Source organism: Bacillus sp. FSL K6-1106 (assembly GCF_038005245.1).
In the GTDB taxonomy this organism is placed as follows: domain Bacteria; phylum Bacillota; class Bacilli; order Bacillales; family Bacillaceae; genus Bacillus; species Bacillus altitudinis.
In genome coordinates, this window is the sequence record NZ_JBBOSV010000002.1 from 286,997 (window position 1) to 344,667 (window position 57,671).

Annotated in this window: 57 protein-coding genes, 1 pseudogene and 2 other annotated features (1 of these 60 cut by a window edge); of the genes and pseudogenes, 19 read left to right on the forward strand and 39 right to left on the reverse strand. The window is 39.7% G+C overall.

What is annotated here, in order from left to right:
• Positions 1-214: 214 nt before the first annotated feature.
• Both MHI20_RS16125 and mprF read right to left on the reverse strand, forming a co-directional pair.
• The gene (locus tag MHI20_RS16125; RefSeq protein WP_008341670.1) at positions 215-763 is read right to left on the reverse strand and encodes a thioredoxin family protein; all 549 of its coding nucleotides are present in this window, start codon (positions 761-763) and stop codon (positions 215-217) included.
• Positions 764-856: 93 nt separating this feature from the next.
• The gene (gene mprF / locus MHI20_RS16130) at positions 857-3,427 is read right to left on the reverse strand and encodes a bifunctional lysylphosphatidylglycerol flippase/synthetase MprF (RefSeq protein WP_144680196.1); all 2,571 of its coding nucleotides are present in this window, start codon (positions 3,425-3,427) and stop codon (positions 857-859) included.
• Positions 3,428-3,595: 168 nt separating this feature from the next.
• Between mprF and MHI20_RS16135 the strand changes: the two genes are divergently transcribed.
• Positions 3,596-4,075 (forward strand): MarR family transcriptional regulator, encoded by a 480-nt coding sequence (locus tag MHI20_RS16135; protein WP_008341672.1) that lies wholly within the window; start codon positions 3,596-3,598, stop codon positions 4,073-4,075.
• Positions 4,076-4,092: 17 nt separating this feature from the next.
• On the opposite strand, the gene MHI20_RS16140 is transcribed toward MHI20_RS16135, so the two are convergent.
• The 6 genes from MHI20_RS16140 to MHI20_RS16165 all read right to left on the reverse strand — a co-directional run bounded on the left by MHI20_RS16140 (position 4,093) and on the right by MHI20_RS16165 (position 7,946).
• Positions 4,093-4,377, reverse strand: coding sequence for a hypothetical protein (locus MHI20_RS16140; protein ID WP_340939787.1), 285 nt, complete (start codon positions 4,375-4,377; stop codon positions 4,093-4,095).
• A 12-nt stretch (positions 4,378-4,389) separates the two neighbouring features.
• Positions 4,390-4,917 (reverse strand): YfiT family bacillithiol transferase, encoded by a 528-nt coding sequence (locus tag MHI20_RS16145; RefSeq protein ID WP_340939789.1) that lies wholly within the window; start codon positions 4,915-4,917, stop codon positions 4,390-4,392.
• A gap of 13 nt (positions 4,918-4,930) precedes the next feature.
• On the reverse strand, positions 4,931-5,938 hold the full coding sequence (locus MHI20_RS16150) for a zinc-binding alcohol dehydrogenase family protein (RefSeq protein ID WP_024720279.1): 1,008 nt from the start codon (positions 5,936-5,938) through the stop codon (positions 4,931-4,933).
• Between the two features lie 89 nt (positions 5,939-6,027).
• Positions 6,028-6,525 carry a hypothetical protein gene (locus MHI20_RS16155; RefSeq protein ID WP_024720278.1) on the reverse strand — a complete coding sequence of 166 codons (498 nt, stop codon included), beginning with the start codon at positions 6,523-6,525 and terminating at the stop codon, positions 6,028-6,030.
• 99 nt (positions 6,526-6,624) lie between these two features.
• Entirely contained in the window at positions 6,625-7,383 is a 759-nt protein-coding gene (locus MHI20_RS16160; RefSeq protein WP_340939792.1) for an anti-sigma factor, read from the reverse strand.
• Positions 7,380-7,946, reverse strand: coding sequence for an RNA polymerase sigma factor (locus tag MHI20_RS16165; RefSeq protein ID WP_017358828.1), 567 nt, complete (start codon positions 7,944-7,946; stop codon positions 7,380-7,382). Before MHI20_RS16165 ends, MHI20_RS16160 begins: the two co-directional genes overlap by 4 nt.
• A 354-nt stretch (positions 7,947-8,300) precedes the next feature.
• Here MHI20_RS16165 and MHI20_RS16170 point away from each other — a divergent pair, with 354 nt between their 5' ends.
• Positions 8,301-8,627 carry a YnfA family protein gene (locus MHI20_RS16170; protein WP_017358827.1) on the forward strand — a complete coding sequence of 109 codons (327 nt, stop codon included), beginning with the start codon at positions 8,301-8,303 and terminating at the stop codon, positions 8,625-8,627.
• 251 nt (positions 8,628-8,878) lie between these two features.
• Here MHI20_RS16170 and MHI20_RS16175 read toward each other — a convergent pair whose 3' ends face one another.
• From MHI20_RS16175 to MHI20_RS16205, 7 genes are all read right to left on the reverse strand, one after another.
• Positions 8,879-10,594 carry an ABC transporter ATP-binding protein gene (locus MHI20_RS16175; RefSeq protein WP_045034497.1) on the reverse strand — a complete coding sequence of 572 codons (1,716 nt, stop codon included), beginning with the start codon at positions 10,592-10,594 and terminating at the stop codon, positions 8,879-8,881.
• Between the two features lie 12 nt (positions 10,595-10,606).
• The gene (locus MHI20_RS16180) at positions 10,607-11,533 is read right to left on the reverse strand and encodes an ABC transporter substrate-binding protein (protein ID WP_169476138.1); all 927 of its coding nucleotides are present in this window, start codon (positions 11,531-11,533) and stop codon (positions 10,607-10,609) included.
• A 111-nt stretch (positions 11,534-11,644) separates the two neighbouring features.
• Positions 11,645-13,249: an AraC family transcriptional regulator gene (locus MHI20_RS16185; RefSeq protein ID WP_340939798.1), complete on the reverse strand. Its 1,605-nt coding sequence runs from the start codon at positions 13,247-13,249 to the stop codon at positions 11,645-11,647.
• A gap of 75 nt (positions 13,250-13,324) precedes the next feature.
• Positions 13,325-14,365: an NAD(P)/FAD-dependent oxidoreductase gene (locus MHI20_RS16190; RefSeq protein ID WP_024720272.1), complete on the reverse strand. Its 1,041-nt coding sequence runs from the start codon at positions 14,363-14,365 to the stop codon at positions 13,325-13,327.
• A gap of 154 nt (positions 14,366-14,519) precedes the next feature.
• On the reverse strand, positions 14,520-15,149 hold the full coding sequence (locus MHI20_RS16195) for a rhamnogalacturonan acetylesterase (RefSeq protein WP_039167979.1): 630 nt from the start codon (positions 15,147-15,149) through the stop codon (positions 14,520-14,522).
• 150 nt (positions 15,150-15,299) lie between these two features.
• On the reverse strand, positions 15,300-15,764 hold the full coding sequence (locus tag MHI20_RS16200; protein ID WP_173407855.1) for a DUF6884 domain-containing protein: 465 nt from the start codon (positions 15,762-15,764) through the stop codon (positions 15,300-15,302).
• Positions 15,761-16,309 (reverse strand): VanZ family protein, encoded by a 549-nt coding sequence (locus MHI20_RS16205; protein ID WP_061418407.1) that lies wholly within the window; start codon positions 16,307-16,309, stop codon positions 15,761-15,763. Before MHI20_RS16205 ends, MHI20_RS16200 begins: the two co-directional genes overlap by 4 nt.
• 173 nt (positions 16,310-16,482) lie before the next feature.
• Here MHI20_RS16205 and MHI20_RS16210 point away from each other — a divergent pair, with 173 nt between their 5' ends.
• The 3 genes from MHI20_RS16210 (at position 16,483) to MHI20_RS16220 (ending at position 17,801) form a co-directional block, all read left to right on the forward strand.
• Entirely contained in the window at positions 16,483-17,061 is a 579-nt protein-coding gene (locus MHI20_RS16210; protein ID WP_008341700.1) for a TetR family transcriptional regulator, read from the forward strand.
• A gap of 80 nt (positions 17,062-17,141) precedes the next feature.
• Positions 17,142-17,486: a DMT family transporter gene (locus tag MHI20_RS16215; protein ID WP_003217798.1), complete on the forward strand. Its 345-nt coding sequence runs from the start codon at positions 17,142-17,144 to the stop codon at positions 17,484-17,486.
• Entirely contained in the window at positions 17,487-17,801 is a 315-nt protein-coding gene (locus tag MHI20_RS16220) for a DMT family transporter (protein ID WP_041506583.1), read from the forward strand.
• 40 nt (positions 17,802-17,841) lie between these two features.
• On the opposite strand, the gene MHI20_RS16225 is transcribed toward MHI20_RS16220, so the two are convergent.
• From MHI20_RS16225 to MHI20_RS16240, 4 genes are all read right to left on the reverse strand, one after another.
• A complete protein-coding gene (locus MHI20_RS16225) occupies positions 17,842-18,654 on the reverse strand; it encodes a leucine-rich repeat domain-containing protein (RefSeq protein WP_340939806.1) in 813 nt (270 codons plus the stop codon).
• 414 nt (positions 18,655-19,068) lie between these two features.
• Positions 19,069-19,395, reverse strand: coding sequence for a hypothetical protein (locus MHI20_RS16230; RefSeq protein WP_286108789.1), 327 nt, complete (start codon positions 19,393-19,395; stop codon positions 19,069-19,071).
• Complete coding sequence (locus tag MHI20_RS16235) at positions 19,388-19,990, reverse strand: class D sortase (RefSeq protein ID WP_286108788.1); 603 nt, start codon at positions 19,988-19,990, stop codon at positions 19,388-19,390. Before MHI20_RS16235 ends, MHI20_RS16230 begins: the two co-directional genes overlap by 8 nt.
• 21 nt (positions 19,991-20,011) lie before the next feature.
• Positions 20,012-26,161: a SpaA isopeptide-forming pilin-related protein gene (locus tag MHI20_RS16240; RefSeq protein WP_340939812.1), complete on the reverse strand. Its 6,150-nt coding sequence runs from the start codon at positions 26,159-26,161 to the stop codon at positions 20,012-20,014.
• A 709-nt stretch (positions 26,162-26,870) separates the two neighbouring features.
• On the opposite strand from MHI20_RS16240, the gene MHI20_RS16245 reads away from it, so the two are divergent.
• Positions 26,871-28,379: a helix-turn-helix domain-containing protein gene (locus tag MHI20_RS16245; RefSeq protein WP_340939814.1), complete on the forward strand. Its 1,509-nt coding sequence runs from the start codon at positions 26,871-26,873 to the stop codon at positions 28,377-28,379.
• Positions 28,380-28,435: 56 nt separating this feature from the next.
• Here MHI20_RS16245 and MHI20_RS16250 read toward each other — a convergent pair whose 3' ends face one another.
• From MHI20_RS16250 to MHI20_RS16285, 8 genes are all read right to left on the reverse strand, one after another.
• Positions 28,436-28,717 (reverse strand): hypothetical protein, encoded by a 282-nt coding sequence (locus MHI20_RS16250; RefSeq protein WP_056703350.1) that lies wholly within the window; start codon positions 28,715-28,717, stop codon positions 28,436-28,438.
• 354 nt (positions 28,718-29,071) lie between these two features.
• On the reverse strand, positions 29,072-30,355 hold the full coding sequence (locus tag MHI20_RS16255; RefSeq protein WP_340939820.1) for a hypothetical protein: 1,284 nt from the start codon (positions 30,353-30,355) through the stop codon (positions 29,072-29,074).
• A gap of 26 nt (positions 30,356-30,381) precedes the next feature.
• Entirely contained in the window at positions 30,382-30,948 is a 567-nt protein-coding gene (locus MHI20_RS16260; RefSeq protein WP_236810305.1) for a hypothetical protein, read from the reverse strand.
• 173 nt (positions 30,949-31,121) lie between these two features.
• Positions 31,122-33,041: a threonine--tRNA ligase gene (gene thrS, locus MHI20_RS16265; RefSeq protein ID WP_340939825.1), complete on the reverse strand. Its 1,920-nt coding sequence runs from the start codon at positions 33,039-33,041 to the stop codon at positions 31,122-31,124.
• Between the two features lie 51 nt (positions 33,042-33,092).
• Positions 33,093-33,317, reverse strand: a binding site (T-box leader).
• Positions 33,318-33,354: 37 nt separating this feature from the next.
• Positions 33,355-33,578 (reverse strand) — a binding site (T-box leader).
• A gap of 74 nt (positions 33,579-33,652) precedes the next feature.
• Entirely contained in the window at positions 33,653-34,837 is a 1,185-nt protein-coding gene (locus MHI20_RS16270) for a DUF1835 domain-containing protein (RefSeq protein WP_340939828.1), read from the reverse strand.
• Positions 34,838-35,117: 280 nt separating this feature from the next.
• Entirely contained in the window at positions 35,118-35,534 is a 417-nt protein-coding gene (locus tag MHI20_RS16275) for a DUF6508 domain-containing protein (RefSeq protein ID WP_340939830.1), read from the reverse strand.
• A 322-nt stretch (positions 35,535-35,856) separates the two neighbouring features.
• The gene (locus MHI20_RS16280; protein ID WP_330547052.1) at positions 35,857-36,162 is read right to left on the reverse strand and encodes a hypothetical protein; all 306 of its coding nucleotides are present in this window, start codon (positions 36,160-36,162) and stop codon (positions 35,857-35,859) included.
• 12 nt (positions 36,163-36,174) lie between these two features.
• Positions 36,175-37,590: a lipase gene (locus tag MHI20_RS16285; protein WP_340939834.1), complete on the reverse strand. Its 1,416-nt coding sequence runs from the start codon at positions 37,588-37,590 to the stop codon at positions 36,175-36,177.
• A gap of 50 nt (positions 37,591-37,640) precedes the next feature.
• Here MHI20_RS16285 and MHI20_RS16290 point away from each other — a divergent pair, with 50 nt between their 5' ends.
• Complete coding sequence (locus MHI20_RS16290) at positions 37,641-38,003, forward strand: DUF1433 domain-containing protein (RefSeq protein ID WP_340939838.1); 363 nt, start codon at positions 37,641-37,643, stop codon at positions 38,001-38,003.
• A 418-nt stretch (positions 38,004-38,421) separates the two neighbouring features.
• On the opposite strand, the gene MHI20_RS16295 is transcribed toward MHI20_RS16290, so the two are convergent.
• The 3 genes from MHI20_RS16295 to MHI20_RS16305 all read right to left on the reverse strand — a co-directional run bounded on the left by MHI20_RS16295 (position 38,422) and on the right by MHI20_RS16305 (position 40,870).
• A complete protein-coding gene (locus tag MHI20_RS16295) occupies positions 38,422-39,273 on the reverse strand; it encodes an LPO_1073/Vpar_1526 family protein (protein WP_340939842.1) in 852 nt (283 codons plus the stop codon).
• Positions 39,274-39,276: 3 nt separating this feature from the next.
• On the reverse strand, positions 39,277-39,453 hold the full coding sequence (locus MHI20_RS16300; protein ID WP_200869077.1) for a hypothetical protein: 177 nt from the start codon (positions 39,451-39,453) through the stop codon (positions 39,277-39,279).
• A 184-nt stretch (positions 39,454-39,637) separates the two neighbouring features.
• A complete protein-coding gene (locus MHI20_RS16305) occupies positions 39,638-40,870 on the reverse strand; it encodes an SEFIR domain-containing protein (RefSeq protein ID WP_340939850.1) in 1,233 nt (410 codons plus the stop codon).
• A gap of 582 nt (positions 40,871-41,452) precedes the next feature.
• Here MHI20_RS16305 and MHI20_RS16310 point away from each other — a divergent pair.
• The 4 genes and pseudogenes from MHI20_RS16310 (at position 41,453) to MHI20_RS16325 (ending at position 43,043) form a co-directional block, all read left to right on the forward strand.
• A complete protein-coding gene (locus MHI20_RS16310; protein ID WP_340939853.1) occupies positions 41,453-41,626 on the forward strand; it encodes a helix-turn-helix domain-containing protein in 174 nt (57 codons plus the stop codon).
• Positions 41,613-42,327, forward strand: a pseudogene (locus MHI20_RS16315) (recombinase family protein); the annotation flags it as partial. The gene MHI20_RS16310 and the pseudogene MHI20_RS16315, both read left to right, overlap by 14 nt.
• Before the next feature lie 51 nt (positions 42,328-42,378).
• A complete protein-coding gene (locus MHI20_RS16320; RefSeq protein ID WP_340939861.1) occupies positions 42,379-42,687 on the forward strand; it encodes a recombinase zinc beta ribbon domain-containing protein in 309 nt (102 codons plus the stop codon).
• An 86-nt stretch (positions 42,688-42,773) separates the two neighbouring features.
• The gene (locus tag MHI20_RS16325; protein ID WP_340939863.1) at positions 42,774-43,043 is read left to right on the forward strand and encodes a hypothetical protein; all 270 of its coding nucleotides are present in this window, start codon (positions 42,774-42,776) and stop codon (positions 43,041-43,043) included.
• Between the two features lie 11 nt (positions 43,044-43,054).
• Here the strand turns inward: MHI20_RS16325 and rlmD are convergent, their stop codons facing one another.
• Together rlmD and MHI20_RS16335 are read right to left on the reverse strand one after the other, a co-directional pair.
• On the reverse strand, positions 43,055-44,452 hold the full coding sequence (rlmD, locus tag MHI20_RS16330) for a 23S rRNA (uracil(1939)-C(5))-methyltransferase RlmD (protein WP_414642649.1): 1,398 nt from the start codon (positions 44,450-44,452) through the stop codon (positions 43,055-43,057).
• Between the two features lie 102 nt (positions 44,453-44,554).
• On the reverse strand, positions 44,555-45,424 hold the full coding sequence (locus MHI20_RS16335) for a DNA-3-methyladenine glycosylase family protein (protein ID WP_024720251.1): 870 nt from the start codon (positions 45,422-45,424) through the stop codon (positions 44,555-44,557).
• 433 nt (positions 45,425-45,857) lie between these two features.
• On the opposite strand from MHI20_RS16335, the gene MHI20_RS16340 reads away from it, so the two are divergent.
• The 3 genes from MHI20_RS16340 (at position 45,858) to MHI20_RS16350 (ending at position 47,813) form a co-directional block, all read left to right on the forward strand.
• Positions 45,858-46,364, forward strand: a complete 507-nt coding sequence (locus tag MHI20_RS16340; protein ID WP_024720250.1) for a hypothetical protein — start codon at positions 45,858-45,860, stop codon at positions 46,362-46,364.
• A gap of 131 nt (positions 46,365-46,495) precedes the next feature.
• Positions 46,496-47,455, forward strand: coding sequence for a magnesium/cobalt transporter CorA (gene corA, locus MHI20_RS16345; protein ID WP_340939870.1), 960 nt, complete (start codon positions 46,496-46,498; stop codon positions 47,453-47,455).
• A gap of 34 nt (positions 47,456-47,489) precedes the next feature.
• The gene (locus tag MHI20_RS16350; protein WP_340939874.1) at positions 47,490-47,813 is read left to right on the forward strand and encodes a DUF2716 domain-containing protein; all 324 of its coding nucleotides are present in this window, start codon (positions 47,490-47,492) and stop codon (positions 47,811-47,813) included.
• A gap of 231 nt (positions 47,814-48,044) precedes the next feature.
• On the opposite strand, the gene pdaA is transcribed toward MHI20_RS16350, so the two are convergent.
• A complete protein-coding gene (gene pdaA, locus MHI20_RS16355) occupies positions 48,045-48,836 on the reverse strand; it encodes a delta-lactam-biosynthetic de-N-acetylase (RefSeq protein WP_039168013.1) in 792 nt (263 codons plus the stop codon).
• 102 nt (positions 48,837-48,938) lie between these two features.
• Positions 48,939-49,130, reverse strand: a complete 192-nt coding sequence (locus MHI20_RS16360) for an SE1561 family protein (protein ID WP_003218031.1) — start codon at positions 49,128-49,130, stop codon at positions 48,939-48,941.
• 147 nt (positions 49,131-49,277) lie between these two features.
• On the opposite strand from MHI20_RS16360, the gene yfkAB reads away from it, so the two are divergent.
• The 4 genes from yfkAB (at position 49,278) to MHI20_RS16380 (ending at position 52,597) form a co-directional block, all read left to right on the forward strand.
• A complete protein-coding gene (yfkAB, locus tag MHI20_RS16365; protein WP_061418374.1) occupies positions 49,278-50,399 on the forward strand; it encodes a radical SAM/CxCxxxxC motif protein YfkAB in 1,122 nt (373 codons plus the stop codon).
• A gap of 7 nt (positions 50,400-50,406) precedes the next feature.
• Positions 50,407-51,243, forward strand: coding sequence for a mechanosensitive ion channel family protein (locus MHI20_RS16370; RefSeq protein WP_061418371.1), 837 nt, complete (start codon positions 50,407-50,409; stop codon positions 51,241-51,243).
• A 91-nt stretch (positions 51,244-51,334) separates the two neighbouring features.
• Complete coding sequence (locus tag MHI20_RS16375; protein WP_243173166.1) at positions 51,335-51,745, forward strand: nuclear transport factor 2 family protein; 411 nt, start codon at positions 51,335-51,337, stop codon at positions 51,743-51,745.
• A gap of 132 nt (positions 51,746-51,877) precedes the next feature.
• The gene (locus MHI20_RS16380) at positions 51,878-52,597 is read left to right on the forward strand and encodes a YebC/PmpR family DNA-binding transcriptional regulator (protein ID WP_007496614.1); all 720 of its coding nucleotides are present in this window, start codon (positions 51,878-51,880) and stop codon (positions 52,595-52,597) included.
• A 374-nt stretch (positions 52,598-52,971) separates the two neighbouring features.
• Here MHI20_RS16380 and MHI20_RS16385 read toward each other — a convergent pair whose 3' ends face one another.
• From MHI20_RS16385 to MHI20_RS16395, 3 genes are all read right to left on the reverse strand, one after another.
• Complete coding sequence (locus tag MHI20_RS16385; RefSeq protein WP_412055250.1) at positions 52,972-53,754, reverse strand: YfkD family protein; 783 nt, start codon at positions 53,752-53,754, stop codon at positions 52,972-52,974.
• Between the two features lie 67 nt (positions 53,755-53,821).
• Positions 53,822-54,889, reverse strand: coding sequence for a calcium/proton exchanger (cax, locus tag MHI20_RS16390; RefSeq protein ID WP_017366829.1), 1,068 nt, complete (start codon positions 54,887-54,889; stop codon positions 53,822-53,824).
• A 65-nt stretch (positions 54,890-54,954) separates the two neighbouring features.
• Positions 54,955-55,332: an OsmC family protein gene (locus MHI20_RS16395; RefSeq protein ID WP_041090698.1), complete on the reverse strand. Its 378-nt coding sequence runs from the start codon at positions 55,330-55,332 to the stop codon at positions 54,955-54,957.
• Positions 55,333-55,407: 75 nt separating this feature from the next.
• Here MHI20_RS16395 and MHI20_RS16400 point away from each other — a divergent pair, with 75 nt between their 5' ends.
• Entirely contained in the window at positions 55,408-56,589 is a 1,182-nt protein-coding gene (locus tag MHI20_RS16400) for an MFS transporter (protein WP_073415308.1), read from the forward strand.
• A gap of 207 nt (positions 56,590-56,796) precedes the next feature.
• On the opposite strand, the gene MHI20_RS16405 is transcribed toward MHI20_RS16400, so the two are convergent.
• Together MHI20_RS16405 and MHI20_RS16410 are read right to left on the reverse strand one after the other, a co-directional pair.
• Positions 56,797-57,615, reverse strand: coding sequence for a YihY/virulence factor BrkB family protein (locus MHI20_RS16405; RefSeq protein WP_008341753.1), 819 nt, complete (start codon positions 57,613-57,615; stop codon positions 56,797-56,799).
• An 18-nt stretch (positions 57,616-57,633) separates the two neighbouring features.
• On the reverse strand, positions 57,634-57,671 hold the 3' portion of the coding sequence (locus MHI20_RS16410; RefSeq protein WP_163116203.1) for a hypothetical protein. The gene runs 295 nt beyond the window's last position; 38 of the gene's 333 nt are visible here — the last part of the coding sequence; its start codon lies beyond the right edge, outside the window; it ends in the stop codon at positions 57,634-57,636.

The following is a 57,671-nucleotide window of genomic DNA, read 5'->3' on the forward strand; positions in this document are numbered from 1 at the left end:
GAGCCTTTAGATAAGGGCAAAATAGCTGATTTCATGGCATATATGAGGTTTTTCAACTAAAAGTGGTTGGGAAAATCGTGATGCTTTGCGGTTTTCTGCGGTATTTGATAGAATTCTGCGGTTTTTCTACATCTTTATGCGGTGTTTTGTAGGTGAAACGCAAAAACAAGATAAAAAAAGACTACTTCGCATTGCGGCGAAGTAGTCTTTTGGTTTATATTTTTGCCAAAACTTCTACTATTTCTTTCTCAATATCTTTCCATAAGTAACGATCTGTCGTATAGTGATGTGCGGCTTCTTTCGCAAACACTTTAAATGCTTCCTCAAAATCGGGTGCATCTTTATCCGGCTTTTTCTCGTCGACAAAGCGCTGAGCTTCTGCTGAGCGAGGTCCCCATTTCCCCACTTCTTTCCCGTCCTGGTCAATGATGACGATAATCGGAATCGATCTTGCGGTCCCGTTCGTTAAATACTGATCCATCAGGTCTAGGTGCTCGTCCCGAATGAAATAGCGCGCATCAATCAGTGCTTCATTTGCAATACGCATGAAAATAGGTACATTAACCATCGCATCGCCGCACCAATCTGCCGTGATCACAAGCGCTCTCAGTTTTTTCTTTTGAAGTTTTTGAAGCAGCTCTTTTTCCTTTTGATGAATTGCGTACTGGTTGTACACCGTGAGTAAGTTTTCACGATTTTTCTCCATGTTGTGTACATATGTACGTTCAGCTAATCCCTTTGTAAACCATTCATTTAGTGTCATGTGAACATCCCCCTTACCCTTCAACTTTACCACTTTTGCTATTCTTTTGTCTAAAAAAACCTTCACCTAGTGAAAGGTAAAGGTTCTTTGGACTTATGGACGCCGTTTTCGATTTGGGTCCATTCCTATCAGCTTAGTGACGAGCACCATTGTGACAGGCAGTGATGTATTCTTTTTATACGCTAAATATTTTCCGCGCCATTCTGGTTTATATTTCTGTTTAAACGACCGTAAGCCGCTGAAACTATACATATATCTGACGTTATTAAAGATGACACTCGCCAAACGTTCTGTCAGAAAGGACTGATGGAACGTGCCTACATTCGATAATGGTGCCATTCCCATGTTAAAGGATGTGTAGCCTTTTTCTTTTGCCCATTGAAAAAGGTGGATAAAGAGTGCATCCATCATCCCGTTCGGTGCATCATGCATATGACGCATGAGGTCGATGGATATCTCTCCTTTTTGATACATTGGCATTAAGGACACAAAAGATATGATCTGCCCTTGTTCATCCTTTAAAATCGCAATCGGTGCTTTTTGAAGGTAGTCTTCATGGAAATAGCCTAATGAAAATCCTTTTTCTTTTTTCTTGCCCAGCCAGCTGTCAGAGATTTGTTTTAAGGTTGAAATCAATTCCTCTGAAAAGGGCGGCTCCAGCATTTCAAACGTATAGCCTTCTCGTTCAAATTTATTTGCCACAGCCCGTAAGTTTGATTTTTTCTTTCCTGACAAAGAGAACGTTTCTAAATCGACCATGGCTTCTTCCCCAAGCTTAAAGAAGTGAAAACCTAGGTCATGATAAAGCGCCATTCCTTCACGTTCTACTTGATAAAAAGCGACACGATAGCCTGCTTTTTCTGTCTGCTCCAAAAATTCTTCCAGTACAAGCGGATAAGAGGCTCTACGCCCAGAAGGATCTCCAAGCACAATAACGCAACGGCCAATCCGGCCAAACTGAAGCATCGCCTCTCCATCACTTGAGAAAAACAGTTTTTTATCTCCCAAAAAACCTAGATGACTAAGAGCATTTCCCCCCTTTTCTTCGAGAAATGTTTTTAATTTTTCTTCATCGGCTTCTTCACCGATTGGAACTGCCTTTTTATTAAAAATCAATTTGCTAATGAAAAAGAAAAGAGGGACGCCAATTAAAGCAATCATACTGGTCATCGTGATATGCCGTTCATTATGAACCAAATAGTCCTTGCTTAGAAAATGACCAATTTTCATCCAAATGAAGTTCCCAATGACATTATAGTTAAACAATACGAGTAAATATCCGGCGGCGGCGGCCACAAACTGATTCAAAGAATAAGGGGCCTGCTGCTTCACAAATTGATTTCGAAGCGAGAAAAATACCACCATGATGACCGGCAATATAAAGATCAAACTCAGGTTAAACCCTTTTAGTAAAGTAAACACAAAGCCGCCTGCTAGGGCAATCATTGTCAATAGATAAGACCGTTTCGTTCTTTTATACACTTCAATGGACAAAATCATTAAAATGATCCCGAACATTAAAGAAAGACCATTAAATCCTGATAACAAAAAGCGTGGAATGGTTGTGATCACACCTAAACGATCAACAGGAAGCACAACGGAAGCCATAATGAGCAAACCGCTTCCAAACGTTAAAATGGACAAAGATCCGTACAATAAACGGATGAGCAGAGCTCGGTGCAAAACAATTAAGACGTTTGTTGTTTCAATAGCAGGCGCCATTCTCGGATTGCCTTCAAGACGCCTGAGTGTTGTTCCAGTTAAATCGTATGCCGCTAGACAAAGTCCAAGAATAAACGGGAAAATGGAGTAAACGAAGCGGTACAATACAAGCGCTGTCAGCACCATCTCTTTATCAAACCCAATGTATTGCATACTGAGTAAAAAGATCAGATCAAACGAACCAAATCCGCCCGGAACCATACTGATTAAACCGCCGATTGACGCAATCGCAAAGACGCCTAATACAATACGGACATCAACGTTCATCCCCATAGAGACAACAGCCATGTACATGACAAGACCAGCTGCCAGCCACTCTAAAAACGATGCACCAATGTAAGCATAGATCGGGTGCTTTAGTCCGTTTTCACCGCTCTCAATCGAGCTTTTTCGAATGGACGCCATGATGATGTAAATGGGCACAATACAAGCAAAAATAATGACAAATGCCCATAACCACGGCTCCTGACTAATAATACTTTCAACTGGCAAGACCCTAACTAAAATCAAATCACTGAAAATAGATAAGCCTAGCAGAACAGAGGATGTTAAAAGGGCAATGCCTTTCAGCAGTTTTTTCGTATCTGTTATGTATTCCTTGTATAGAAGCGTTCTAAGCCCTGCTCCTGATAAACCACCGAAACCAAGCACACTATTAAAGGAGTTGGCGATCCAAGAAATACGGATCGTTTTCCAGCCGCTGATGGGCATATTAAGGCTTTTTCTTAAAATAAAATCATATAAGGACATGGATAAAACAGCGACAAGTCCAAGAAAGACAAGAATAAACAAGTCCATTCGATTCAAGCTGTCAATAATATAAAACGTCTTTTTAATGGAAAGGCCGCTCAGCTCCTGCTTGGCGACAAAAATTAAGACTAGGATGATCACGATCGGAAAGAGCATTTTTAAGATCGTCATACCCGTTTTTTTGTTCCACATGTTTTTCCCAACTTTCTAAGTTGCTTCATTAATTTCAACTGACCATTATTATACAACAAATACCACTTAATTCATGCAGTTTAACATTCAAAAGCTTCATGATACTTTCAATTAGAAGTAAAAATCAGTAATATAAAGAAAAGAGCCGCTTAAAGGAAGTGAACAAGCGTGGAATATAATATTCATGACACCACCGTACTAAAAGAGGAAATCCTATCTCCTGAGGAAAAAAAGACATGGGTGCTGTATATGAAAGTGCTCACTGCTGCAGGACTTGGAGATGTTTCTGAATGGATGAAGCTGGATATGAGTATGCCTCAAATGAAGGTGCTCATGCTGCTCAATAACCATGGCTCTCTTAAGGTGTCCGAAATTGCTGAAAAAATGGGGGCTTCTTTGTCCAATATGACAGGGCTGCTTGATCGGTTAGAACAATCGAACTTTGTGGAACGAAAGCATTCTGAGCGTGACCGTCGAATCATTGTCGTCGAATTGACAGAGGAAGCGAAAAATATTTTCAGAAGTATTTATCAAAAAGGGCATGAAAAAATTAAAAATTCCCTGCAACGGCTCAATGACGAAGAAAAAGAAAAAGTCAATGAAGGTCTAGCTATTTTAGAAAAAGCACTTCGTCCTGAACGTGGCTAAAAAAGGAAAAAAGACGGTCACTTGAGGTCCGTCTTTTTTAATTCTTCTTTTCCTTGTTTATCTGGGGCGAAAAGATATTGACGAATGACTTCCCGATCATCCCACAGGAGATAACCTAAACCGATAATGAGAAAAATGATGCTGATCCATGTACCGCCTGGGAGTATATCTTCCAGTTCCTCGATCGTTCTTTCTCCGCCTACATTTCCACCATAACGAATCTCAAACAAAACGAATTTTGCTATATAAAACAATGCCGCCGTGCAGATAAACATAGCGCCGACAATTCTTCTACTAGACATGTGTTGACTCCTTTACTTCCACTGATTTCTTTTGATTAATTCCGTGATATGGGCGAGATGATGCTGTGAATGCCAGACGTACATTCCTGTTGCATCATATAAGGACACCGTTTGTTGATCGGCTGGATGGTAATATGCAGCGTTGAAATCTTCCTCTGTCATCTCGCGAAGTAATGTGACCCCCCTGCGATGCAGACTGCTGATTAACGGCAGTGATAGACTGATAGGCGCCTTGCTGTCAGGAAGTGAAGCAAATGCCTCCTGATCATATGGACGTATGTGCGGTGTTTCTTCTGTCAGCGCAAGTTTAAATCGCAAGTAGGCGTTCAGATGGCTGTCCGCTACGTGGTGAATGAGCTGACGAACGGTCCATCCTCCTGGCCGATATGGGGTATCCAGCTGATCATTTGTCAATGGGACAACTGCCTCTTCATACTTTTGAGGAATGAGTGCCAGCTCATCAATCCATGCCTCCAGCTGCTTTTTCGTTTGTTGGTCCACCGGTTCATATAAGCCAATCGGATATTGTAATGATGTCATCTGCTGCCCCTCCTTAAAATCCTTCTAGAACAAATTTACCTATCATCTTCCCTTGCTCAAGTGTTTGATGTGCCTGCTTCAAATTGGCGGCATTGATGGGGCTGAGCACCTTTGTTAATGTGTGTTTTAACTTCTTCTCTTCAAATAATGTACTCGCTTCTTTTAAAAGCTCGTGCTGCTTCATCATATCCGAGGTTTTGTACATCGGCCGTGTGAACATGAATTCCCATACAAATGCAGCACTTTTATTTTTGAGTAATTGAATGTCTAAATGGTGCTGATTTTCAACAATGGTACAGATCGTCCCTTGAGGTTTAATCGCTTCTGCCATCCCTTTGAAATGGCCATCTGTATCATTTAAGCATAAAATGTAATCCACTTCGCCAATCCCTTTTTCCTGAAGCTGCGCTAAGAGCGGCTGGTGATGGTCAATGATATGATCAGCCCCTAATGAGAGACACCATTCATTTGTTTCAGGTCTTGATGCAGTGGCGATCACAGTCGCCTTTGCTAATTTGGCGAGTTGAATGGCGATAGAGCCCACTCCGCCTGCACCACCGATGATCAGCAAGGTCGAGCCTTCTGCATTCCGCTTCATATGCATTCGGTCAAATAGCGCTTCATATGCCGTAATTGTTGTAAGAGGCATGGCAGCTGCTTCGGCAAAAGAGAGATTTGCAGGCTTTTTCGCCACAATTCTCTCATCCACAAGCTGGTATTCACTATTTGAGCCTTGTCGCGTGATATCTCCTGCGTAATAGACGTGGTCACCCGGCTGAAACAACGTACACGCTTCGCCCACTTCCACCACCGTACCGCTTGCATCGTAGCCAAGAATTTTCAGTTCTTCTTCCTTCTGATTCTTCGGTGACCTCACCTTTGTATCCACTGGATTCACCGACACAGCCTCTACTTTCACCAAAATATCCCTGCCAGCTGCTTTGGGCTTTGCCACCTCCTGATCGATCAAGCTTTGTTCATGCTCAATTGGCAAATACTCAAATAATCCAACTGCTTTCACTCGCTCGCACTCCCTTTCTCCATGCTTCTTTTCCACATTTTATCATACATTTCTGATGCTGATGGATCAGTCAGCAAGCGATTGCATATTTAGGATTTCTTCAAAGCCCTTCGTTCCCTCACGATGTAAGAAGGACGAGCCTTTTGTAAAGAGAGGACATAGGTGAACCAGCCGCTCGATTTAAAAAAGTACTGAACATAATAAAACTGAATGTGCTGCAAGAAAACGACGATGAACAGAAAAATTGTGAATAATAATGTCACAATGTCTCCCTGCATCCATCCACTGATCAATACCATCACAAAACCGAGCATCATGAGCTGTTCGAGCCTCTGCATGATCTGGACAACGAGATGTCCCCGTTTGGTTAGGTCACCTGATTGACGCTTTCGAATGTTTCTTGATTTATAAAACCATACGATACTTGTCACTAAATGATGAATGATAAAAAGAGCGATCATGACCATAAGTAAAGGAGTTGATTTAAAAAGATCTTTTATAATGAATGGGATCACCAAAAAATAAAATGCGGTAAATGCGTGTCTACCTGATAAGAGAAATAGTTGTTTTTCTATGTATCGCTGCATGTGTCTCACCTCTATATGTAGTACGTCTCATTTGTCATAAGGTTCCTTCTGCCTATCAAAAAAGGATGCCCTGAAAAAGGCATCCTTCATGAATCAAGCTTAAAATGCAGCACTCAGTACGACAGGGCCTTGCGGAAGCTTGTTATCCTTTTTTGGTTCAAGGGTGACAGCCACAGTATCCCATGATTCGTTTGCTTCTTTTTCAGATAACGCATAGGTGACGGTGCCCTCCCCTTTGCTATCTGTTTTAAAGGCACCGGCCGGAACAGGCTGATCTCCTTTAATGAGCCATACTTGATAAACGGCCGATGAATCAAGCTGGCCTTTTAATCCGTCTGCACTCACTACAAGCTCTTTTTTGCCGTGATGCTCAATCACTGAAAAAGCACCCGTTGTTTTTGCCGATTCGGCAGATGCCAGTGATTTTGTCGCAACAACTTTGACAGGTTGTTCTGCTTGATCTGTTCCATTTGTTAAGAAGTACACGTTCCCAGCTGCAGAAATGAGAAGTAGTGCGGCAACGAGAGGCAAAAGCCATTGATTTTTCTTCTTCATTGGCGGTTTCGTCTCATTTGCATCACGAACTATTTTGAGATCTTGAGGCGGGTTCGATTTTGCAGCGATTGTTGTCTCTCGTATCTCTTCTTCAAATACTCTTGATAAAATGCGGTCTTTCATCCCTGCCGGAGGCGTTTCGTCCTCTGCTAGAAACGGAATATCAGACATGAGCGATGTCAGTTCTTCAAGCTCTTCTTTGCAAGCCGAGCAATGTTTGATGTGTTCTTCAAATTGCGTCTTTTCTTCTCCTTGTAAATGCCCGTTAAAGTAATCAATGACTTGATATTTACACTTAGTCATGCCTCTTCCTCCTTTCCTCCGCGAGACAGTTTCGTTCGTAAATGCTTCAATGACAATCGAACTCTTCCCTTCACCGTTCCAATAGGGATGCCTAGTTTTTCCGCAATGCTCTTTTGTGTCATTCCTTTAAAATAGACATCTTCGATGATGGTTTGCTGTTCTTTCGACAATGTTGATACTGCTTCACGTATGATTTGTTTTTCTTCGTTCCATTCTACTTCTTTTGACACATCTTCTTGATGGTCTGCCAAGTATTCAATATGCTCATCTTCAAGAGCTGTTTCATTTCGGTGTTTCCTTAATAGATCGATTGCCGTGTTTCGTGACATCATAAATAACCATGAGGAAAATTTTCCTTTATCTGTATTGTATTCTCCTATGCCGCGCCAAAGCTTGATAAAGACTTCTTGAAGCACTTCCTCCGCCAGCTCACGGTTTCCAGTCATTTTATAAATAAACGAATATAACACACGTTCATAGCGATCGTACAATAATTCAAGCGAGGGCTTATGTCGATCATGTTTGATCTTGTGATACAGCTCAAAATCCTTCAGTGTGTCCATGGTCATCTCCTTCCTTTTTCATGAGAAAGAGCATTATGCATTCATCATGAAATCTTCACGTATGGCTCATCTCTCAAATTGCTGAGATAAGCCTCCTTTGTACTTTACTCTTTTTTCAAGGAGAAAAAAAGAGCGCTGAAAAAGGAAATGTGTTCCTCATGAGAATGTACTTACTAAACGGATGGATGGACCATTTGGATCACCCGCCTCATTGAAAGTCAAGCATCCATGTGTTTGATTCACTGTTCAGTTGATTTTAGCAAACTCTCATTAGTCTCTCAATTTACATCAGGTAGAACGCACCCTTTCATCATGTCATAATAGAACGAAACAGGAGAACTGGAGTGTCCGAAAATGATTGTAACGATTGTTCTTTTTTTATTAGCTGGTCTGGCTGAAATAGGTGGCGGTTATCTTGTATGGCTGTGGCTGCGTGAAGCAAAACCCGTCAGCTACGGAATCGCAGGTAGCCTCATCTTGGTCGCTTACGGCGTCATCCCTACATTCCAGCAGTTCCCGACCTTTGGGCGGGTTTATGCGGCCTATGGCGGTGTTTTTGTCGTTCTCGCTGTGTTTTGGGGCTGGTGGGTCGATCGCAAAACCCCTGATTTCTATGACTGGATGGGTGCTTTGATCTGTTTAGCTGGTGTCAGTGTGATGTTATTTGCCCCCCGCAGTTAATGGTCGGATAATGATCACACGCTAAAAAGCCGGCAATATGCCGGCTTCAGATTGTTGACAAAAGGCTAAAATGAACTTTATTTTAGCCCTTTGTCTTCTTTTCAGCGTGATAGAAAACCTTTGCAGCCCTAGGAAGGACGAGCATCGGCGCGGAGCGAATTTGACATTCGTGAGCACCGAAGCGCAGGACTGGCACCGAATGCGTGGGTTTGTCTACACGCCGAGCCGGCAATATGCCGGCTTTTCCTCTTTTACATTCTAAATTGTGTTTCATACAAACGCCGGTACATCCCGTCCATTTCCAGCAGGTCTTCATGCCTGCCTTGCTCCTTGATGCCCTCTTTTGTTAAAACCACAATCCGGTCAGCATGCTGGATGGTCGCTAGGCGATGCGCAATAATAAACGTGGTTCGTCCTTCAGATAGTTCTTCAAGTGAGCCCTGAATAAAGGATTCTGTCTCCGTATCCAGAGAAGATGTGGCTTCATCTAAAATAAAAATTGGCGGATTTTTAAGGAAAATACGTGCAATGGAGATACGCTGTTTTTGTCCGCCAGATAACATCATTCCGCGTTCACCGATGATCGTATCAAGCCCATTTGGCAAGCTATTTACAAGATCCTTCAGTTGGGCTTTCTCCACTGCCTGCCACACTTCTTCATCAGATGCATCGAGTTTTCCGTATAAAATGTTTTCTCGGATGGTCCCATGGAATAAATAAATATCTTGCTGGACGACACCAATTTGTCTCCGCAGCGAAGGCAGTGTCATCTTTCTTGTCTCTATGCCATCAATTGTAATGGTACCCTCCTGCCATTCGTAAAAACGTGGCAGCAAACTGCAAAGCGTCGATTTCCCAGCACCAGAGGGACCTACGACCGCAATGGTCTCTCCTTGTTTCACCTTAAGATTGATGTCATGAAGAACCGGTTTGTCTGATTCATATTGAAAAGACACGTGCTCAAAAACGATATCTCCATTTAACTGATCAACTTCAATCGCATCATCCGCATCCTTTTCATCTGGCGATTGATCGATGAGTGTTGCAAATCGTTTAAAGCCCGCTGCACCTTTTGGATACATTTCAATGACTGCATTGATTTGTTGAATGGGTCCTAAGAAGATGCCTGTTAACAGTACAAATGACACGAATTCCCCATACGTCATATTTTTTTGCAGCACAAACCATGCGCCGCATACAAGGCCAAACACTGTCACACTCTTAATAAGAAAATGACTGACAGCGGTATGCACAGCCATCATTTGATATGTGGTTAGCTTTGTCTTTCTAAATTGCTCGTTATGTTCAATAAATCGGTCCATTTCATGTGATTCATTTCCGAATGCTTTCACAACCCGTATGCCACTAATATTGTTTTCCACACGTGAATGGAATTGACCAATACTCGAGAACATTTTATCAAAAGCAGCAGACATTTTTTTCGTAAAGTAGACGGATAACCCGATCAAGAATGGAACGACAATAAATGTGAGAACTGCCAGCTGCCAATTAATCGACAGCATCAAGCCAAAGGCACCCGTGAGTGTCATCACAGCGATAAATAAATCCTCCGGGCCATGATGCGCAATTTCTCCAATATCCATTAAATCATTTGTCATACGGGACACGAGTTTTCCCGTTTTCTTTTTATCAAAGAAGCGAAAGGACATTCTTTGTACATGAGAAAATAGCTGATTCCTCATATCCGTTTCAATATTAATGCCTAATTTGTGCCCAAAATAGGTGACGACATAATGCATCGTAGAGCTGATCACGTATAAACTGAGGAGCAGAATGCCCCAAAACCAAATGGCATCCCAATCACCGTTTGGCAGCAAATCGTCCATCACTTTACTGATGGCAAGGGGAAAGGATAATTCGAGTAAGGCTGCCAGTACCGCACAGGAAAAATCTAATATAAACAGCCCCATATATGGTTTGTAGTATGAGAAGAAACGCTTTAACAATTGACAGACCTCCTACCGATCAGACATTTCTGTCAATATGTCAGCAAACTCTTCCGCTTGATTTGCTACTGCAATCGGATCGTAAGGCCAGAAGAACTCTGTATCCATTTGATAGGTCTGCTCTTTTTTGACAGATTCTAGACTCTTCCAAATAGAATTGTTTTTATCAAATGTTCCGCCGTTGCTTTCATCAATGAAAATGTAGTCTCCTGCATATTCAGGAAGGGTTTCATAAGAAATGACTTCATACCCTGTTTTACTTTTTAAAATTGTATCTCTGACCTGTTTTGGTGGGTTTACCTGTAATTGCTGATATAATGCCTGCCCGCCTCGATAAATTCCGTTACCATATACATAGACATCATTTTTAAAAGCGCCCATGATCGAGACCGTTTCATTCTCTTTTAAAGCAGACTTCACTTTTTTCCTAGCAGCCTCGATTCGTTGATCGAAGGCGGTGAGGAATGCTTTTCCTTCCTCTTCTTTATTTAAAATTTTTGCCAGCGTCGTTAATTCTTCATGTGCATCTTTGAAAGAACCGTAAGGATACACGATGGTAGGCGCTATTTTTTTGTACACATCATAGACTTTTTCATCCTGTACGGCTGTGATAATCAGATCAGGCTTTAAGCTAAGTGCTTTTTCAGCTGAACGCTCGTCACTGATGTCCTCTATTCCTTTTATCTTGCCCTTTAAGTGTACGTTCTTTAAATCCTGCGTGGTCGATCCAACAGGCTGAACGTCAAGTGCAATCACACTCCCTAAATATCCATCTACGAGAATTCGTTTAGGTTCAGCAGGAATCTCTATCTTTCCTTTCACTGTTTCAACCGTTTTCGTTTCTTGCTTTGATTCTGCTGTTTTGGCTTGTTCTTTATTGCCACAAGCCGTCAATATCATTAGAAGAATGACAGCACATATCCAATACGTCTTTTTCATCTCCATATTCCTCCTTCATTTTCGCCACCACAAATGAGAATAATTATCAATTACTAGTCTCATGTATTCTATCAACCTCACCCGTAGTGGTCTATGGAGGATTCTCGCAACTTACATATGGACAATTGTTGGATAAGCTGGCTGTGTCAATTGAGAGACAAACCGGTCCATCAAAAGAAGTGCACGCTCTCCTTCATCAAATCGAAACTCCTCCAGTTTTACTGGATAAAAGGTCCCATTTTTCACAGCCGATAATTGACGAAGTACATCACTTTCTTCCATTCGCTTGTCCATTTGCTTATACCACCCATATTGGTCAGAGACAATAAAAAACATATGATCCGCCTCGTATTCTCCAAGTCTCTCTAAAGGAATGACTGTATGTTGATTAGGAAGAAGAACTTCTTCTAAAATGGCTTTTGGAGGTTTTAAGCCAAGCGTTTCGTAAAGATAAAAGGCTCCTCTTGCCTCATAGGACCACATATACACTTTGTCATGTCCTCTCATTTCATAGATTGCAACGGTCTCGCCTTTTTCTCTAAAGGAAGACAGGGTGTTTCTTGCCTGTTGACTATGCTGTTCAAATCGCTTCACCCAATCATTTGCCTCATTTTCTCTTCCTAAAAGGCGTCCTATAGACAGTACATCTTGTACAGCATGATGACCGGCGTATGGCAGAACAAGAACAGGTGCGATTTGCTCCAATCGCTTGATCAATGTAGGTTTTGAATAATAATAGTTAGGGACGATGATGACATCTAATTGAAGTGATTTAAAGACGTCATCAGGCGTATGTTCATTTATGACGAGCGAACTAGCCAGATGTTCTTTCAGTATATCTGAATGGAGATCGGTTTCTTCGTCAATACAAACAGGCTCAATGCCTATTGCAACCAATGACCCGACAAATTGAAAAGCAGCAATCCGCTCTGGTCTTCGGTTCATTCGAAACTGACTGGGCGTTCTCCCTGTTTTTTGACGGAACTTCCTGCTGAAATATAAACTGTCTGCATACCCGACTTGCCGTGCTATGATTTGAATTTGATCGTCTGTTTGTAAAAGACGTTTTTTGGCTTCGTCTATTCGAATTTGTGCAATGTATTCTGTCACACTCATCCCCATACTTTGTTTGAAAAAGGTAGAAAAGTAACTCTCATGAAACCCCATCTTATGAGCTAAGTCTTTTCTTGTTAGTTTTTGATCATAATGCTCAGCCATATACTGCAAGATCATGTTAATCGAATAATGCACTTTTTCGTTGTATGGCTTGGATTGTTTGCGGAAAATGAACATGATTTCTTCCAGCCATTTCGCCTGTTCTTGTATGATTTGGCTCGTCTGTATTTGTTTGATGTAAGAAAAAAGGACGGCAGAGCCTTTCACCACTTCCCCATTATCAGGGAGATTATCGTGATTCACCTTATAGACCAATTCATTTTGTGCATCTTGTGCCAGAGTGAATTGGTCAAATGTGACAGTATAGATCACTACTTGCTCGCTCGATAAAGATTGAACCATGACATCTATTCCTGAGCGGATTAACACACTGTCTTTGGCGTTTAGCTCATATCGAATTCCTTCCATGTCAAGTCTCACCGCACCGTCCGTAGTCAAGAACATCAGTGAAGATGTTTGCCATGAGTCCGTTTGTTTCACAGAAAGAAATCGTTTACTGCTTTCTTTCATGCGAAGAATTGTATGAGTATAGGCGGTCATTTTCTCTTTCTCCTTCCATATAAAAAAGTGCTAAAATAAACCATTTTAGCACTTCAATGTCTGACTGAATGGTGATTATCGCGCTCCAGCCGTTTGTAATTCTTTGTTTTTCTCTTTAAAGCGTTCATTATGTGAAGACACGTACGCTACTTTTTCTGCTTCTGGTTCGATGTATAGCTTTGCGCTATTGAGTGCATTGACTCCATCAACAAACGTACCGGCAATTAAACGCACTTTACTTTTATGTGTGCATAAGTCGCCAACTGCATAGACGCCAGGTAAATTGGTTTCCATCTTTTCATTGACCTCGATGAGTCCCCACTCACCTTGCTTGAGTCCCCATTCTGATAGAACACTTAAATCACCTTTCATGCCATGATTGACGATGACAGCATCGGTTTCGATTCGTTCGATGTCGCCTGTTTCTAAGTGCTGAATGGTGACGGCTTCAATTTTGTCACCTTGACCATGAAGCTCTGTGAGTTCATGCGGTGTGAGAATGCGAGCACTGGATGCTTTCATGTTGGCGACGTTTTTTTCATGTCCGCCAAACATATCACGACGATGCACAACGGTCACACTTTCAGCAATTGGAACGAGGGCATTTGCCCAATCAACAGCTGAATCTCCGCCTCCAGAGATGACCACCCGCTTCCCTGCAAACGTCTTTAGCTCCTGCACGGTGTAATAAAGGTTTGTTACCTCATAACGGTCTGCATGCTCGATTTCAAGTTTTCGCTGAACTGGAATTCCGTGACCCATGGCTAAGATGAGGGTTTTTGTCAAATGACGATCGCCATTTTCAGCCGTCAGCAGGATATGACCATTCTCATCCCGCTCGAATTGCGTGATTTTTTGATTCAACGCAATCTCTGGTTCAAATGTTTTCGCCTGCGTTTCTAGCTGCTGAATCAGCTGTTCACCTCTTGTTGGCGGCAAACCGCCCACATCCCAAATGACTTTTTCAGGATATAGGAGGATTTTTCCGCCAAGGCTTTCGTTATACTCCAGTACCTTCGTCTTTAAATCCCGCATCCCACTATAAAAGGCAGTGTACATTCCTGCTGGACCGCCACCAATAATGGTGACGTCAAACAATTCAAGCTGATCTGTCATTTGAGTCCCTCCAGTTTTTTCATTGAATGATCTATTTATAAGTGATATTGATTCTCATTATCATATGTACCTATTGTAGTCTACTCTGGTGAAGGGAATCAATAGCTTTCTGCAAAAAAAGAACAGGACGAGCGCTTTCTCGTCCTGTCATTCATCACACAATCGTTAATCCAAGGTCCTTTAATTCCAGCGAAACAAGCCTTGCAATCGCATCTGCTCCTTCTTTTGTAAAGTGCGTGCGATCCTCTATACCTGTTGACAGCATAAAGTAAGAAGTCGTTTTCTCTATGCCGGAAATTTGATAAAACTGAAGGCTTGCCGTATTTAAATCTACAAGAAGGACTTCTTCTTCATCAGCTAGTTCTTTCATAGCGGCACAGTAATCAGGAAAATCGTTGATATATTCTCCGTCTTTTTCATGAAAGCGGCCGACTGGCGTTAATAAAAGCGGTGTAGCTCCTTTCGCTCTTGCTCCGTGAATATATTGAGACAAATAGCTTTTATACGTTGTGAAAGGATCTGTATGCCGTTCGGGCTTCTCCGTTGAAGCATCATTGTGCCCCATTTGTGTAAACAGCCAGTCCCCAGGCTGAATGTCAGCCAATATTTTATCAAGCCGTCCTTCTTCAATGAATGTTTTTGAGCTTCTTCCACCGATTGCGCGGTTGTCGACGCTCACACCCTGCGCTGTGTAGCGATGTAAAAACTCTCCCCACCCTCCTTGAACAGGACGATCTGGATAAGATGAAACGGTTGAATCACCAGCTAAATAGATGGTTGTCATGTTCATACGCCCCCTTTTTCATATAGCCACTCTCATAAGCGATGCGGACATCCAAGTGGCTGCTGAAAAGATATGAAACAATCAGCATCGCTACTTCATTCATTCTCTTTTTAATGATCAAAACCCTGCTTACCGGTAGATGTGAATACGTTAAATATGCGGCGGAAGTTCTACTTTTGTCTCAACGGCTTGCTTTAACGCCTGAAGCATATAGCCAATTCCTTTATATGGAGCCAGCGGATAAATCGCTGTCTGATGAGGAAGTAATAACGGATCGATCACCTTTCGATATTTCTTTCCACCTAGTATCACTAATTCATCATATGCAGTGAGATGTTTTTCATGAAATTGCTGACTTAGTGCTTCTCTTGTTATCTGATCAGTATGCGGTGTACCAAAAACCACATCATAATTTTCATGAATAATATCATCTGCCTTTAAGAATCCATGCTTCGCTGAAATGATTAGGTAGTCTGAAAAGAACGTTCGGGCATAGCTTTTCGTACGCTGATGCAGCGGACTTAAATAAACGAGGTTCGCCGGCTGGCTCCCTGCCTCTGGATGGACGTCCCATATTTTCTTCGCCCCACATGGAATGATACAAACTCGCTTCACTTGATTTTCTCCTTCCTTCGTTGATACATCCGATACAACATACAACCTAGCGCTGTGCCAAGTGTATTTAAGAGAATATCATCAATATCGCTGCTTCTTGTAATCATACCAGATTGCGAGAATATCCATTGAAGCACTTCAATTATTGTTGACAAGAAAAAGCCAGCAAGAATCGCCTTTTGCCAGCGCAAGGTTCGGAATGCTTGATAAAGAAAAAAACCAAGTGGCACAAATAACAAAATGTTCCCTGCCAAATTTAAAAAAACAAGATTGGGATAGCCATGATGATAGGCATGGAGATTTTGATAAATGGACTGCAAAGGCATGAGGTTGACACTCACCTGATCCCTTGGTGCGGAAAAACGATTAGGAAAGACCGTCAAATATAATAAAACATTTGTATACATAAACAGACAGGCAAGAACGATTTCAGTTCGTAAATAGATAAATCGTTTTTGTTTTTTCGCCTGTCTGTATCTCATATGTAAATAGAGCGGGACGAGCAAGAGAAAATAAGTCATGGAAAACATCGCACTGTATGTCATACGGAGAGCTGCCCCTTTCTCACATCATGCTTGACCATATTTACAGCTTATTCAGACCTGCCCGCATCTATTCATCACTTATTCTCCTATTCAATGACGAGAAACCCATATTGACAAATCGTCATTTTTCCGCTAAACTGACTGACATTCAGTCATTTAAGGTCGGTGATCCTGTGTCAAAACGAGAAAAAATTATGCTTGCTGCCATTGACGCGTTTAAAGAAAAAGGAATTGAAAAGACGACCATATCGGATATTGTGAAAACAGCAGGAGTAGCGCAAGGAACGTTTTATTTATATTTTCCTTCAAAGCTGTCTGTCATGCCTGCCATCGCTGAACATCTAATCGCACAGATGGTGCCTGCGATCGAAAAGGAACTCACTCAGCATGCGGATGTACTTGATCAAGCAGATGCGCTAGTTGAATTTATTTTCTCTTTTACAAGACAATACCGTGATGTTCTTGCCCTAACGTATTCAGGTTTAGCTGCCACCGAGCATTTAAAGGAGTGGGAAGATATTTATGAGCCGATTTACAAATGGGTCGCTTCTTTTTTAGAAAAGGCAAAACAGGACAAAAGAGTCCGTGCGAACTTGAACTGTCAATATGCTGCGAAATTCATTATCGGTTTACTTGAATCATCAGCTGAGCAAATGTACTTATTTACAGAAACAGATACAGAAGAGGTTCTGATTCAAAAGCGAGAGGTGAAGCAATTTCTCCTTTACGCACTCGGCATAGAGACACCTTAACTTAGTACAGCACTTGCTGTACGCTCTTTTTTGGCTTCAAAATGACGAATCGTCAGTTTTCAGTTTTAGGAGGAAATACGATGAAAAAAAGCTGGATGTATGTTGCACTCACATGTTTATTTGAATTACTTTGGGTGTTTGGTTTAAATAGAGCTGATGCTGTGTGGGAGTGGGCGATCATTATCTGCCTGATCCCGGTTGATTTTTATTTTTTAATGAAAGCTTGCGAGAAGCTGCCGACTGGGACTGTGTACGCCGTGTTTGCCGGAGTTGGAACGATTGGTACGTCTTTGATGGATTATGCGCTGTTCGGCGGTTCGTTTTCATTAGAAAAGCTTTTATTTATGGGCATTTTAATTCTCGGAATTATTGGACTGAAAGTGTCTGATGGAGATGCACATGAGCAGAAAGGAGAAGCGGTATAAATGGGCTGGTTTTTTGTAATGTTAGCCTCTGCCTGCGAAATTGGCGGAACCATTGGTCTCAATATGTTCAGTAAGAAAAAGCAACTCACGACAGGCATTTTATTTGTCGGCGGATTTGCCTTATCCTTTTTGTTTTTGTACGCCTCGTTCTCTTCCGTTCAAGTCTCCGTTGCCTATACGGTTTGGATTGGACTTGGAACAGCGGGTTCTGTCTTGTTTAATATGATTCTATTTAAAGAGCCGAAAAACATGATTCGTATCCTCAGCTTGCTGCTGATTGTGATTGGCGTCGTTGGGCTGAAGTTGTTTGCGTAATAGAAAAAGCAATGGAATAGATTATCCATTGCTTTTTAAGTTAATTTTTATACTTTTCTTGGTACGCTTTAAATTGTTCTTCGTATTTTTGCAACTTTTTCCCATCGACTTTTGAATTTAATTTCGGTTTCCGCTTTCCAATCACCATTACATCTTTATCTACAATAGGACTTGATAAAAAGATGTATGGTGCAAAACGATCACACTTCGTATTTGGAAGGGTTACGGATAATCTAGCGTATTCTTCTGTCGGGAATTGGTTTGAAATGTCAAGTTCCTTGAGTCCCTCTAATGCCGATATTGGCTCTAAAGACTCGTCCTTCACTTTTATATTTGATAAGCACAGATATTTTAAATTCTTGAGGTATCTTAAAGGTTGAAGAGTATTTAAATTTAATGTATTCCAAATCCCGCCTGACAATTGCAACCATTCTAAACCAGTGTTTTTTTGCAAAGGAGCTATGTCATTCAACTTTGAAAAATCTGTTAAGGATAAAGATTCTAAAAAAGTGTTTTTTGATAAATCCCATAAACTTTGTGCCTTTGTATTCCATTCAAGTACCAATACCTCAACATTTTGAAGAGAACTGATGATTGATAAATCTTCTACTCTCAGTTCACGCATATAGAGCATTTTGGGATTAACTAAGCTCAAGATCGTATTGAATTCCTTTTGGCTCACTTTGTAAATCCACAATTTCGTGAGGTTAGAAAAAGAGTTCAACCTTTCAATATTTTTTGTTTTTCCTGTGATTAACAACTCGGTGGCATTTTCATCTACATCGGCTAAATCATGAACAACTTCTGGTCGGGCATCATGACGAAAAATATATTCAGGGTCTTCTTTGTGCATTCTTTTACCTCCACACCTACGAATGATGGATATCTAAATGAATTTTATCAGAGTTTTGAAATCAAGACATTATTCTTTCCGATATTTCTGCCGAAGAAATAGGGGAAGGGATAAAAACTAGATGATCTTCTTTGTCCGTTTAACCACAATCAGCTAGTTATTACGTCTGTTTTCAATCCATTTTATAAAATCTTTATCATCTAAAATATGAAGCAACAACATATCAACGACTTCGCTTTCACTATACTCCATATATTCTGCACAGTTCTTGACGATAGCTCGTACTCTTTCATATAAACAAATAAAAGAACTCCAATTCATATACGAATTAGAGTCCTCATTATATGACTAATACAATTTTCCCACCTTAAAACCGTACCCGTTAATTAAAGACCTTCCTTTTTTATTTCTCGTCTAATGTGGATCATGCTGCTCTAGCAAGAGATCCATTGCGTAAATCGATTCGCCTTTTTCATCCAATAAAAAGTACACAATCAAAGGCTCTCCAAAGGACCCTGTCTGCTGCGTGAACAAAACACATGTGAATTTTTCAATACCTATCGGAATCTTTCTTCTTAATAAAGGATGAAGAATAGGCGAAGTCCGAATTGTATCTATATCCACATCCCAACGTTCGTTTTTTAAAGTGGGATAATGCTCTACTAACAGTTGGTGTAACATGTCGGTCGTGAACACTGCTTTTCCAGCATACCCATCATCTATTATGTTGGTGTTATACATCCGACGGTTGCTTATCCTTTGAAGCATTGAGTCGTATTCCTTTTAAGACAAATCGTTTTTGGCCATCAAGAGTACAAGTGATTAATGTCAGTTCATTTTTTCCGCGATCCTTTAGTACATCAACATCCGTCGGTTCAATCGTAGCTGAGCTGACAATTTTGTATTCGTATGTTTCTGCTTGATGATGTAAGACGACTTTTTCTCCTTTAGGTACCTCTGGCAGCTGCCGGAAAAGCCGGTCGCCTCTATACCCTCTATGGCCTGCAATCGTGAAATTTCCTTCACCTGGCATTTGATGAGATTTGATTTGAGTCAGTGCAATACCTAAATTTTCTTTTGTTGTAACAGGAAGCACTTTTTCGTTTAAATCAATTGACGGGATCTCAAGCTCCATCGTATCTCGCAGGTCTTCTTCTGACACAGTTAAATGTGGAATAGAAGAAAGGGCATCACTGTCATTTTCTTCAATCATTTTCAATGCCTGTTCCATGGCTGCTGTCTCTTGAGAAGTTCGCCACTCATATAGAAAAGGAACGGAGATGAGCATTAGTCCCGCGACCACCAAAAAGCTGCCTAATAAGGTTCTTTTTTTCATCAATACACTCGTTCCTTCCTTTTACTGAATGGTTCTTCTTCTGACTACAAGAAGAACAGTTCCAGACACTACTAGTAAAATCCCTGCATACATCAAATAACGTAGCCATTCTTCTCCAGTCTTTGGCAGCTCCCCGTTTGAGTTTGAGCCATGAGGTGGATGTTGATCCCCTTGATCTGAGGCTGGAGGATTCGTGTGGTCCTCTTCATTCTTTATTGGAGCATTTTTTACAATCAATGTCTTGATCTCCACTTCGCCCATTTGAATTGTAAAAGCGAGTGGTTTTTTTAACGCTACATAACCATTTGGAGCTTTCGTCTCTGTGAGTGTATATTCACCAGGTTTAAGCCCTTTAACAACGGCTTCTCCGTCTTTTCCTGTTGTCACAGATTTGATGATTTTCCCGGCTTTTGTACGAATGTCAAAGGCTGCACCTTTTAAGGTTCTATCTGTCTGCTGGTCTACCTTTATGATACGCAAACTTCCTAAAATCAAGTGATTCTTCGCTGTTAATTGAAGAGGCTTCTGCTGATTTTTCTCAATCGTAAACCGGATCGGCTGATCATCTAATTCATAGCCGTGAGGCGCTTTCGTTTCAACGAATTGATATTCTCCCGGTTTTAGATCGTTGATGTGAAGCTTTCCTTTTTGATCCGTTACAAGTGATTTCTTCAACGTTTTCCCTTCTTTACTCTGAAGAGCAAACTCTGCGTTTTCCAGCGTGTGTCCTTCAGCATCCACTTTGGTCAGTTCCACTGCTCCCGGCGTCAGTTTGTTGATCATTTCTACTTTTGCTGGTTTGTCTTGCCCTAATCGAATCGTAAATGAGACAGGTGTCTGATCCAATTCATAGCCGGCAATACTTGCTGTTTCGACAAATTGGTAGGTTCCTGGCTTCAGTTGATCGACTGTCAGTTGACCGTTTTTGTCTGTCTTCAAGTCTTTCTTCACACGCTGACCGTGCGCATCAATCAGGTCAAAGGTCACGCCAGCGAGCAATTGACCATCCTCCCCTTTTTTCTGAAGCTTCACAGCACTTGTCGTGCGAATATTTTCTTTTGTCACTTTGACCAGTTGATTGGGATTGAAATCAATCTTGAAGTCTACTGGTTCTGCATCAAGTTGATGTCCAAAAGGAGCCTTCGTTTCAACCAATTGGTAAGCGCCTGGTTTCAAATCGTTGACAGTGATGATGCCTTTTTCGTTGGTTGTTAAACCTGACATCAATTCTTTACCATCGTCATTGAAAAGTGTAAATTCTGCGCCTTTCAATCTTTCTTTTTCTTCCCCTATTTTTGTTAGTTCTACAGAACCTTTCTTGAGCTGATTGATGGCCTCCACTTGAATCAAGTCTTTTTGACCTAATTCAACTTCAAAGACAAGTGGTTTCGCACTCAATTCATAGCCTTCAAGACTCTTTCTTTCAACAAATTGATAGGTTCCAGGTTTTAGACCTGTGAAGGTAATCTTTCCATCCTGATTGGTTGTAATCCCTTCTCCTCCTGCCACTATCTTTCCTTTGGCATCAGATAGATCAAAGACAACCCCTTCTAATGATTTCCCATCTTCACCTTTTTTGTGTAACAGCACTCCGCCAGTTGTGCGGCTATTTTCTTTTGTCACACTGACCAGCTTCTCAGGGTTAAATGGCATAGCAAAAGTGACAGGTGTTTCGTCAAGCTCATGACCGAATGGAGCCTTCGTTTCAACAAACTGATAGGTTCCAGGTTTCAGATCGTTGACGATGATCTTCCCGTTCTCATCTGTGCCGAGACCTGTTTTTATCTCTTTTCCATTTGCATCTACTAGCTTGAATTCTGCTCCTTCAAGCGCTTCATTCTTTTCACCAAGTTTCGTGAGCTGGACAGCTCCAGTTTTGAGATCATTGATCACTTTGATCTCTGCCGGTTTTTTTTGTGCGATTTCGATGGTAAACGGATAAGGTTTATTTTTCTTTTGGTAACCATCAATACTCTCTGTCTCCACAAGCTGATATTTGCCCGGTTTGAGGTGATCGACCAAAAGCTTCCCATCTTCATCTGTTGTCAAATCTTTACGCACGACTTTGTCATTTTGATCCAAGACTTCAAATCGAACACCTTGAAGCTTCTTGCCATCTTCCCCTTCTTTTATCACTTCTAGTGCACTTGTTTCATAGAAGTTCTTTTGTGAAATGATGACTGGTTCCTTTGGATCAAGTGGTACTTCAAATTGGATTGGCGTTTCATCTAATACATAACCATCGGGTGCTTTTGTTTCAATGAGCTGGTACGTACCCGGCCTTAGTTCGTTGATCGTGATCTTGCCATCTTCTCCTGTGACAAGCGAACCTTTTAGCTCATGCCCATCTTGATCTAAGAGCTTGAACTGTGCACCTTCTAGTCTCTCTCCGTCTTCACCTATTTTGCTCAATTCAGCAGAGCCTTTGATGATGTCATTTACTGCGGTGACAACTGTTGTTTCTGTTTGATTTTCTTTAATGATGAACGGCCATTTTTGCTGATTTAATTGATAGCCTTTTGGTGCGTTTGTCTCAACAAAATAATAGGAACCTGGCTCAAGATGTTTGAAAAGGATTTCTCCTTTTTCATCCGTTTTCAAATCGGTTTGGACGGTATCTCCAGATTCATTTTTCAGTTCAAATTCTGCATTTTCTAATGCCGTACCCGTCTCTTTGTCTTTTTTCGTGAGCTTCACATGCTGGCGGATTTCTTGGTTTTGCACCGTCATGCTATTTCCTGTTTTCGCTTGATCTCCTGATTCGTAAGGCTGATCAATCGTGACATTGATCGGTTCCTTCGTTTTCAAATAACCATCAGGTGCTTTCTCTTCTGTTACGATATAGTCACCATACAGAAGACGATTAAATCGAAGAGCTCCTTCTTCATCTGTTGTCTTTGTTCCAATGACGATACCGCTCGCAGCATCTGTCAGAGAAAAGCTTGCTCCTTTTAGCGCTTTTCCACTACTCGCATCTACCTTATGAATGGTTAAAGCGCCAATCGCTCCTGTGCCATCTCCCATGCCAGCGGTACGTTTGACCACAATTGAGGCTTCGGATTCCTTTTTGATTTCTTTTACATTTTCACCTCTAAACGTTACTTCGTTTTGAAGTGTACTTCCCACCTTATCTAAAATGAGAGATTGGTATTCTAAAATATAGGGTCTCGTGATTTCTTCTTTAAATTTGATTTGAAAAGAATCTGGATCGAATTCAAGGTCTAGTTCATAATCCTTCCCTTTTTCCAGTTCTTCCTTTTTGGTCACTTGCCCCTTTTCATCTATTGTTGTCGAATACAGATGAAATGAGTTTTCTATTATGGCTTGGTTACTGCTCGGATGGTCTATAAACGTCGCATCTTGGACTGTTGATTGACCAAAGTTGATATTCAGTTTCCAATCAATGACTTTCCCTTGTTGATTTCCTGATTTGCTCGTGTATTTCCCTCCATTTGGAATGGACACCACAGCATTCACATCTGATTCTTTCGTCTTTCCATCATAAAGGGTCGCTTTATTTTCGTAGGTTTTCTGTACTAAATCCATTCCTTCAACACTTGTTTGATACGTGATTTTGTATGGGGAGTCAATGGCATGTTTGAAAATGACTTCGAAGCCTGATTCTCCCTTTTCATTTTCAAGGAATTTGATGTCATAATGTTCTTTCGCTAATACTTCTTTTTCTTCCGCACCATTTTCCCCGCCTTGTAAATCAAGCGAGTAGACGATAATTGAATCTTTAAGCAAACGCTGATTTCCTTGAATGAAATCCTCGATTTTTGCCTCTTCTAGATGTTTCAAATTATAGTTCACACCAATATTCCATGTGATCTCTTTTTTCTTTGCATCATATGTTCCGTTCTTGAATCCATTTGACTGCGTGTATGTGTCAGGCGTAAAGACAGATTGATTTTCCTTCGTCAAATCCTTGCCATCTTCATTTATCCATTCAAGTTTTACATGGTTACGCAGGTTCTTTTGATCTTTATCTGCTCTTTTCTCATAATCAAAAGACGTTGTATATGTGATGGTATGTTCTGTCTTGATTTCTTTCGTAAATTGAATATCAAATCCATTTGCATGTTCAACGATTTGATAATCTGTGCCTTCTTCAAGCACTGTATTACCTGTCGTCACTTTTAAACTATCTTTTTGCAGCGTCAATCCTTCGTTTGTGAACGTATCTTTTAATATCACGTTGTTCATGGTTTGTTGATCTTTGTTAAAGGTGATATGCCATGGAATGGTCTTGTTCTTGTAATTCGGTGTTCCGTGGTTTTTCGTTAGGATTTGCTGATCAATTCTTTGCTTCGCTTGTTTGCTCTCTTTGCCAGCTGTCACAGTATTGATAATCTCTTCAGCTTCGAAAATTCGATCAGTTGCTTTTGTTTGATATGTGATGAGATAAGCCGATTGAATTTCTTGATTGAATTGCAAGGTAAACCCGTTTTGTTCATCCTTTTTTTGAGGTTGAACCACGTAATTTTCAAATGCTTTTGTTCCTGCTTCGTTGCCGTTCTGATCAATTGTGACTTCTTTGACTTGAATTGAGTCAGATATTAGCGCCTGTGTACCGTTAAAGAAGTCTTCTATCAAAGCATCCTTTTGAGCCAGCTTTTTTTCGTTATAGTTATACCGAATTTCCCAAGTAATCGTTTGTGTGACTGGATCGTAGTGGGCGGCTTTTTTATTTAAAGGACTGCCTCTTGTCACATTTACTGTTCCTTCTGCTGAACTAATCACTTTATCAGCAGAGACAAGGGACGCTTTATTACGAAACGCAGACTGATCTTGATTCGTAATGTCCGTTTCATACATTAAACGGTAAGCGAGATGCACGTCATCTTTAAATTCAATCGTGAAATCTTGACCATCTGCTGTTTGGCCGATTGTGTAGTGGTTTTCGTCAAGCAGCTGTCCAAGCGATGTTTCACCATTTAGCTTTGTATCTACACGATAAAGCTTGATTGAATCTTTTTTTAACGCTTGACCTTCTTGAATCGGATCTAACAGTTTCGCTTGTTTCACATCATCTAAGTCCATATTAAAATCGACTGTCCATTGAATGGTTTCAGCATTGTAAGATCGATTGGGTTCTCCCTTTTTAGAGACATTTGGACCATTTGGAATGTATTGAATCGGGATCGATATCGTATCTTTGCCTTCAATCGGGGTAATCACCACTTCTTTTTCTTCAGTGATCACTGTTTTTTTATCTAATTGTGTCCATACTTGAAGTGTTCCTTGGATATTTGAATATTGTTTAATAAAATCAGTGAACTCGATGGAGGCATTTCCGCTTTCATCTACAGAAAAATAACCGATGGTCGATTGATTAAATTTCATCTCGAGACGATCGATTTTTTCATAAATGACTAATTCCTCTGGAACCTTGAAATGGAATTCATCGCCGCCATTATAGTTATGACCATTCGGGATGGCCCACTTATAGTTAATGGAAATCAGTGAGTTGACGTCAGGCTTATCAACTGAATGTCCTTCCTGATCTTCAAAAATTAATTTCGCATCAGTAAGGAGATTTTCTTGTATCTGCATTTGTTTTGAAACACTTTGCAGCCCTACACGCTGAGACACGTTCACTTTGTTTTTTAGTAACTCATCTTCATCGCTTTGTGTCTTTTGAACAGTTTCTTGATTGTTAGCAGCTTTGTCTTTCTCCGATGAGGTTGAATCATCTTTTGAAAGGTTATCTTCACGCTCGTTTTGCTTTGTTTTCTCTTTTTTCTCAGCTATACTGGTGACGTCAATATCTATAGATCCTTCTAAATTCGGATCAAGCTCAATATCCTCATTGAATGTGACCGTCACTTCATTTTGTTTCGAAACGGTATACTCACCAACAGGTATGTCATCGACAGTAATGAGTTCTTTCTGCTCCTTCTCTACCTGAATGACTGAAGGAAGAGAGAGAATATAAGGATATTGCTTTTTGAGATCAATTCCTTTAATAGACCAATGCACAATGGCCTTTCTAACTTGCTGATCTTCTATGCTTGATAACTTGTTTCCTTCGCTATCAGCAAACTCAATATTCCCATAAATATTCTCTTGAATGTCTTTAGCTTGTGCCCCTGCTAAAGGCAAGATTCCTAATATACTAGACTGTATGACTAACACGGTCATCAGTGCCACCGACAATATTCTTTTCAATACATCCACCCTTTTCTACAATTATTTTTCAACAACGATTAAAAAATCATTTGTATACTGTCTGATCAATCACTCCGCTTCTGATCAAATTTTTCTAAAAATTGCACCTTAAGACCCTATGAATAAAATGAGTTGATGAATCATGAGTTTGAAAGGTCATCATGAGTAGTAGATATAGTAGTTGGATAGGGGTCTATAGCAATGGGGAATAGTGAGAGGGAACATGAAAAGAAGACATGTGAATTTTTCTATTTATACTGGAATGAACAACAAATGATTAGTACATGCATATATAAGCATGTATTCACATATAGAACGTTCATATAAAACAAGCATGACTCATATGGTATGTATGGTGAGATAGTTCAGCATCATTTAGATCGCATTCCTTCTACTCCCTTTCATATGGTAATCAAAAAGCCGATGCTTTTTATTCTTACATTTACCGTTTGAGCAGCAAAAAAATAAACAAAATGATCCATTTTTATAAGATTCATGGCATACTTATCACCTTTTAAAAGAAAAATATGGAGAATCAGCGAATAACATTTGTTTTCGTCTAATTTTTTTCTCTTTTATCGTCAAAATTGAAGACAAAACGATTTAGGCAAAACATTACAATCATTTCATGCCTATTTTGAGCTCAAATGTTCTTCATCTGAACTTCATAATATATAGAGGCAAGTCAAAGAAAGGAGTTAGTTGTTTGATGGAGCTCATTGATAATAAATCAAAGAGATGGATAAACATTTTAAAATTGCTTGTATCCAAAAATAAGTGGTGGAGCCTTCAAGAGATATCGAATGAAAATATCGGCTCGGTTCGTGCGATTCAAAGCGATTTAGAACAAATGAAATCGTTCCAAACAGAGAATGGAGAGCCGTTAATCCACATAAAGCCAAGACAAGGCATATCCATTTGTAATACGCAGACGATACGAGTGGATTACTATATCAAAGAAATTCTAAAGGATACGATTGAAATTCGATTGATTGACGGCATTTTTTTTGAAGAAAACAGATCTTTCTATGAATGGATGGACACGCTGAATATCAGTAGATCCACATTGTATAACACGATTCATAAAATCAACTCGATCCTTACATCCTATGACATCGAGTTACGCCCAGATAGTATGCAGTTCCATGGGAATGAGAAGGAGATTCGTCAATTCTTTGTTGAATTTTTATTTGAAGTGTATGGAAGCCGCCTTTGGCCATTTGATGATATTCAAAAACAAGACGCAGTTCATTTATTACAAGAACTATTTCAGGTGCTCGAAGTCAATGTACCAGATGTCGCGATAGATAAATACTGCCTGTGGCTCGGCGTTTCCATTCACCGAATGCGAAAAGGTTTTACAATCAGCCGTAAATATACATACTCAATGACTGAAGAAAAACAAACCTCTACAGCTAAAGGAATCTATGATCAAATTAGAAGATGGGAAGAGCACATCTGCCGAATGGCCAAAGACGTATTTGATGTGACGCTGGATCATCATGAATTTGTCTTTTTGCTATTGATCGAACCAGCTATTGGGCACTTTAAATCAATTGAAACTGTCGAAGAAAAATTGACGTTCTTTCAGTCGCATACACCACGCCTCTATGATGCCATTCATTCATTTATCACCCAGTTGGAGTCGATTTTTCATCAAGAAATAGCGAATCGTAAGGTGATGACACTCGTTCTTCTCCAATATTATGTGTATTCCAATGAAATTACCGTGAGAGATGGATTCCTTTTCAAAAAGAAATCGAGCTATTTATCAGAGGTGAAAAAACAGTTTCCTTACTTCTATTCGAGGATTAGTCATATCATCCAAGAGTTAAAAACAGACGATATCCTCGCTTCTTTTGTGAAAAATGAACGGGAATTGATTCGTATCATTACATCTTCTTGGAGAGGGCTTGTTCATTTAGAGATGGAACGGAGAAACGTGCTGAACATTTTTGTTATTTCAACATTAGGTTATTATCATAGTTTGTTTATTGCTGATTTAATTAAATTAAGCGTGCCTCCTCTCATTCACATTTTTACAAGTCCAGAAAATACGTTAAATGATGTCACGATGGATCAACTTGGGGTTGATATGATTGTGACCGATACTGAGCTTCCTCTTCAATTCGGTCGATCTACGCTGCTGATCAGCTCTTTTCCAACAAAAAAAGAATTGGACAACTTACACCGAAGATTGGTTGATATGACAAACTAATGTTCATCATAAAAAAAAGCTGCTGAGACATTCTCAAGCAGCTTTTTGGTTCTGTATTAATGAAGCACGATTTGTTCATTCATCAAATCAATGGCGTAAAGCGATTGCTCATATTCATCTAATAGAAGGTAGACTTTGAGCGGGGCAGTGGTTTGATCTGTTTGCTGTGTGAATAGGACACAAGTGAATTTTTCAATCCCTTCTGGCAGCTTGCTTTTCAGAAAAGGATGAAGAATAGGAGAGATTCGAAGGGTATCAACATCTTTCAGCCAAAGCTCATCTTGTAACGCAGGATAATGGTCAACCAAAAACTGACGAAACACTTCCAATGTACTCAAGGTAGATATCCTCACTTTCTTCTAACTTGGCTTCAAACTCACCTAAAAACAAACGGAACCAACTCATCATATGATCTCGGTACACGTATTTTCGCATACGGCTTGAGACATGATCACTCACTTTTTAGACATGAACTGTAGATCGCCTGTACTGTAATGAATGTTTAATATGTATAACGTTTCCTATGTCATCTCATTGACTCCACCACGAATCCAAACAATGGACCTATGATCATATTCTTACCTGTTTTCTTTCGTGATGAAACGACAACTTCCTGCTACAATATTCCATTTTTCTGCAAAAAAGAGGGAGTTGGGACAAAAAAAGAACAGCACTGACTGTTCTTTTGGAAGTTATGAAAAGTCTGTCAAAGAGAACACTTCGCCGCTCACTGCATCAACGCCATCATGACAATCGAGCTTGCCGCATAAAACATATTGTTTTTGCACATCGTCATAGACATAGATGGGTGTAAGTTCGAGGCGTTCTCTCAATGTTTCAAAGGCTTCTTTCTGAGTTATGGTGATTTCACTAGCTGTTTGAGATGGATTGAGTATCCCACATACTTGAAACATCTCTTTTTTATCTATGTAATGAATGGCTTCAAAAGTGTTGGCATCAATGAAGACCTTGATTTTATCCATAAATCCACAGCTTTCTTGCTCATTCGTTTTTAATATCGCATGGATGTATCCATGATCACGTTGGAGTGTTTTTAGAACCCACTTCCCTGTATCGTTTGAATATTTTTGCGCCAAAAAGGTTCGAACCGCTTTGATACACTCATCCTGGTCTTCTTTTGATATCGGGAGGGAATCTGGTGACGGTTCCAATGAGAAAGCTTGTTCAGCTGAAATGTTCTCATGAATGTCCATTTCCTTTTTTTCAAAGGCATTGTTTATCGGTTCATTCCACTCAATGACTTCATTCATGTGTATACAATGCGTTTCTTCACGCCCAACCTCAAACGGAAGAGTTCCCGTTCCATCGTTCTTCACATAGATTTCTTCTAAAGCATAAATAGAACGGATTTGATTGTGCTCGAAGGAAGGCCATTGAAACATCTGTACTTGCTGCTTGGCTAAGTTCTTCACCTGATCAAGGGAAAGCACATATTTCTCATCTTTCAGTAATGTTTTGGCTAAAAATGGACCGTGGTGTGTAAAGTACATGAGCTGTCCATGTTCATTCCATTTCACTTCGATTCTGCCTGAAGGTGCTACTTTCACACCATCTATTGCTTCTTCGAAAGAAAGTTCCCCTTTCTCCTTCTGATGCATATGAAAATGCTCTCCATAGATCAATCCTGTTTCTTGTTCGATCCATTGAATGACATGAGCTGGATAAGGTCTCTTAAACGTGACACCATGCTGCGCATAGGTTTTGTCCATAACAAAAATAACCGACTCGGTCTGTCCTGTATTCAAGTTCACTTCAATGACAGCTGTGCCGTCTGGGTTTAGATCATCGTCCTCGGGTTCCGTTTCATGAGAGGGAAACCATTCCATATTCAATGTATACACCGTTTCATTGAACATATTGACGTAGCGATGAAAACTGTGTCTTTTTAAGTAGTAAAGATCTAAGCCAAATGTCGCCTTTGTCTGATCGATCAGTTGTTGAATGTTTGCATTCATTTGTTTCACCTCTAAATGATGATATTTTATGGAAGAACAAAAATAACGATAAAGATAAAAATAACGATTGCCATAAAAAATCCTAAAGCGATTGCCATTATATTTGACTCTTTTGTGTAGCCTGTTAATTCACCTACAGTCGATCGGTCAATTTTTCTAAAACGAAAAAGCATGCTTATATTTAAAATGGCTAGAACCATCAAAAACAAGAAAATGATCAATGCAGGATCGACGTCACTGAATGCATTATCCACATTTTGTAAAGTGAATGATTGAATAAACATAATGACACTCAATATGATTTTCCACACATGATCTAACCGTTTTTCCTTTTCCCACTCTTTCCCTAATTTCTCTTTTTCATAAATAGCTACCTGCTCTAAAATAGGTATAAAAGACTTTGTTGTTCCTTTTCTGATAAAGCCTAGAATGCCTTGGATAAGGATTAAAATTCCTAAACAAAAAAGGAAATGTGTCAGTTGGATTTTAACAATTTGAATCAACATAAAAAAAATGATGATCATAAGTCCGACAAATAAATTAGAGATAGCGATTTGTTTTGTCCTCATCTTTTTTAGTGCAGCTTGTTCCATATGATAAACTCCTCCTCGTTTCAAATTTTTCTGATAAACGCTCTATCCTTATTACGATTTTAACGAAAAAATGTTTCAATATTTTCCCTTTCAATTGTCAATTCGGCTTTTTCACAAATGAAAAGACGCCCACATTCAATGGACGTCTTATCCTTCTTCATGAAATCAGCACATCATATTTGAGCTGTTCTGTCTTTTATTTGCTGGGCTGCCAAGTGTTTAAAGTCATCAATAGACAGCAGCTTTGACATTTTTTCTCCATGTTGTCTGATGTTCAGTGTTTTTTCTTGCATTTCTGTATCTCCAATGACAGCGATATAAGGAATTTTTTGCATTTGTGCTTCTCTCATTTTATAGCCGAGTTTTTCATTCCGTTCATCGATTGTGACTCTAATTCCGATATTTCTTAATTGCTGCTGCACCTCTATGCAGTAATCAAGGTGAACGCTTGAGACAGGTATGATTTGTACTTGGATTGGTGCGAGCCATAACGGGAAGACGCCGGCAAAATGTTCAATGAGAATACCAAGGAACCGGTCAAGTGAACCAAAAATGGCACTATGAATGACAACTGGCCGCACCTTTTCATTTTTCTCGTTGATATATGTTAAATCAAATTTCTCTGGCATTTGAAAATCCAGCTGAATTGTGGCGCACTGGTGGCTCCGCTTTAGTGCATCTTGAATATGAAAGTCGATCTTCGGACCATAAAATGCCCCATCTCCTTCATTTAAGTGGTAGTCAATCTTTAACTGATCAAGCACATTTTTTAGCGCTTTTTCGGATACATCCCAAATAGCGTCATCCCCTAATGCTTTTTCTGGACGAGTGGATAGTTCGACTGAATACTCAAAACCAAATGTCCGATACACATGATCAACTAATTGAAAAATCCGTTTGATTTCAGCTTCGATTTGATCTTCTCTTAGAAAAATATGGGCATCATCTTGGCAAAATGTTCTGACCCTGAACAATCCATTTAATGCTCCGCTAAATTCATGACGATGCACTTGACCAAATTCAGACATTCTAATTGGAAGGTCTCTATAGGAATATAAGTTATTTTTGAACATGAGCATATGCCCTGGACAGTTCATCGGTTTTAAAGCAAAACTTGTATCGTCTACTTCTGAGAAATACATATTCTCATGATAATGATCCCAATGGCCTGACTTTTCCCAAAGTTCTTGGTTCATCATAAATGGAGTACTTACTTCTTCATATTGCGCTTGACCTCTCACTTCTCTAGAAAAGGCCATTAATTCATTTCTGACAATCTGACCTTTTGGTAAATAAAACGGCATGCCTGGCGCTTCTTCTGAAAACATAAAGAGGGATAACTGTTTCCCTAATTTCCGGTGATCACGTTTATTTGCTTCTTCCATGAAATGAAGATAATCAGCTAGATGATTTGGATGCTGAAATGCTACACCATACACTCGCTGCAAGACATCCTGATTGCTATCTCCCCGCCAATATGCCCCTGCCACACGCATTAGTTTAAATGCCTTTAAATACCCTGTAGAAGGCAAATGAGGTCCACGGCACAAATCTATAAATTCTCCTTGCTGATAAATCGTGATGGCTTCTTGTCGAGGGAGACTTTTTAAAATATCCAGTTTATATGAATCATGTGCAAACATCACTTCAGCTTCTTTGTAAGAGACCTCCATTCTTTGAATAAGGTGATTCTCGTTTATGATGTTTTTCATCTCTTTTTCAATCATTGCCAAATCCTCTACGCTTAACGTTTGATTCAGCTTCATATCATAGTAAAATCCATTCTCAATGACAGGTCCGATCCCCAGTGTCACATTGTCATATAACCTTTTCACAGCTTGGGCTAATACATGTGCAGCTGTATGACGTAACACTTCCAGCCCTTCTTTTGAATCAAGTGTTAGAATCGAAACCCCCGCATCGTTGTTTAACGGATAACTTAAGTCCACTGTCTGATCATTGATCTTTCCCGCTACTGCTTTTTTTCTTAAACTTGGGCTAATATGGGAGGCAACCTCTGCGACTGTCGTACCTGCGGAGAACTCCTTGATCTTTCCATCTGGAAATTGAATTTTTACCATTTTTTCTCTCATCACTGACACACCTTTCTCTTTTTTGAAATAAAAAAACACACCCATCCCTCATAGAGGGACGAATGTGTAATCCGTGGTTCCACCCAAATTCCCATAACGCGTATTCGCTTTATGGCTCTGGCGCCGTAACGTGGCGTAGACGGTATTGGATACTGCAATGTTCCCCAATACAGCTCAAAGGTGGTAAGATAGCTTTTCTGCGTTAGGAAGATTTCACCGTGACTTCCCTCTCTGTGAACCGATAAAAGCTGCTCATGTCCTTTTCAAAGCAATCATGCTATAAAAGTAAACAAAAAAACACACCCATCCCTCATAAAGGGACGAATGTGTGATCCGTGGTTCCACCCAAATTCCCATAATGCGTATTCGCTTTATGGCTCTGGTGCCGTAACGTGGCGTAGACGGTATTGGATACTGTAATTTCCCCAATACAGCTCAAAGGTGGTAAGACAACTTTTCTGCGTTAGGAAGATTTCACCGTGACTTCCCTCTCTGTGAACCGATAAAAGCTGCTCATGTCCTTTTCTTCGCTTTTGATTTCTCCATATATTACATGATGATGGGGAATGATGTAAAGATTTATTTTGTACAGTGCTATTGAATTTTATTCTTTAAATGAAATGTCTTGTCATTTCACTGGGGCTATATTCGACTTGATACTTAGGAGATAACGCATTCTTCACTTCTTCCGTTATACACTCCCCTGCTTGATTAAACTTCTTTTCCATTTCTACCCCTTCTGGCAGCAAGTCATCTGTTTCTTCATCAAACCAACAACCATACTGTATGGCCCAATTCCATATTTTAGAGAATAGTACATCGCTTATAGGTACATCATCTCTTTCTAAATGACATTGACAATGTCCGCATTGAAAAGGTTCGCCACCATAGGTTCCTTCAATTTTCACATAAGGTTGGTGCTCAAAATCACGACAGCATACCCATTTTTTGAAGTCCTGACCAAATGTTGTCAGTTTTATCGAGTAATAACGCATGGACGTTCGTTTTCCTTTCATAGCAAAAACACCTTGATCAATCAGCTTCTTTAGCCGATACTCAATAAAATCATCTCCGATATATTGTTCTAAATGACCAAGGACTTCTCCAATTAAGCGTGGAGTTACGATGTATTCCTCTTCTGGCTCGGACAGATGAAGCCGCTTAGCCATTTTTACTAAATAAGCATCAAATTCATCTTCTGATACGTTGAGCGTTTGTTCATTTCGCCATATCCTAAGTGTATGATCTGTTTCGGCAATGTGAAGCCACTCTTCTTGTAATCGTTCTCTTTCTTCCTTGGAAATGGTGTGAAAGTGATTTTTACTTTCATAAATGATTTTAAATTTTTCAGATGGGATTTCCCCAGTATGTCGAAGGTCCATGCGAATCGTCTTTGTATTAAAATGGTGATCATATGCAATCGCTGTATTAATGACAGAGACGTCCACGTTTTTTCCTTTTAATAAATAGATGGCAAATCGTAGACCTATTTGTTCGTGTGCATTGTTGCCTATCCATATCATCATATGTGATCCATCTTTTAAATCCTTCACTTGTTGAATCATTATTTGCTGATCGATTACCATATCATCAAATCTACCAAACTCATTGGACATGACATGACGAAGCCACTCCATACGAGTCTCTTGTCCTTGACGTTCATGTAAGTGTGTAAGTGGGCCAATGGAATAGATATCATCAAAGGTGATGATGTCTTCCACTGGTCTTTGCTTCATTTCACGTAATGCTTGCTTTAAACTACCAGCAGTTGCTGCCCCAAATACGATATGTATCATTATTCGTCTCCCTTTATCTTACATTTTATATCATCTTCGCCTATTCATGGTTCTTACGTCAATTCTATTGAATCAATTTCATTCAAAAGTACGACGATGAGAGGATAAGATCTATATAAAGAAGACAAAGGGCTAAAATAAAGTTCATTTTAGCCCTTTGTCAACAATCTGAGCACTATTTTCAGATAGTGCCTGAAACGAAACTTTTTCAATTCATTTTCCGAAAGTTATTTGATAAAAATTGAGCGCAAACCATCATCACATCATTGTTTAAATTTGTTCAATCATTCTCCAAACGTTCCAATCTTTCAAGCCACTTGACAATAGTTCCTTTTGTAAAGACATCGAGTATGACACCCTCGCAAAATCGTTCAGCTCTCAGAACCCCCATGATGAGAGCCAGTACACACTGCGCATTTACATTTGAGATGTCCACATTCCCCATATCGTTCATTCCACCCTCAATGCGATTTTCTTTGAGGATCTCACTGTAGCGGGTAAGCTCCATTTCTTGATGTTGTTCTGCAAAGGTATAGACATCCTCGATAAAACGACGGACCGTTTCGGAATAATTCACAAAGGGCATCTGAATCGGATGTTCTGCTGTTCCATCATTTTCTTTATCTATGACCCATTCACCAATATCATCGCCTTGAAGCATAGGGATATAGTTTGTTAAGATTTTAAATTGACTCAATTTCATCCTCCACCTTTCCATGAATTAAAAATTCTTTGATCGATCTCTCTCAATAAGTTAATAAAAAAGTCCGTGATGATCGTACAAACTAGAAGCCAGTATTCAAGTCACGAACCATTTTTATTCATTTCACTCTTTACACTGGTACCATCGATATAACTGTCTCCACATGCACGGTATTAATCATCTTGCTCGTCAACGTTTATGTGTCATATTAAATAATAAGCTGATACCAGCTGTGAATAAAGCGTCAAGGAATTTATAAGACGATTCCCAAATAAAAAAACACCTCTGTCACATCGTTGCGAAGAGGTTATGTTCACTATTTTGTCTTTATAGTTCTTAGAAAGGCACTTCTGTTCTCTGTGGCATTTGTCAGCATCTTCGCATTTTCATTGAGTCTTTGTACCAATGCATCCTTAGCTTTTCCTTCAAATGAAGAGAGTAAAGCAACATACACTTCAGCTACAACCTGTTGTGCTGAAGAAAAGTCTGACGCATGTTTTGTGTCTTCTTTTAGATGCTGACAATGCGTTTTTAAACTTGAACCTACAATTTTTTTTAATTCCTCATTCTGTTGTAATCGTCTGTAAAACTCATCTGCATCCATATTAACTCCATATGGCAATTGAAATCCCCCTTACAACCGTAACCATCTTGCTAATTCATTATCCTTATCTTTTAAATCCTCCGCCATTTTCACAATAAACTCACTAATATCTTCTAAATCTCTAATCAAATAATGTAGAGAAGCCTCAGTTTGATACTGTTCTTCTGAGTCATAAAATGCTGCTCCATCTTTCACAAAAGGGGCGTGAAACAATATAGCTTTTTCAACGTCACTTGGATCTAAATCCTTGAATTCCCCTAACCTTTTTCCGCAAATAGATTTCACGTCATACACCATTTTGCTGTGATCATGAGCGAATTGTTCAATTGCTTGTTTTTTTGTTTTTAAGTCTTCGATAGCTGCCTGTAATCGACGAGCTAATTCTTTTGCATATTTGGCATCCACTTTGATGGTTTGTCCATTCATACCTGAATAAGCTGAAAATGATTCGATATTCTGGTTATAAACACCTTTGCTTCCATCCACACTTTTGATATGACCATTCTTATCAAAAGTAAAGTTCGACTCATTTAAACTATGAGTATCCGGATCTTTTGCGAATGCTTGGCCATAGAAGGAAGTAATCAAATTTCCTAAAACCCCAGGAACACCAAACGGAGACACAAACCGATCTATACGCTCTCTTCGTGATTGACTAGGATCTTTCGTATAAATTGTCGTTCCATTGTGCCTGTCATATTCCAACAACCAACCTGCCCCCACCATATCATCGGGATTAATGATGGCTTTATGATATAAATCAAATTCGCCGTTTCTGATTTTCTTCTGTGTTTCCTCATCATGCAGCTTAACAATGGAAGGGTTGTTAAAGGCTACACTGTAAACATGATTGTTTACACCAGCGTATTCTGCATCTGCCCCTCCAAGTGAGTGACCCGTTGTTGAAATCACTGTATTAGTGCCAGCATACTTTTTCACTTCATTGGCGACGAGCTTATCACCTTGATCAAATTGAGATGTCTTAGTGACAATTTTGTATTCTCCACTTTTCAACAACATGGCTTGTTCCATACTACCGTTATACTTGGTAATCGCTTTAGAGTTTTCAGGTGCCTCTTTTTTCATGATGTATTTGACTTTCTTTTTCGGGTCTTGACCCATTACCACGTTGCCGCCATCTGCACTTATCACGTCAGCTTTGATTTGTTCTTGATTTGTTCCTTGAAAACCTACGACAACATTCTCAGGTTCTTTTGGTTTAACCCATTTACCTTCTTTTTTCTTTGCTTGGACAAATACGTAAACATCTAGCCCTGTGTCTGGGTCTTTTTTGATTTTGTCTACGTAAAAAGCCCTTTTTGATCTAACTTGGATTGGAATTTTATTTTCATAGGCTTCTTGCATTATCTTTTCATTATATGTATTTTGGCTTAGAAAATAATAGTCCTTATCTGATAAATTAGGTATGTCAGTCTTTGTATTCATGTACAATGCCCCTTCTCTCATGTAAAATCTAAGATAGAAAGGATGGTTTTATGAAAAAATACATAATTATCCTTATGACTTTGGTTATTATAACACTTGGAGGGATATTTATGAAGGAACAACACGACAAAAAAACAGCTGCCCAAGAAGCTAAAAAAGAAGAATTGTATTCCTTGGCTAAGAAAAGAATGACTGACTTTATTAAAACAAACTATAATGATATCAAACGAATTGATTTTAATAATGATTATGAGGTAAACCCAATGGGGGGCATTTCAATTAATGGTTATTTAAATGGAAACAAGGACAAAAAAATTTGGGGAATATATGATAAGGCAAACGATGAAGTAGGTTCATTTATTGTTGATGCTAAAGAAAAACCTGAGTGCGAAGATAAAGTATGTGAGTATTAAAAAGAGGATAAATCATCGAATAAACAAATAGTCCCCTCGAAAATTCAAGGGGACTATTTGTTTACTTCAAGAAGGCTTCGAGCTGCGCCTTTTTCTTTGGTTTTGGACCATATATACCATCTGCGACAAGACCATGCATATATTCATATAAAACTTCCATTGATAAAACATGACTGGTGATATTTAAGCTCACTTAACAGAAAAAATTTGGTGATTACATCATATTAGAAGGTTAAATGATCATAATGGCCTTTCGCGGTTCTTTGCCCACTATTATTTAAGGACTAAAGAAACCACACACTCCACATGCGTTGAGTTGACAGTACATACAGAGTGGCATTAGTTCTTAAAAACAAACAGAATAATGAAAGAAAAACCCATATAATTTTGCTTCAAATTCATCAAAGCCAAACTAATTTTATCCTGAAATCCAAATACCTAAATCACCAAACGAAGAACCAATTTTTCTAACTAAATTAGTATGTCCAATTGCAATTCCAACTGAAGTTAAACTCATATTTTTTAAAGATGTTTCATTCCATGATTTCATTATCTGAGAAGATAAAGGGAAATAGTTAACTAGATGAACTATTTCAGCTTCATTATTAGAATTAAATATCTTTTGATAATTTTCCTTAAAAATGGTCTCATATTTAGCTTCACCAATAGATAATCTTCCACACCCAGCATAAACAAGATGTTCTAAAAGTGTATCTTCTTCTACAGTTGGTAATTCGTTAATAAATTGACTATAAGTTCTTTCATAGTAGTCTAATAAATCACCAATTTCTTTATCATAATTTATGTATATATTATTGACTGTCCTTCTGATAACAAAAACTAAAGAGAGTATATCAATTTGCTTCTGGTTTAGCTTCGTAATGACTGATAATGACTCATCCAATACAATTTGTTTTAATGTCCTATCATCTTCTTTTGTTCTTTTCACAAGCAATTCAATTAATATCTCTTCTAAATTTTCATCACCTGTTCTTGCAAATTCTTTTTGAGCAGTGTACATCGCATATTGCATATCAGGATTTTTCATCTTTTCAATACCCGAAGGATTTTCCTGCTTTAGCTTTTCTAAAGTATCATTTACTAATTTTTCTGCTCTATATGTTGCAATTTCCGCAGCCTGTTGAGAAAGTTCTAAAAAATTCGCCTTAAACAAATCTAGTGCAATATTCCTCGCCTCGTCTGCAGTAACACCAACATTAATTACTTGGGCTTGATAGTTAGTACTATCCTTACCACCACTTTGCTTCATAATTCATTCCTCCTTTTTAGGTGAGTTTATCGTCATACTTCCAGCTGACTGATAGTTATTAGAATTTTTCCCACCTTTTTGTTTTTGCTTTACTTTTTTTGACTTAGACATCTGCTTACTAGTCAAAATAGTTAAAACGAAAACCCCAATTCCACTAAACACCCATGTATACCATTCCATCATTGTTACCTCCCATTCCATGTGTAAAAAGTAAACGCTTATTTTCTAATTGTATTAAGTATACAAAACAAGTCTCGACTCACGAACAAAATCTTTTATTTCTTCAATAGTTTCATTAGTTATATCATTCAATTCTTTATAAAATTTTTGATATATCAATCTTCTCTCATCATCGACTACTTTTTTAAACTTTTTTATTCCAGACATCCCATTCATGATTAAGTGTATTTCTCAAGACACTCCCAATTTTACTAAGCCAAGCTAAAACCTCATCTGAAGTATAAGATTTATCAAACTCATCAATAACTTCTTTAATAAAAGACAATGATGGATGGTCTTCTCCTAAAAATGCAAGACTCTCTAAAAATGCACTTTGCCGTAAAGTTATAGCTTTTTTAATAAGTTCTTCCTCTGTTAATCTTAATTTTTCATCTTTTAAATCTTCGAGAATTTCTCTTAAATTCCCTGTATCATGATAAAACTTGTATATAGGAGGAACTTTAGGTAGGAATATGGGTTCACTTCGGTTAAAGTAATAAACAGGGTAATCATACTTCTGTTCATTTTCAACTCGTTTTTGTATATCCACTTTCTCAGTTACCTCTCTTAGTTCCATTAAAAAGTTTAATGGTGCTCTTGCCCAATCCCAATCCGCTTCAGGTATTGATAGTTTTTTGTATTGTATTTCTAGGTTTCTATCCCAACTCCTTGAATATGACTCGTGGTAGTGTGTACTATGTCTCCATTCGCCTTCATAATCATAATATGATAATACTACAGCCCATGAGTCATGACTTTCAAATGTAATATCCGTATATAATAAGAAGCCTCTAGGGAGTAACCAGATTACTCTTTCTTCATCAGAGTCGTTAAATATTGGTTCCTCAGGCACTAAAGTGTCATCTTCTTTTTTTTCTTCTTTAAAGTCAGGTTTCTTCCCTCTAGGGGGAGGGGTTAATAGAGGTTCTTCCCAAATAAGTCTCTCTAATTCCTTATATGATTTATCTAAATCCCCCAGCTTCATGCTTAGAGCAAACCTGCTTTTAAAGAAATCAGGTAATAGATACTCACCATTCTCTTCTTCTAAGGAGATAGGAATGAATTTTTCTTGTTTTGTATCTTTATATACATCAGGTGTAATAATTAAAGTTTCAGTCCCCACTCCACCATGTCTACCATTTGCTTTTTCACAATAAGTTTTATCACAAATTACTAGAACTTTATCCGCAACTTTAATGCTTTCCTCCATAAATTGAAAACGGTCATGGCCCACAACTCCATGCCATCTATCAAGAATAACGTCAACACCAGATTTCGCCACTAATTTTTCTGCTAATTCAAGAACCCACTGTTTATGAGTTTCTGATGACCAACTATACGATATAAAAACTTTAGGTACTATTTCTTCGTATCCCAATTACCTTACCCCTTTTAACTTTTTATCTAAATTTTAACATAATATTCGCATAAAAATTTATTCATTGGTAACAAAAGGTAAAAATAGAGCGGATAGTTTTCATTTAAGTTTCATATTCTTAAAACTTTACATAATGACTAGACTAGAATTATTTAAAAGCGGTTCAAACATCACAACTAGATTAACCCCACCCAGTGCCTAGTAAAAGAACTATCTCCCTTTTAGAACGAGTATCCCTTATTTCACCTGTAAGAAATTTCATCAAATTGTATTGTACGTCAACTTAGAATTGTACACCCCTTCTTAACGTGTGATGTATCAAAAAGAAATTGCAATGAGTTCAGTCAATACCTTAACAAACAAATAGACAGATACCTTTATATTTCACGGAAAATTGATAGGTTCATCCTCTCCGACCGTCTAAATTTTTTTTATTTTGACGACACAAAAGCTATAAGTAATTTTATAGTTTTTGTGTATTTTTATTAAAAATAACCTTTTGTATTTACCCTCTACCGCCCTTTGTTATTTTTGTGTTCCTTATTTCTATAATTTGCTAGAGAACGATAGGAGGTTGAATTTATGGAATTAAAAGTTTCTGAGGTAGCTAAAATTTTAAAGCTATCTGAAAATCGTGTTTATGTGCTTACAAAACAAGGGGTAATTCCATCGGTAAAGGTAAGCGGTTCTGTTAGGGTCTTACAGAATGACTTAGAAGAATATATTAAAGGTGGTGAAAACAATGATACTGAATGAACTTGGTAAACTTTACTCAGTTGAAATTGTAGCGGAGTTATTAGATGTTGAAGAGCAAACTATCCGTAAGTGGATAAAAGAAGGAAAGTTAAAGGCTATAAAACTTGCAGGAACAACTTTGAAAGTATCGAAACCGAACTTGAAAGGTTTGTTTTACAGGCATAATATCAATCATCAAAGGAAGGAAACTAAAATGGATAAATTAACAGTAGAAAAAACCGCTCGTATTCTTAATGATTTTAATATTATCTTTAGCGAAGGGGCGGTAAAATCATTAGTACAACGCCAAATACTAAAAACTGTTCCTTTAGATTATGGAAAAAGGCTAGCACTAAGAGATAAGGCTAATCGAGGTGAATATAAAGCGTCTCAAGCAACTTATGGCTATTCTATTAACCCTATTACTAAAAAGCTAGAAGTGAATGAGGAAACGGCTACCATTGTTAAAGAGATTTTCAGACTTTATCTTTATGAAGGTTGGGGCATGTTTAAGATATCAAATTATCTTATGAAGAATGGTACCCATGCACCTAGAAAGGGTAAGAAATGGCACCAGAACACTATTAAGGGTATTCTTAACAATCAGGTATATTGGAAAGTTAGTTCATTGTAAGGAAGAAACATTAAATACCCTTGCAAAATCTGAATTATACAAGAAGAGAAAGCAACTTAAGCCTGAAAAACAAGTTATAATAGAGAATGCTCATCTTGCCCTTATTTCAAAAGAGGATTTCCAAGCAGTTCAAGAACTTATGAGAAGAAAAGGGAAACAAAAAAGTAACGGTAAAGAAAGCCTTTTTGCTCATATTGCCCAATGTGCCGACTGTAAGAGCGGTATGCACTTCAAACCTGATAGACGTAATGGGGCTTATGTATGTGGGGGATATGTTAAGCATACAACCTCCTATTGTTCCTCTCATATTATTGAAGAGAGATTGTTGCTCAATGCCGTTAAAGCTGATATAAAAGCCATGATAAAAGATACTGTAAAAGTTGAAAACTTTATGGTATCGCTGAGAACAAAGCAAGTTCTTTACAATCCTCTCTTACAAAGGAACTAAAGCAAGTTGAAAGGAAAATTGATAAGTTAAACAATCAGGTAAGTAGTTTACTTACACTTCATGCTGATGGGGCTATAACAACGGAAATGTTTAAACAACAAAGTGAACGTATTTCCATTCAACTTCAGGAGTTGGCTGATAGGAAAGCGAACTTACAATCCGCTTTAGCGACAAAAAAAGATAATACAGAACAATTACAAGCCTTCAAAAAGGAAGTAGAACGCATTTCAGAATTAGAGTTTGAAGATGAAAACATACTGAAACAAGTTCTACAAAGGCTTATTAACAAAACAGAAGTATTTGGGGAAGAAAAGATTAAGATACACTACAATCTTTCCCCCTCTCTTTCTGCTTAATTAGGTACAATTTAATTGAATGTATCTTTTAAAACAAGTTTCACTATCACTTCCACATGCGCCGTATGCGGAAACATATCAACTGGCTGCATGTATTCGATCTTGTAGTCTTTTGACATGTATTCGAGGTCTTTTGCTAGTGTAGACGGGTTGCAAGAGACGTAGACAAAGCGTTTTGGTTTGACTTGTTTGACGGTATCTAGGAAAGTGCGTTCGCAGCCTGTTCTTGGCGGGTCGACGACGATAACATCGGGACGGAAGCCTTCTTTGACCCATTTTGGCAGCCAGTGTTCGGCTGTGCCTGTCACATAAGTTGCATTTTTCATGCCGTGTTTTTTGGCATTTTTCTTCGCGTCATCAATTGATTCTTTGATGACATCCATACCTCTTACTTCTTTTGCTCCATCTGAGAGCCACATTCCAATGGTTCCAACGCCGCAATACGCATCGACTACCTTTTCTTTGCCAGTCAGTTTGGCCGCTTTTTTCGCTTCGTCGTAAAGCTTTAATGTCTGCTTCGGATTCAATTGGAAGAAAGCCCGTGCACTCAATTCAAATGAGACGTCTCCTAAAAATTCTTGGATGACCATGTTGCCAGCTAGGAGCGATGTTTTATGCCCAAAGATGACTGACGTTTTTTCGCCATTGATATTGTGCATAATAGACGTCACTTCTGGCAGACGTTTTTGAATGGCTTCGGCGATTTCTTTTTTCTTTGGAAACTCAGGCTTTGATGTGACAAGGACGACTTGTACTTCACCTGTTTCAAAGCCGACACGCACAACAATCGAGCGCACGTCGCCTTTTCTTGTCCGCTCGTTGTAGACAGATACGCCGAATTTCTCTAAAATTTTGCGGACGACGCCTGTTGTTTTGTTCGTTTTCGGATGCTGGACGATACATTCCTTGATCGGAACAAGTTTATGAGAATTCAGCCCATAAAGCCCTGCGATGATGTCGCCGCTATGTGATCTTCCGACTTGGAACTGACTTTTATTCCGGTAGTGCCATGGATCTTCCATACCGATTGTTGGTCTAATGTCGATCTTTTCAACCGACAGCTTTGTATGACGCTCCATTGATTGAATGACAATATCGCGTTTTTCCTTTAACTGCTGCTCGTATGCCAAATGCTGAAGCTGACAGCCTCCGCACTCTTCGTATACTGGGCACGGCGGTTTCACTCGATGTTCTGAGCGCTTGCGGACTTTCCTCACCGTACCTTCTGCATATTTCGCTTGAACATTCGTTGCTTCAACTACTACTTCCTCACCTGGAAGTGCACCTGGGACAAAGACCACTTGCTTTTTAAAATAACCGACCCCTTCCCCATTAATGCCAAGGCGTTTAATGGTAAGCGGGAACTGCTGCCCCTTTTGCAGAAGGGCTCCTTGCTGTTTTTCTTTCACGTTTATTCTCTCCGTTCTATTTAAACCTTTATCGGTTGTCCTCATTTTATTCCATCTGAATAGTATATCACGACTTGGACGAAGAGAGAAAATGCCTTTCAATTATTTATCTGTCTCTATACTTCTCCATAAATAAAGGGAGGCGTAGCTTAAATAAGGTGCCCACTCCTTGCTTAAAACTGCCATCTCTTCTTTTGTTGGCTTTTCTGGCAGGTCAAAGTGACGTTTGATCGCATTTTGAATCCCGATATCTGCCATTGGAAAGAGATTTGGTCTTCCAAGTCCATTCATGAGGACATTTTGAACCGTCCAAGGTCCAATCCCTCTAATCGGAAGCAGACGTTCTTCAATTTCAATATCCGTTAAGTCGTGTAATTCTTCTAAATTCAGAGAGCCACTCACTATTCGCTTTGAGACATCAATCACATATTCCGCTTTTCGCTGACTGAATTGCAGTTTTCTCAAATCGTCGGTTTCAAGTGATGCAATGGTATCCGGTAAAGGGTCAAACCAGACGCCGTCGATTTGCTCACCATACGTATGAACAAACCGTTTCGTCAGCTCATAAGCAAATGCAAGATTGAGCTGCTGATGAATGATGCATTTCATCAAGCAATGATATAGATGGAAATCCAGCATAAGCGGCGTTCCGATATGACGTTCAAAAATGGGCGCAAGATTTGTTTGAGCAAAATGGTCATGCACGGCGTGTAATTGATGCTCCATGCCAAATATCCGCTTCACCTCAGAAAGGATCGCTTCCTCCGGCCCGTTAGCCTGTATCCGGAACGAAGGCGCTTCTTTTGTTCCTGTCGCTTGAACGACTGCAACGTACGGTTTATGATTCAGCCTCATCGGTACTTTGATTTCTCTTTTATCCAGATCGACCGCCTTTAATGGATCGCTCGACAAACGTCTCAGCACTTGATCGAAGTGATAGGGCGGTTCAACCAATAGGTGTTTTTCCCACATGTTTTTCCTCTTCCTTTCTGCCAACACACGCAGATGTGATTGTTTCACTTTGCATGAATGATTCTCTATATTGAATACTTTTAAATATAAAGAGTACAAGAATTTATCAGTTATATCTTCCTTATTTATGGTCATTCTCCTTTTGGATAGATGAAATTTTTTAGTCGAATTCAGCTAAAATTCGACAGCAATCTTCAACATTTTAGGATCATTTTCCTTAAATTAGAAATAGAACCTATGGGTGATATCTTCTATCTCAAAAATATTTGTATAATTATGACATATCAAGGAGGTGAACAAAGGAATTAGCGGATTAGGCAATCATTTGTTTCATCTTGCAGGAACATATTTACCTCATTGATAACCGGCTTCACCTAGTTTCACGTTTTACTAAAAGAAGACCCAAAATTTAAAAACAAAGGAGATCCGACCAATGAAAAAAACAATTCTTTCTGTTGCCCTTGCCACTGCTGTTTCTTCGACACTACCAGTATTCGCTGACGCTGCTGAGCAAAAAACTGCTCCAGTTTCAACAACTATTCAGCAAACTGTGTTAAACAAAGCTGCTGAAGGTAAAGCTTCAACAAATGCGACAAATGTTAACATTAACTTTGACGTACTTGGAATTGCCAATGCATTAATTAATGCTGCAAATGCTAACACGAACCGTGAAGGCTTTGTCAAAGGATTAATGGAGTCTGCTTTCTATGCTGCTGGCGCAAAATACAATGTCATGGTCTTTAACTTAAGCCAAGGCTATGAGACTCGTTTCAACGGTGTTAAAACGTTTGCTACTGTTAAATACGGAAGCATTACGTACGGAGTTTGGGTATTTGAAAATGGATCTTTCACAAACAAAGGTGATGGCGGTTACATCAACTGGGCATTTAGAGGTTGGTTCGACCGTAACGGTGGTTTCGTCAACTTCCGTCGTCCTTAATTCTCGCTTTATCCATCAATCATACACGCACATTGGACCGATCTCAGCGATGAGATCGGCTTTTTTATGGTGAAAACGTATAAGTTCACCGCCGGTGCTTCATGATATAATGCAAGTCTGGAGGGGTGCACATGCTGAAAAAACTTGCAATGACAAAAAACGGCGACTTGATTGAACATGCAACATTGCAGCAGCTTTCAAGCCCCGATATTGCTTGGTATTGGATTGATTTTTATGCGCCAACGGAAAAGGAAGCAGCACTGTTAAAGGAATTTTTTCAGTTCCATCCGCTTGCGATTGAAGATTGCTTCCATTATTTACAGCGGCCAAAGCTTGATTTTTATGAAGGGTATTTATTTTTCGTCCTTCATGCCCTCAATCAAAAAACACTTCGATCTGAAGAAGTCGACCTGTTTGTTGGAGAAAACTATATCGTTACTTTTCATTTGAAGGAAGCACCCTACATTGATCGAGTCATTCGAAAGCTCAAAGGGTCTGATAAAGCACGAGAGAGCGGTCCAGAGCATATGGCTTATATGCTGATTGACCAGCTCGTCGATGATTATTTTCCTATTATTTATCAAATTGAGGACAGGCTCAATGAAATCGAGGATGAAGAAGGGCATAAAACGTATGGTACCTTAATGAACGAAGTATTCGGTATTCGATCCGATTTGCTCAAACTGCGCAGAACCATTATTCCGATGAGGGACCTCTTATATCGAATTGTGAACACGAATATGATGAAAAGCGATGCAAACCGGCAAGCATATTTTAATGATATTTATGATCATCTATTGAAACTAACAGAAATCGTTGAGTCAAACCGTGATATGACAGCCGATTTACGAGACAGCTATCAAACACTAAATTCCAATCGAATGAATGCCATCATGATGACACTGACCATTGTCTCGACGATTTTTATTCCACTGACCTTTATTGTTGGGGTGTATGGGATGAACTTTGATAACATGCCTGAATTACACTGGAAATATGGCTATTTTGGCGTACTGATTTTCATGGGTTTGCTTGTCTCAGGGATGCTTTTGTGGTTTAAACATAAAGGATGGTTTAGGATTTTCAAATAGTTTTTTTGAGAGAAGTGCTTGAAAGGGAGATACTATGGAAAACTGGATTCCACTGACAGACAAAGAACTAAAGTACGCATGGAAAACATTTGATCAAAAGTTTAAATTTAACCCAAGCATCTCTCGCTTTCCCGGTTTTCAAGCACCCTCTCCTTACATCACATATGATATCTCTGGAGAATGGAGAGTTCCTGTGCTCCCAAATGGAGATGACTATTTCTTTTTATCAAAAGAGATGACCTGGGGTTTACTAGGACATCCTTGGGAGCAGAGCATCACGATTTTCGGTGAGGGCTTGATTGACTCCTTTACTCGTCATCGTCCCCTTTTGTTCCAGCGTAAAATAAGAGAAGGATAAGTCAAAAAGCTTGCAGATGTCTGCAAGCCTCAGATTGTTGACAAAGGGCTAAAATGTTGTTTATTTTAGCCCTTTGTCTTCGTTTCAGCGTGATAGAAAACCTTTGCAGTCTAGGAAGGACGAGTACTGGCGCGGAGCTAATTTGACATTCGTGAGCACCAGCACGCAGGACTGACAAAGAATGCGAGGGTTTGGCTACACGCTGAAGCTTGCAGTGTCTGCAAGCTTTTTCTATAGCTGAGGGAGATGCCATACTTTTTCAAGCATGAGATCGTCTAAGCTTTTAAAGGTATATCCTTGTTTTTTTAAAGCAGTGATGGCATCATCAAGTGCCTCGGCATTGTCCCTTGAGACGGTATGAAGTAAGTAAATGGCACCCGGATGCGCCTGTTTCATCATTTGATTGTACGCATACTGTTTTCCTTTTTGATGGTGGATGTGCCAATCTACAAACGCTACTGACCAGAAAACGGTTTGGTAGCCAAGCTGTTTCGTTTCCTTTAGTACCCTTTCACTGAACACCCCGCGCGGTGGACGAAGGTAGAGGTTATCTTGTTTTCCTGTGATTTTGTATACCGCTTCATTGACACGATCTAGCTCTTCTTTGATTTCTTTCGTGCTCTTTGTTGTTAAATCTGGATGGTGATAGGAATGGTTGCCAATAATATGACCTTCCTCTGCCATACGTTTGACGAGCTTAGGCTGGTCCTTTACGAAGTGCCCAGTCACAAAAAAGGTGCCGGGTACTTGATGTTTTTTCAGCACGTCCAAGATTTTGGGTGTGTATCCATTCTCATAGCCATTGTCGAATGTAAAATAAATCTCTTTCTTTTTCGTATTTCCTAAATAGAAAGCATCATATTTCTTTAAGAGTGTCGTCAGTTCCTTGCCGGCATCTGCTGGCTTGTGCTCTTTGCTTTTAGCAAATCCCCAATGAATCGGCTGATTAGACACGGCTTCTAAGTTTGAAAAAGGCATCGATACAAAAAGCGCACATAGACAGATCAGTATGCATTTTTTCATTTACGTCACTTCCCGGTTTTTCTTCTATTGTGCAGAATATACCGGGTACTCATACACTTTTTGACCTGCCAATTTAAAGAAAAAAGCCCGCATCAGCGCGAGCTATTCTTCCTTCCAATCGGTTTTAAACCGTTCATATTTCGCTTCTAGGTCGTCAATCATCTGGATGAGTCTGTCTATATCCTCAACGTCTGTGGATTCAGGATCTAATGAATCAATCACATTCATAAACATATCTAATCGGTTCTTTAAATAATCAACCTGCTGCTCTTTGCTGTCTGCTGCCTTGCCCATAGATACACTCCCTTTAGCATTTGTTTATAGCTTATCTTTTTTTCCTTTGTAAATCAATTGTGTCCCCTCTTGCGTATAACGGTGATGGGGCTTAAAATTAACTGTTGGCGGGTCTATGTTTGCCCGAATGAAAAGGAGATAGATACCATGAACCAAAAAACAGCACTTCGTCCGATTACACCTGCATTCGACCCTTGGGAAGCCTATCTCGATGTGCAGGATTACGGAGAAATGAAGCTGACAAATATTGAATTGACGACAACGACGTTGTGTAACATGAGATGTGAGCACTGTGCGGTTGGCTATACTTTGCAGCCAAAAGATCCGAATGCACTGCCACTCGATTTACTGCTTCGCCGTTTAGATGAAGTACCGCTCTTGCGTTCCCTTAGCATCACAGGCGGAGAGCCGATGCTGTCTCTGAAATCTGTACGGGAATATGTCGTTCCTTTATTAAAGTATGCCCATGAACGCGGCGTCCGTACCCAAATTAATTCGAATTTAACACTTGATTTGGCTCGATATGAAGAGATTATTCCATACTTGGATGTCCTACACATTTCACATAACTGGGGAACAGTCGAAGAGTTTGCTACGGTTGGTTTTGCAATGATGGACCGAAAGCCAACCTTTGAGCAGCGCGAAAAATTGTTTAACCGCATGATTGAGAATAGTCAGGCACTTGTGAAAGCGGGTGTAACCGTATCTGCTGAAACGATGCTGAATAAGCGTACGCTTCCTTATATTGAACACATCCATCGTCAAATCGTGGACGAGATGAAATGCCAGCGCCACGAAGTTCATCCGATGTATCCAAGTGATTTTGCGAGCGCCCTTGAATCATTGTCGCTTCCGCAAATGCGGGATGCGATTCATCAGCTGCTCGATGTTCGTGATGAGAACACATGGATGCTGTTTGGCACATTGCCATTTTATTCATGCAGCACAGATGAAGAAGACCAGCGCCTCTTGACTCGATTGCGTCAAGCGAAAAATGTGACAGTACGAAATGACCCTGATGGCCGTTCACGGTTGAATGTGAATATTTTTGATGGGAATATTATTGTGACAGACTTTGGCGATACACCACCATTAGGAAATATTGAAACCGATACGTTGCAATCAGCTTATACATGCTGGATGAACACAAAATTGGCAAAAGAACTGAATTGTCATTGCCCAAGTGTGCAATGCCTTGGTCCGAATGTTCTTGTGAAAAACAGTTATTATCAAGATGTTGATTTTACTTCTCGTACAGCCAGGGGGTAACCGATAGATGGACGAAACATTTCTGACAGTGGTCAAGAACAAATACATTGAAATTCTCCTTGTTGGCTTCATTCTTTGGCTTGCCGTCTTTATGATCAACAAAGCGCTTCAGATTTTCTTTAAACGAACTGAATTCATTGAAGATAAAAAGAAAAAAACGATTGAGAGCTTGGTCAAATCGGTTTCAAAGTATACAGCTTCCATATGTTTTGTCTTATATGTGATTTCTCTATTTTTTCATGACTTTGGGAAGATTCTTGCGGGGGCTGGTGTTGCTGGAATTGTCATTGGTTTTGGCGCTCAGACCTTGATTCGTGATATTTTAGCCGGCATCTTCCTCATTTATGAAAGGCAAATTCATAAAGGTGATTATGTGACGGTCAATAATCTTTTTAACGGAACCATTGAAGAAATTGGTCTCCGGTCTTTGCAAATTAGAGAATGGAGCGGCAAGCTTTTAACCATTTCAAACGGAGACATTCGTCAAATCCAAAACTACAATATGCACTACATGCGTATCACAGAGTCAGTCTTGATCAGCGCAAACCAAAATCCTGATATTGCTTTCAAGGCGCTAGAAACAGCATGTGATCAGTTAAATCAAATGCATCATGATTTACTGAAAAAAGATGAATTCCAAAACGCCATTGAACCTTTTCAGGTTCATGGCATTATGGGGCTCAATAAATTGAATCGCGGGATTGAGATCACCGTAAAAGGAATGGTCGAGGATGAAAAATACTTCGAAGCCGCCCTCGCTGTGCGAAAAGAAATGATCACACAACTTCATCAGCATGATGTGAAATTGCTTGAGGATCTCGTCTATCCACAGCCTGCAAAATAACCTCATTTGTGATGAGGTTATTTTTTTGATTGTTTTTAGTTAACCAGTTAATTATAATATTATATAGTTCACCGGTTAACTAAAAGAAAGGATGTTTACATTGAGAAAAACTGAAGCGATTTTTTTTATTAAGCAAATGTATCAAGAGGTGTTAATCCAATTAGATATAGAAAAGGTGGAGACTTATTTTTCTTCAGAATATCAGCAAGTCACTGATGGAAAGGTCTCTTCCCTTGAAGAATTTAAAAAGCATCTCTCCACATTAAAATTCATGACCAAACAGCTCGACATCCCCGCCTTTCATGATATGTTGTTTGATGAAGAGACTCAGCAAGGGTGTTTTCGTTACACTGTATATGTTGAGCTGTCCACAGGAGACCACGGTCTAATAGATGTGATGGCGTTATTTACTTTATTAGATGGTAGAATCATTCGGTGTGATGAGCTGACTAGACCGCATGAGAAAAATAAGACGCTTGAACAACTTGGACATATCAGCTAAGGAATTCTTTTCTTTTCAGCCCTCTTACTTCTATCCTCTTGACTGATTCATGTATAATAGAAAGCAGATTGATTTCATGCAGCATGGGGACCCTCATACTGTGTATTTACTAATTGAAAGAGAGTGAATAAGATGGGTCGTAAATGGAACAACATTAAAGAAAAGAAAGCATCAAAGGATGCCAATACAAGTCGTATTTACGCAAAATTCGGGCGTGAAATCTATGTGGCTGCCAAGCAAGGTGAGCCAAATCCAGAATCAAACCAAGCACTTCGTTTTGTCCTAGAACGTGCAAAAACATATAGTGTCCCAAAACACATTGTGGACCGTGCGATTGAAAAAGCAAAAGGCGGTGCAGAAGAGAACTTCGATGAGCTGCGTTACGAAGGATTTGGTCCAAACGGATCTATGGTGATTGTTGATGCCCTGACCAATAACGTCAACCGCACAGCGTCTGATGTTCGTGCAGCATTTGGGAAAAACGGCGGAAATATGGGCGTCAGTGGATCTGTTGCTTACATGTTTGACCAAACAGCGGTGATCGGTGTCGAGGGGAAAAGTGAAGAAGAAACGCTTGAACTTTTAATGGAAGCAGACATTGATGTACGTGACATTATGGAAGAAGATGATACGGTGATCGTCTACGCTGAACCAGATCAATTCCATCAAGTTCAAGAAGCGTTCAAACAGGCAGGCGTAGAAGAATTTACTGTCGCTGAAATCACAATGCTGCCTCAAAACGAAGTGACATTAGATGATGAATCGAAAGCACAATTCGAGAAACTAATCGATGTATTAGAAGAGCTTGAAGACGTGCAGCAAGTTTATCATAATGTGGATTTAGGGGAATAATCAGCTAAGCCATCGTAGTTGTTGGATTCATTCAACTTCCGCGTTGGCTTTTTTATTGTCTAGGTAAGGTTTACGTTCTACTCAAGACCATGTAATATGAAGAAAGAGTCGTTTCCACAAATAACCAAGGAGCTGAGTTTCATTTTTAAAACATGGTGGTTTTCGTATTATGGCTTTATGATCCTCCCTTTTATTGGCCTATGCTTAATTTTCAACAATTTGACGATATTCACGAAAGTCTTTCTCTTACTTTTCTTTGTATGGTTTTTATATAACGCCTCTGATTTTTACATTCATGAAATGAAAAAGAAAAAAGATAGGACATCTTAATCAAAAAACAGTCATCTCCCCTTGGTAAGAGGAGATGACTGTTTTTAATTCATCCCTTGAAACCCAAACGTCAGGTGATCCTGAACAGGAATCCAAGCGCCGATTCCTTGTGAGGTCACATTTTTTACGACAAGTTTGCGTTTATTTCCCTTGAGCACAAGATACACTTCTCCGTAAGTAACCTTTCCTTTTTCGTTAATGGCTGGAGCATATGCATGCAGGGTTGCTGCTTTTTTCGGAGATACGTGGTAGGACTGATCTCGCTTTGTTCCTGCACCAATCACTGTGTCGAAGGCGAGCGGAAGTTTTGTTTTTTGGATGGCTTTTTGCATCATCAATGTTTTCACATCTTCTGGGTTTGGTACTTTTGCTGTGAGCCCTCCACTTACTTTTACTTGTTGCTTTTGCACATATTTGCCGATGGCTGTTTTGTTTCCGCCTCTATTATCAATGTGATTCGTGTTCACCTTTTTGTATTCCCAATTGGCGACGGTTTCGTTTGAATCATAGCTGAGTGCCCATCTTCCAAGAAAAATCGTTGCCCTGTAGCCAACTGCTAGCGGTGTACCTGATATACTGGATTCATTCAGCATTTTAATTAAATGTGTATTTTCAATTGGTACACTTGTTGTTTTAAATAATTCGGTCGTCAGCTCGCTCGGCTGTAGCAGCGGTTGATCTTGTGACGCATTTGGATACGTATTTTCCTTTGAGATACTGGCGACAGACGATGGCACCTTAAACGGCTTTGCTGCCTCGGCTGGAAAGCTGTATAGAAAACTTAAGGATAAGAGAACAACAAACATGATGCGGGGCATCTTTTTCATATCATCACTCTTTCTCATTCATTTTTCCATAGTATTTTCCCGAAAGACGTCCCTTATCCACAAAAGATTATAAAAGGAAAAATCCAATCGCCATAATGAAATAGGCAGCGAGCAATGTAGCACCTTCAAACCAGTTCGTATCCCCATCATTTGAAAGGATCACCGTTAGTAAAACAGAGGATGCCATGGCAATGAGCTCTGGTAATGAGAAGATCAGTGGCATTTGCTTTTCAAAAAACAGAGAGCTGATCACAAGGATCGGTGCGACCATCATGGCGACTTGAAGCGTAGAACCGAAAGCAATTTCGACCGCGACATCCATTTTGTTTTTATACGCCATAATGACGGCAGAAGCGTGTTCTGCTGCATTACCGACAATCGCAACAATGATGACCCCGATAAACAGTTCACTCCAGCCAAACTGTTCTCCGACTGTGTCAAATGTATGGACGAGCCGCTCTGAAATATACGCCACAGCAATTGTCGCAAGGAGTAAAATCGCCGTGGCAAACTTCCCAGACCATTCTGGTGTTTCTTCTTCCGTCGCTGCTTCCCCTTCCGCAATTTCCTGCTTGGCAACATAAACACCCCTGTGGCTGACCAGTTTGAAATAGAGTGCTGCAACATAAAGCAAAATCATCACAATGCTAATGCCGATACTTAAAACAAATTGACGATCTTCTGCCATCCCCATGGAAAAGACTTCTGGAATGACAAATGCCACAATAATCGCAAACATAAGAAGCCCAGAGTTATGCCTTGCATCGTGGACATTGAACTCTTGTCGTTTAAATTTCAATCCGCCAACGAAAAAAGACAGTCCAGCCACGAGCAGTAAATTGCCGATCACTGAGCCAGTGAGTGAAGCAAGGACAATAGCGGTGAGTCCTTGTTTTAATGCAAAAAATGAAATGATTAATTCCACTGCATTTCCAAAAGTAGCGTTTAATAACCCACCAATTCTTGGTCCCGCTATAATGGCAAGACTCTCTGTCGCTCTTCCCATAAAACTTGCAAGACCGATGATGGCGATACAATAGACGGCGAACATGACAGCCTGCGGGAAATGAAGAAAACTGCCAATTACAGATAATGGAACACCAATTGCGACAATCACAAGAAACAAACGATTCATACAGTCAATCTCCTTTACATCATATCTGACTGTTATTCTTTCGTGAGTGCCGGCATCATATACATTTAGATTCGTTCGTGTGAAAGGGTGATATCAATCGTTCCTTTCACGGATTGCACCATGGAGCAATGCTTCAACGCAAGTTTCATTACTTTTTCCAGCTGTTCATCAGAGGTGCTGATGCTTTCAAAGATCATATGTAAATGAATATGAGTGATTTTGTTTACAGTTCCTTCTCTTGTCGTTTCAGGTGTAATGGTCAGCCCTTGATAGGATATTCGTTTTTTTCGGCATACATGAATGACCATTTCTCCAAAACAGCCCGCAATAGCCGAGGTGAACAATTGATACGGCCTGTATCCCGCTTCTTCATTTCCTGAAATATGTAGCTGCCTTTGATCAGCATTTGCGACCCACCGATCATTTTCGTATATCAGCTTCATTCCTTTTCCACCTTTCTATTGAAACCCCTATGGTTCCATTGTACGATGAAAGCATGAACTTGTAAGGAGCTTCTTATGTCGAGAATTCATTTTATGATTTTAATTTTACTTGTATCCGTATCTGGTTTTTCGCAGGGAGCGTTACTGCCAGTTATTTCGATTATTTTCGAACATGCCGGCACTTCCCCGACGTTAAACGGACTGCATGCCACTGGCTTATATCTCGGCGTGCTGCTTGCGTCTCCTTTTATGGAAGCGCCGCTGCGCCGCTTCGGATTTAAACCATTGATCGTCATTGGGGGCGCTGCTGTCTTTTTAAGTTTGTTTAGCTTTGTCTTTATTGAATCTTATGTCGTCTGGTTCTTCTTGCGGCTGATGATCGGCATCGGTGATCATATGCTTCATTTCTCCACACAGACGTGGGTAACCTATGCCTCATCATCTAGAAATCGCGGGCGAAATATTTCATTGTATGGGTTATCCTTTGGACTCGGTTTTGCCGCTGGCCCTTTTTTAACACCACTCATTGAAATCAATCCATCCTTGCCGTTTATTGTGTCTGGTGCAGTTAGTTTGTGTATTTGGCTGCTTGTGTTTGTTTTAAAAAATACATATCCTGATACAGGTGAAATGCAGACGTCAGAGCAGACAAATAGTTTGAAGCGCTTCAAGAAGGCGTTTCAATTTGGCTGGGTAGCCTTTATGATGCCGTTTTGCTATGGCTTTTTAGAGACGACGCTCAATAGTAACTTCCCTGTGTATGCGCTGAGAAGCGGGGTGACGATAGATGCTGTTGCGTTTATTTTACCTGCGTTTGCGATTGGGAGTATTGTTTTTCAGCTTCCACTCGGGATGCTGAGTGACCGTTTCGGCAGACGACGCATGATTTTAGTTGTGACACTCGTCGGTTCATTCTTTTTCCTTTTAGCAGGGATTTTCATTCAGTCCGTTTTGGCTGTTGCGATCTGTTTCTTTATCGCAGGTATGGCTGTAGGTTCGACCTTCTCACTTGGCATCAGTTATATGACAGACTTATTGCCAAAGCATCTGCTGCCTGCTGGGAATTTGATGTGCGGGATGGCGTTTAGTGCAGGAAGTATTCTCGGTCCGGTTCTTGGCGGATTCTTTGTGCAGACGTTCGAGGGCATGAATTTACTTTACCTTGTCAGCATTGTGATTTTATTTGTGTTTTGTTGTGTTCGATTTGGGCGTACACAGTCAGTGGTCGAAACTCCAAACGAATCCATTTCTCATTAAAAACTCCCCTGCACCTATGCAGAGGAGTTTTTTCATCTAGTGATACCCATTTTGCCCATTCGCACTTCCACTTGTTTTGTGCTTTGGCTGATGGCCTTTGTTTTGTTTTGTGTTGCTTCCGCCTTTTTTCGATTGTTTAGACATTCGGTATTCCCCCATCCGTCAAGATTGAACATGTTCGTTCTCCTTTAGGATGCCCGGATTTCTTCACACCTTGCCTGGTACGATTTTACGCTTATGTAAAAGCGCATTGAGCTCGCCGCCGAGGATGATCATAATGCCGGTTAAATAAAACCAGATCATTAATATAATGATTCCCCCAATGCTTCCGTACATCGCACTATAGTTAGCAAATTCGCCTACATAAAATGAGAACAGCATGCTGACGAGAATCCAGCCAACAGAAGCAAATATGGCGCCAGGTAGCACAAATTTCAATTTCAGCCTGATATTAGGGGCAAAATAATATAGGGATGTAAAAACAATCAGTAAAATCAGTGGACTAATAATCCATCTCATGGCTGTCCAAATGGTGAGAAACGCATCTGACTGCCCTACTAATTTGGCAACGAATAAGCCAAGCTCTTTTCCAAAGACAGGCAGCATCAAGGCAAAAATAATCGTAAGCACCATCGCAATGGTTAAGATGATCGATGTTAAACGTACGAGAATGAAGGAACGATTTTCCTCAACTTCGTAGGCGTGGTTAAATGCTCTGACCACCGCATTAATACCGTTGGATGCAGACCAGAGTGCCGCAATAATCCCGAATGACAACAATCCGCCGTTACGGTTATTCAGCGTCTCTTCGGCAATGGATTCAATCATCGAAAGCGCTCCCTCTGGCGCATAACCAGAAATGACGCTTAGAACATCCTTTGATGTCAGCGGCAAATAACCAACAAGCGTCAGCACGAAGATGAGAAATGGAAATAATGAAAGCAAAAAGAAATACGCAAGTTCAGCTGATTTTGCCGGTCCTTCATGCAGCAAAAAGCGTCCAATTAACGCTTTAACAAAACCCATACGCCTCATCTCCAATGATCAATCTTTCTGTTTCTTTTGAAAGTGATCCTTTGTTT

Bases quoted from the DNA above. Each gene is read 5' to 3' on its own strand.
- MHI20_RS16125 (WP_008341670.1), bottom strand. From the start codon at position 763: ATGACACTAAATGAATGGTTTACAAAGGGATTAGCTGAACGTACATAT.
- mprF (WP_144680196.1), bottom strand. From the start codon at position 3,427: ATGTGGAACAAAAAAACGGGTATGACGATCTTAAAAATGCTCTTTCCG.
- MHI20_RS16140 (WP_340939787.1), bottom strand. From the start codon at position 4,377: ATGTCTAGTAGAAGAATTGTCGGCGCTATGTTTATCTGCACGGCGGCA.
- MHI20_RS16145 (WP_340939789.1), bottom strand. From the start codon at position 4,917: ATGACATCATTACAATATCCGATTGGCTTATATGAACCGGTGGACCAA.
- MHI20_RS16155 (WP_024720278.1), bottom strand. From the start codon at position 6,525: ATGCAGCGATACATAGAAAAACAACTATTTCTCTTATCAGGTAGACAC.
- MHI20_RS16160 (WP_340939792.1), bottom strand. From the start codon at position 7,383: ATGACTAAGTGTAAATATCAAGTCATTGATTACTTTAACGGGCATTTA.
- MHI20_RS16165 (WP_017358828.1), bottom strand. From the start codon at position 7,946: ATGGACACACTGAAGGATTTTGAGCTGTATCACAAGATCAAACATGAT.
- MHI20_RS16170 (WP_017358827.1), top strand. From the start codon at position 8,301: ATGATTGTAACGATTGTTCTTTTTTTATTAGCTGGTCTGGCTGAAATA.
- MHI20_RS16180 (WP_169476138.1), bottom strand. From the start codon at position 11,533: ATGAAAAAGACGTATTGGATATGTGCTGTCATTCTTCTAATGATATTG.
- MHI20_RS16185 (WP_340939798.1), bottom strand. From the start codon at position 13,249: ATGACCGCCTATACTCATACAATTCTTCGCATGAAAGAAAGCAGTAAA.
- MHI20_RS16190 (WP_024720272.1), bottom strand. From the start codon at position 14,365: ATGACAGATCAGCTTGAATTGTTTGACGTCACCATTATTGGTGGCGGT.
- MHI20_RS16195 (WP_039167979.1), bottom strand. From the start codon at position 15,149: ATGACAACCATCTATTTAGCTGGTGATTCAACCGTTTCATCTTATCCA.
- MHI20_RS16205 (WP_061418407.1), bottom strand. From the start codon at position 16,309: ATGACATACAGTGCGATGTTTTCCATGACTTATTTTCTCTTGCTCGTC.
- MHI20_RS16215 (WP_003217798.1), top strand. From the start codon at position 17,142: ATGAAAAAAAGCTGGATGTATGTTGCACTCACATGTTTATTTGAATTA.
- MHI20_RS16220 (WP_041506583.1), top strand. From the start codon at position 17,487: ATGGGCTGGTTTTTTGTAATGTTAGCCTCTGCCTGCGAAATTGGCGGA.
- MHI20_RS16225 (WP_340939806.1), bottom strand. From the start codon at position 18,654: ATGCACAAAGAAGACCCTGAATATATTTTTCGTCATGATGCCCGACCA.
- MHI20_RS16230 (WP_286108789.1), bottom strand. From the start codon at position 19,395: ATGTATAACACCAACATAATAGATGATGGGTATGCTGGAAAAGCAGTG.
- MHI20_RS16235 (WP_286108788.1), bottom strand. From the start codon at position 19,990: ATGAAAAAAAGAACCTTATTAGGCAGCTTTTTGGTGGTCGCGGGACTA.
- MHI20_RS16245 (WP_340939814.1), top strand. From the start codon at position 26,871: ATGGAGCTCATTGATAATAAATCAAAGAGATGGATAAACATTTTAAAA.
- MHI20_RS16255 (WP_340939820.1), bottom strand. From the start codon at position 30,355: ATGAATGCAAACATTCAACAACTGATCGATCAGACAAAGGCGACATTT.
- MHI20_RS16260 (WP_236810305.1), bottom strand. From the start codon at position 30,948: ATGGAACAAGCTGCACTAAAAAAGATGAGGACAAAACAAATCGCTATC.
- thrS (WP_340939825.1), bottom strand. From the start codon at position 33,041: ATGAGAGAAAAAATGGTAAAAATTCAATTTCCAGATGGAAAGATCAAG.
- MHI20_RS16270 (WP_340939828.1), bottom strand. From the start codon at position 34,837: ATGATACATATCGTATTTGGGGCAGCAACTGCTGGTAGTTTAAAGCAA.
- MHI20_RS16285 (WP_340939834.1), bottom strand. From the start codon at position 37,590: ATGAATACAAAGACTGACATACCTAATTTATCAGATAAGGACTATTAT.
- MHI20_RS16290 (WP_340939838.1), top strand. From the start codon at position 37,641: ATGAAAAAATACATAATTATCCTTATGACTTTGGTTATTATAACACTT.
- MHI20_RS16295 (WP_340939842.1), bottom strand. From the start codon at position 39,273: ATGAAGCAAAGTGGTGGTAAGGATAGTACTAACTATCAAGCCCAAGTA.
- MHI20_RS16300 (WP_200869077.1), bottom strand. From the start codon at position 39,453: ATGGAATGGTATACATGGGTGTTTAGTGGAATTGGGGTTTTCGTTTTA.
- MHI20_RS16310 (WP_340939853.1), top strand. From the start codon at position 41,453: ATGGAATTAAAAGTTTCTGAGGTAGCTAAAATTTTAAAGCTATCTGAA.
- MHI20_RS16320 (WP_340939861.1), top strand. From the start codon at position 42,379: ATGAGAAGAAAAGGGAAACAAAAAAGTAACGGTAAAGAAAGCCTTTTT.
- MHI20_RS16325 (WP_340939863.1), top strand. From the start codon at position 42,774: ATGTTTAAACAACAAAGTGAACGTATTTCCATTCAACTTCAGGAGTTG.
- MHI20_RS16335 (WP_024720251.1), bottom strand. From the start codon at position 45,424: ATGTGGGAAAAACACCTATTGGTTGAACCGCCCTATCACTTCGATCAA.
- MHI20_RS16340 (WP_024720250.1), top strand. From the start codon at position 45,858: ATGAAAAAAACAATTCTTTCTGTTGCCCTTGCCACTGCTGTTTCTTCG.
- corA (WP_340939870.1), top strand. From the start codon at position 46,496: ATGCTGAAAAAACTTGCAATGACAAAAAACGGCGACTTGATTGAACAT.
- MHI20_RS16350 (WP_340939874.1), top strand. From the start codon at position 47,490: ATGGAAAACTGGATTCCACTGACAGACAAAGAACTAAAGTACGCATGG.
- pdaA (WP_039168013.1), bottom strand. From the start codon at position 48,836: ATGAAAAAATGCATACTGATCTGTCTATGTGCGCTTTTTGTATCGATG.
- MHI20_RS16360 (WP_003218031.1), bottom strand. From the start codon at position 49,130: ATGGGCAAGGCAGCAGACAGCAAAGAGCAGCAGGTTGATTATTTAAAG.
- yfkAB (WP_061418374.1), top strand. From the start codon at position 49,278: ATGAACCAAAAAACAGCACTTCGTCCGATTACACCTGCATTCGACCCT.
- MHI20_RS16370 (WP_061418371.1), top strand. From the start codon at position 50,407: ATGGACGAAACATTTCTGACAGTGGTCAAGAACAAATACATTGAAATT.
- MHI20_RS16375 (WP_243173166.1), top strand. From the start codon at position 51,335: ATGTTTACATTGAGAAAAACTGAAGCGATTTTTTTTATTAAGCAAATG.
- MHI20_RS16380 (WP_007496614.1), top strand. From the start codon at position 51,878: ATGGGTCGTAAATGGAACAACATTAAAGAAAAGAAAGCATCAAAGGAT.
- MHI20_RS16385 (WP_412055250.1), bottom strand. From the start codon at position 53,754: ATGAAAAAGATGCCCCGCATCATGTTTGTTGTTCTCTTATCCTTAAGT.
- cax (WP_017366829.1), bottom strand. From the start codon at position 54,889: ATGAATCGTTTGTTTCTTGTGATTGTCGCAATTGGTGTTCCATTATCT.
- MHI20_RS16395 (WP_041090698.1), bottom strand. From the start codon at position 55,332: ATGAAGCTGATATACGAAAATGATCGGTGGGTCGCAAATGCTGATCAA.
- MHI20_RS16400 (WP_073415308.1), top strand. From the start codon at position 55,408: ATGTCGAGAATTCATTTTATGATTTTAATTTTACTTGTATCCGTATCT.
- MHI20_RS16405 (WP_008341753.1), bottom strand. From the start codon at position 57,615: ATGGGTTTTGTTAAAGCGTTAATTGGACGCTTTTTGCTGCATGAAGGA.